Source organism: Acidiphilium acidophilum, assembly GCF_033842475.1.
Classification (GTDB): Bacteria; Pseudomonadota; Alphaproteobacteria; order Acetobacterales; family Acetobacteraceae; genus Acidiphilium; species Acidiphilium acidophilum.
The window spans coordinates 683,615-725,000 of record NZ_JAWXYB010000018.1 but is presented as its reverse complement, the minus strand read 5'-3'; the positions used below and the strand labels follow the sequence as shown (position 1 = coordinate 725,000).

35 protein-coding genes (2 of these 35 cut by a window edge) are annotated in these 41,386 nt (G+C 65.7%); 18 read left to right on the top strand and 17 right to left on the bottom strand.

Annotated features, from left to right (window positions below; translation table 11 throughout):
* Window positions 1–123: the 3' portion of a hypothetical protein gene (locus tag SIL87_RS06070; RefSeq protein ID WP_319613302.1), read on the top strand. 201 nt of this gene lie to the left of the window's left edge; only the last 123 of its 324 coding nucleotides appear in the window; its start codon lies off the left edge, out of view; its stop codon occupies window positions 121–123.
* Window positions 124–450: 327 nt separating this feature from the next.
* On the opposite strand, the gene SIL87_RS06065 is transcribed toward SIL87_RS06070, so the two are convergent.
* On the bottom strand, window positions 451–1,209 hold the full coding sequence (locus SIL87_RS06065; RefSeq protein ID WP_319613301.1) for a hypothetical protein: 759 nt from the start codon (window positions 1,207–1,209) through the stop codon (window positions 451–453).
* 444 nt (window positions 1,210–1,653) lie between these two features.
* Between SIL87_RS06065 and SIL87_RS06060 the strand changes: the two genes are divergently transcribed.
* The 3 genes from SIL87_RS06060 (at window position 1,654) to SIL87_RS06050 (ending at window position 3,879) form a co-directional block, all read left to right on the top strand.
* Window positions 1,654–2,037, top strand: coding sequence for a helix-turn-helix domain-containing protein (locus tag SIL87_RS06060; protein ID WP_319613300.1), 384 nt, complete (start codon window positions 1,654–1,656; stop codon window positions 2,035–2,037).
* A gap of 48 nt (window positions 2,038–2,085) precedes the next feature.
* Window positions 2,086–3,246: an acyltransferase family protein gene (locus tag SIL87_RS06055; protein WP_319613299.1), complete on the top strand. Its 1,161-nt coding sequence runs from the start codon at window positions 2,086–2,088 to the stop codon at window positions 3,244–3,246.
* 93 nt (window positions 3,247–3,339) lie between these two features.
* The gene (locus SIL87_RS06050; protein ID WP_405055216.1) at window positions 3,340–3,879 is read left to right on the top strand and encodes an REP-associated tyrosine transposase; all 540 of its coding nucleotides are present in this window, start codon (window positions 3,340–3,342) and stop codon (window positions 3,877–3,879) included.
* Window positions 3,880–4,008: 129 nt separating this feature from the next.
* Here SIL87_RS06050 and clpB read toward each other — a convergent pair whose 3' ends face one another.
* Window positions 4,009–6,591 carry an ATP-dependent chaperone ClpB gene (clpB, locus tag SIL87_RS06045; protein WP_319613297.1) on the bottom strand — a complete coding sequence of 861 codons (2,583 nt, stop codon included), beginning with the start codon at window positions 6,589–6,591 and terminating at the stop codon, window positions 4,009–4,011.
* 115 nt (window positions 6,592–6,706) lie between these two features.
* Here clpB and SIL87_RS06040 point away from each other — a divergent pair, with 115 nt between their 5' ends.
* The 8 genes from SIL87_RS06040 (at window position 6,707) to SIL87_RS06005 (ending at window position 12,753) form a co-directional block, all read left to right on the top strand.
* Window positions 6,707–7,465, top strand: a complete 759-nt coding sequence (locus SIL87_RS06040; RefSeq protein ID WP_319613296.1) for an MOSC domain-containing protein — start codon at window positions 6,707–6,709, stop codon at window positions 7,463–7,465.
* The gene (locus SIL87_RS06035) at window positions 7,462–8,961 is read left to right on the top strand and encodes a phospholipase D-like domain-containing protein (protein WP_319613295.1); all 1,500 of its coding nucleotides are present in this window, start codon (window positions 7,462–7,464) and stop codon (window positions 8,959–8,961) included. Before SIL87_RS06040 ends, SIL87_RS06035 begins: the two co-directional genes overlap by 4 nt.
* A gap of 9 nt (window positions 8,962–8,970) precedes the next feature.
* On the top strand, window positions 8,971–9,555 hold the full coding sequence (gene pgsA, locus SIL87_RS06030) for a CDP-diacylglycerol--glycerol-3-phosphate 3-phosphatidyltransferase (protein ID WP_319613294.1): 585 nt from the start codon (window positions 8,971–8,973) through the stop codon (window positions 9,553–9,555).
* 26 nt (window positions 9,556–9,581) lie between these two features.
* Entirely contained in the window at window positions 9,582–10,124 is a 543-nt protein-coding gene (gene mobB, locus SIL87_RS06025; protein ID WP_319615920.1) for a molybdopterin-guanine dinucleotide biosynthesis protein B, read from the top strand.
* Window positions 10,114–10,917, top strand: a complete 804-nt coding sequence (locus SIL87_RS06020) for a hypothetical protein (protein WP_319613293.1) — start codon at window positions 10,114–10,116, stop codon at window positions 10,915–10,917. Before mobB ends, SIL87_RS06020 begins: the two co-directional genes overlap by 11 nt.
* 19 nt (window positions 10,918–10,936) lie before the next feature.
* The gene (gene moaD / locus SIL87_RS06015; RefSeq protein WP_319613292.1) at window positions 10,937–11,188 is read left to right on the top strand and encodes a molybdopterin converting factor subunit 1; all 252 of its coding nucleotides are present in this window, start codon (window positions 10,937–10,939) and stop codon (window positions 11,186–11,188) included.
* 2 nt (window positions 11,189–11,190) lie between these two features.
* Window positions 11,191–11,655 carry a molybdenum cofactor biosynthesis protein MoaE gene (locus tag SIL87_RS06010; protein WP_319613291.1) on the top strand — a complete coding sequence of 155 codons (465 nt, stop codon included), beginning with the start codon at window positions 11,191–11,193 and terminating at the stop codon, window positions 11,653–11,655.
* Between the two features lie 333 nt (window positions 11,656–11,988).
* Window positions 11,989–12,753, top strand: coding sequence for a response regulator transcription factor (locus tag SIL87_RS06005; RefSeq protein ID WP_319613290.1), 765 nt, complete (start codon window positions 11,989–11,991; stop codon window positions 12,751–12,753).
* Between the two features lie 21 nt (window positions 12,754–12,774).
* Here SIL87_RS06005 and SIL87_RS06000 read toward each other — a convergent pair whose 3' ends face one another.
* On the bottom strand, window positions 12,775–14,433 hold the full coding sequence (locus SIL87_RS06000; RefSeq protein ID WP_319613289.1) for an electron transfer flavoprotein-ubiquinone oxidoreductase: 1,659 nt from the start codon (window positions 14,431–14,433) through the stop codon (window positions 12,775–12,777).
* Window positions 14,434–14,520: 87 nt separating this feature from the next.
* Here SIL87_RS06000 and SIL87_RS05995 point away from each other — a divergent pair, with 87 nt between their 5' ends.
* The 3 genes from SIL87_RS05995 to SIL87_RS05985 all read left to right on the top strand — a co-directional run bounded on the left by SIL87_RS05995 (window position 14,521) and on the right by SIL87_RS05985 (window position 19,088).
* Complete coding sequence (locus tag SIL87_RS05995; protein ID WP_456304824.1) at window positions 14,521–15,387, top strand: uracil-DNA glycosylase; 867 nt, start codon at window positions 14,521–14,523, stop codon at window positions 15,385–15,387.
* 373 nt (window positions 15,388–15,760) lie between these two features.
* Complete coding sequence (locus tag SIL87_RS05990; RefSeq protein WP_319613288.1) at window positions 15,761–17,377, top strand: lytic transglycosylase domain-containing protein; 1,617 nt, start codon at window positions 15,761–15,763, stop codon at window positions 17,375–17,377.
* Window positions 17,378–17,429: 52 nt separating this feature from the next.
* Complete coding sequence (locus SIL87_RS05985; RefSeq protein ID WP_319613287.1) at window positions 17,430–19,088, top strand: tetratricopeptide repeat protein; 1,659 nt, start codon at window positions 17,430–17,432, stop codon at window positions 19,086–19,088.
* An 83-nt stretch (window positions 19,089–19,171) separates the two neighbouring features.
* Here SIL87_RS05985 and SIL87_RS05980 read toward each other — a convergent pair whose 3' ends face one another.
* The 4 genes from SIL87_RS05980 to SIL87_RS05965 form a co-directional block, all read right to left on the bottom strand.
* A complete protein-coding gene (locus SIL87_RS05980; protein ID WP_319613286.1) occupies window positions 19,172–20,908 on the bottom strand; it encodes an ABC transporter ATP-binding protein in 1,737 nt (578 codons plus the stop codon).
* A 55-nt stretch (window positions 20,909–20,963) separates the two neighbouring features.
* Window positions 20,964–22,433 carry an MFS transporter gene (locus SIL87_RS05975; protein WP_405055215.1) on the bottom strand — a complete coding sequence of 490 codons (1,470 nt, stop codon included), beginning with the start codon at window positions 22,431–22,433 and terminating at the stop codon, window positions 20,964–20,966.
* A 27-nt stretch (window positions 22,434–22,460) separates the two neighbouring features.
* Window positions 22,461–23,591, bottom strand: coding sequence for a DUF2125 domain-containing protein (locus SIL87_RS05970; protein ID WP_319613285.1), 1,131 nt, complete (start codon window positions 23,589–23,591; stop codon window positions 22,461–22,463).
* A gap of 92 nt (window positions 23,592–23,683) precedes the next feature.
* Window positions 23,684–24,928 (bottom strand): mannosyltransferase family protein, encoded by a 1,245-nt coding sequence (locus SIL87_RS05965; RefSeq protein ID WP_319613284.1) that lies wholly within the window; start codon window positions 24,926–24,928, stop codon window positions 23,684–23,686.
* A gap of 121 nt (window positions 24,929–25,049) precedes the next feature.
* Here SIL87_RS05965 and SIL87_RS05960 point away from each other — a divergent pair, with 121 nt between their 5' ends.
* Both SIL87_RS05960 and SIL87_RS05955 read left to right on the top strand, forming a co-directional pair.
* Window positions 25,050–25,508 (top strand): MaoC family dehydratase, encoded by a 459-nt coding sequence (locus tag SIL87_RS05960; RefSeq protein ID WP_319613283.1) that lies wholly within the window; start codon window positions 25,050–25,052, stop codon window positions 25,506–25,508.
* On the top strand, window positions 25,505–26,449 hold the full coding sequence (locus SIL87_RS05955; RefSeq protein WP_319613282.1) for a bifunctional riboflavin kinase/FAD synthetase: 945 nt from the start codon (window positions 25,505–25,507) through the stop codon (window positions 26,447–26,449). The genes SIL87_RS05960 and SIL87_RS05955 overlap by 4 nt, the downstream gene beginning before the upstream one ends.
* Before the next feature lie 19 nt (window positions 26,450–26,468).
* On the opposite strand, the gene SIL87_RS05950 is transcribed toward SIL87_RS05955, so the two are convergent.
* The 10 genes from SIL87_RS05950 to SIL87_RS05905 form a co-directional block, all read right to left on the bottom strand.
* Window positions 26,469–27,521, bottom strand: a complete 1,053-nt coding sequence (locus tag SIL87_RS05950) for an SGNH/GDSL hydrolase family protein (protein ID WP_319613281.1) — start codon at window positions 27,519–27,521, stop codon at window positions 26,469–26,471.
* A 112-nt stretch (window positions 27,522–27,633) separates the two neighbouring features.
* Window positions 27,634–30,681 carry a glycosyltransferase gene (locus SIL87_RS05945; protein ID WP_319613280.1) on the bottom strand — a complete coding sequence of 1,016 codons (3,048 nt, stop codon included), beginning with the start codon at window positions 30,679–30,681 and terminating at the stop codon, window positions 27,634–27,636.
* 139 nt (window positions 30,682–30,820) lie between these two features.
* Window positions 30,821–31,660 carry an EipB family protein gene (locus tag SIL87_RS05940; protein ID WP_319613279.1) on the bottom strand — a complete coding sequence of 280 codons (840 nt, stop codon included), beginning with the start codon at window positions 31,658–31,660 and terminating at the stop codon, window positions 30,821–30,823.
* Entirely contained in the window at window positions 31,657–33,837 is a 2,181-nt protein-coding gene (uvrB, locus tag SIL87_RS05935; protein WP_319613278.1) for an excinuclease ABC subunit UvrB, read from the bottom strand. Before uvrB ends, SIL87_RS05940 begins: the two co-directional genes overlap by 4 nt.
* A gap of 35 nt (window positions 33,838–33,872) precedes the next feature.
* Window positions 33,873–34,355, bottom strand: coding sequence for a phasin family protein (locus SIL87_RS05930; protein WP_319613277.1), 483 nt, complete (start codon window positions 34,353–34,355; stop codon window positions 33,873–33,875).
* Between the two features lie 37 nt (window positions 34,356–34,392).
* Window positions 34,393–35,046, bottom strand: coding sequence for a TetR family transcriptional regulator (locus SIL87_RS05925; protein WP_319613276.1), 654 nt, complete (start codon window positions 35,044–35,046; stop codon window positions 34,393–34,395).
* A 63-nt stretch (window positions 35,047–35,109) separates the two neighbouring features.
* Complete coding sequence (locus tag SIL87_RS05920; protein ID WP_319613275.1) at window positions 35,110–35,670, bottom strand: demethoxyubiquinone hydroxylase family protein; 561 nt, start codon at window positions 35,668–35,670, stop codon at window positions 35,110–35,112.
* Complete coding sequence (locus SIL87_RS05915) at window positions 35,667–36,170, bottom strand: disulfide bond formation protein B (RefSeq protein WP_319613274.1); 504 nt, start codon at window positions 36,168–36,170, stop codon at window positions 35,667–35,669. The genes SIL87_RS05920 and SIL87_RS05915 overlap by 4 nt, the downstream gene beginning before the upstream one ends.
* On the bottom strand, window positions 36,167–36,634 hold the full coding sequence (gene bcp / locus SIL87_RS05910) for a thioredoxin-dependent thiol peroxidase (RefSeq protein ID WP_319613273.1): 468 nt from the start codon (window positions 36,632–36,634) through the stop codon (window positions 36,167–36,169). Before bcp ends, SIL87_RS05915 begins: the two co-directional genes overlap by 4 nt.
* Window positions 36,631–39,582, bottom strand: a complete 2,952-nt coding sequence (locus SIL87_RS05905; protein WP_319613272.1) for a bifunctional [glutamine synthetase] adenylyltransferase/[glutamine synthetase]-adenylyl-L-tyrosine phosphorylase — start codon at window positions 39,580–39,582, stop codon at window positions 36,631–36,633. Before SIL87_RS05905 ends, bcp begins: the two co-directional genes overlap by 4 nt.
* A 17-nt stretch (window positions 39,583–39,599) precedes the next feature.
* On the opposite strand from SIL87_RS05905, the gene SIL87_RS05900 reads away from it, so the two are divergent.
* On the top strand, window positions 39,600–41,386 hold the 5' portion of the coding sequence (locus tag SIL87_RS05900) for a YhdP family protein (RefSeq protein WP_319613271.1). The gene runs 1,402 nt beyond the window's last position; the window shows 1,787 of its 3,189 coding nt (coding positions 1–1,787); the start codon lies at window positions 39,600–39,602; its stop codon lies off the right edge, out of view.

Sequence of the window (41,386 nt, the reverse complement as noted above, 5' to 3'; positions counted from 1 at the left end):
TCAACCACCACCATGCCCAAGCCTAAACCCAAACACAGCAATCACTACCAACCATACCACCAAGCCCTCTCAGACCCAGCAATCCAGCCAGCAGCCAAACGCCACCAACGTATCCCTTCCTAGCCTATTCACAAACCTCAAAGAACAAAACTGACGTTGCGGTCTGACCCGCTCCGTCGGTCGCCGCCTCATCAGCGGTGAACGGGCTTCTACGCGCCGACCCCGGACCTGTCAACGGGCCGGGAAACGGGGCGGCGGATTGGGTAAAAACGTTGTGTGGCAAGGGTTTGTGCGGGGGATGGGGCGCTGCCGGGGCGGATAGGGCCGCGGTTTCGCAGTCGCAATCCGGCCATGAGCGAGGTGCATGAACGGAGGGTGGGAACGGAGGGCGGGATGTGCCATGTGTGGGACGTTTAGTTGCGATATCGCAACAATATGGGCGCGGAAAGGCTATTTCGGGTGGACGTATAAAAAGTCCGGGGCGATGAAATCGGGGTTGTAGGCGAGTTTTTCGCGGCTGAAGACGTGGTCGAGCAGGGATTGGACATCATCGAGCGTCGGGGCGCGGAGGGGTGGCGGGTTTGGTACGCGGGGTGGCGGCGGCGCGCGAGGTGGACGTGGTGGTGGGCGATCGGGGCGGTGCGGGCGCGGCGGGCGGGCGGTTTCGCGCAGCAGGGGGTGACGCCGGGTGAGGTCGGGGGTGGGGCTGGATGGATCGTTCGGGGGGACCATGCGGTAGATCAGGCGCAGGTCGATGCCGAGCATGTGGCAGAGCGGTCGGAGGAGGCGGCCGATTCGGGGGTCGCTGGCGATCAATGCCTCGGTTTCCGGCTCGCAGAGGAAGTGGCGGAGGGATTGGGCGTGGCCGGGGGCTTCGGGGAGGTGACGGGCGATCCAGCCGAAGCGGCGGGGGAGTTTGGGTTGTGGCGTGGCTGGCGCGGCGGGTTCGGCGGGGGATGACGCGCGGGGATGGGGATGGCGGGCGCGCCGGTAGAGGCGCGGCTGGCCGGCTTCGGCCTCAATGCGGGCGAGGAGGTCGTGGAGGCGCGTCATGATGGTGCCGAGGCGCCGGTAGAGCAGGAGGCCGACCGGGCTGGCGAGGCGGGCCGGGGTGTTGCGCACCGGCACGATCGCGGCGGCGATGGATTTCCGCAAAGTCCCGATGAAGCCCGCGAAGCGGGTGAAGAGGGGTTGCGGTGCCGCGCTCATGTGCCTGTTAGAGCATGGGGGGGGGTGGGGGTGGGAAAGCGTTAGTTTTGGTGAGGGTGGGTCTGGGGGTGGGAGCGATATTATCGCTTGTAGCGGCCGCAATATAGCTATATAATACACCATGAAAACGATCATCCTGACGGCGGGAGCCGCGAAGGATCTGGACGGCCTGTCGCGTGACGCCCGCGCGCAGGTGGAAGCCGGGTCCAGTCGCCATAGCGCCTGTGGCTGGAGGGCGTGACGCCCGCGCGCAGGTGGAAGCCGGACTTCATCGTTATGCCATGACCGGCCAAGGGGACGTCAAGGCGTTACAGGGTCGTGAGGGTTATCGGCTCAGGATCGGTCCGTATCGCGTGATATTCGATGAAGATGCAGCCACGATTCTGGCGATCTATATCGGTCGACGCGCCACCACGACTTACAGGAGGACTTGAGGTGACGACCATGCCGCAAATTATTCGCACGGAAGCCGGAGAGGAACTGGTCGTGCTGCCACGTGCCGAATATGAGGCGCTGGTTGCGCGTGTCGAGGAGGCTGCCGAAGATGAGGACGACATTGCAATCTATGATTCCCGGAAGGCGGCGTTGGCTGGCGATGCCGCCGTGTTGCCGAAGGACCTGAGTGCGATGATTTTGGGTGGTGACAGCCGGTTGAAGGCCATTCGGCAGTGGCGGGGCATGACGCAGCAGCATCTGAGCTTCAGGAGCGACATCAGTCAGGGGTATCTGTCCGACCTCGAAAGTGGCCACCGCGCCGGAACGCCGGACACGATCGCGAAGCTTGCTGCGGTGCTGGAGGTTCCGGTGGGGTGGCTTTCGCAGGCGTGACGGGACGGACGTGGAGGCTCGGTTGGCTACGTAATAACGGGAGTTCAAATGGGACGGGCTGATCCACTGGTTTCTGGAAAAAAACTTCCCAGAAATGCCTACATCGATTTACTTCGTGGATTTGCCATTATTATGGTGATGTTACTTCATTTCAGTCTGACCTATAGACCGTGGCATTATGGACCATTAAAGACCGTTTTTGGGAAGGATGTTGTGTACAACGTTCTCATTTGGGGAAATTTTGGCGTAACTATATTTTTTGTGGTTTCCGGCTATCTGATCACGAGCAACGCGTTACGGAGGTATAAGCGGCTTTCCGCCATATCGATGAAGAATTTCTATGTCCTGCGGTTTGCAAGATTACAACCATTACTTATTCTATCACTGTCTGTTATTACCGTCCTCGGATTGTCTGGAATTTCACCATTTGTGAATAATTCGAAGCCGATTTCTGACCTATATCTTGGTGTTTTATCAACGATGACTTTCTGGCAGAATATATTGATGCAATATCGCGGATATTTCAATTATTGCATAAATGTATATTGGTCATTATCTGTAGAAGATATGTTTTATCTCCTTTTTCCGATCGTATGTACAGTGTTCAGGCGTGACTTGTTTATCGCAATATTCATTTTGGCTCTCATCACTTTCGCTCCTTTTTATCGCGCCACCCATGAGCATAGCATATTCTATTTATATGCCAATCTGGCCTGTTTTGATGCTATCGGGGTCGGATGCCTCTGTGCAATGCTGGCAACACGCGTAGAGATACCTGCGACGGTCAGGCCGTTAGTCGTAGCGCTCAGTGTCTTAATTATAGTCCACACATGGTTGAACGGGTTTGTTGACGAAAACAGGATATTCAGCTTTTCTCTCATATCAGCAGCAACCGGATGTTTGATTTTGGCCATTGCAAACTACGATAACGCGGGGTGGACGCACAGTCTTCCCGTCAGATGCGTCCGTTGGTTCGGACGGCATAGTTATGAGCTGTATCTGTTCCATATTATTGTACTGGCAGGCATGCGCAATATTGTTCCGGCTCAAGTTCTTGGTTATGATGCGCAAATACCGTGGCTTATTTTATTCTTCATCGTGTCGTCGCTGATCGCCGGTTTGGCCGCTCGCTTTATTGGCGACCCGGCAAACAGGAACCTGCGCGAGAGATTTTTGAACCGCCGGATCGCGTCGGTCAGTGTGGTGTGATTTGTCCTGAGGGAAGGTGGTTGCTGTCAATTCCGCTCCTGCTCGCCTCTGCCGAGCGTGAATGGGGCCAGCCGGGGTCAGGGAGTGAAATAGATGCCGGAGTATCGACGACGTCGCGTTGAGGGTGGGGCGTATTTTTTTACCGTTGTGCTTGCCGATCGGCGTAGTGATTTGCTGGTCCGTGAAGTCGCCGCTTTGCGGGCTTCGGTTGCGCGGGTTCGGGCACTATATCCGTTCACCATCGATGCTTGGGTTGTGCTGCCCGATCATTTGCATGCGGTGTGGACGTTGCCGGAGGGCGATGCCGATTTTTCGACGCGGTGGATGCTGATCAAGCGGGGGTTCTCGTCACGGGTTGGGATGGGTGAACACCGTTCGGAGTCGCGGGTTGCCAAGCGAGAGCGCGGGGTGTGGCAGCGTCGGTTCTGGGAACGGGCGCTGCGCGATGAGACGGATTTTCGGCGGCATGTCGATTATGTGCATTTCAATCCGGTCAGGCATGGGGTTGCGGGCAACGCCTGGGAGTGGCCGTTTTCGTCGTTTCGGTGGGCGGTGAGGCGGGGGGATTATCCGGCGGGGTGGGGCGGTCACGCGGCGGTCGAGGGTGATTACGGAGAGCGACAAGGTTCATGAGGGTGAGAGATGGTGGGGTGCCCAAGAGCACCCCACCCTACGATCTGGCCCCTCAGGCGCCCGGCACCTGATTCCGAAAGTTTTTTGCGCGCTTTTTTACAAAAAAGCGCTGCTTGCCTTGGCCTTATCTTACGCGGCTTCGGCCATGTCGCCTCTTACTGTCAGGCCGTCGTCGCCCACGCCGACGGTGACGGTTTCGCCGTCGTGGATGGTGCCGGCGAGGATGGCGGTGGCGAGGCGGTTTTGCAGGCTGCGCTGGATGACGCGTTTGAGGGGGCGGGCGCCGTAGACGGGGTCGTAGCCTTCGTTGGCGAGCCAGTCGCGGGCGGCCTGGTCGAGGTGGAGGGTGATTTTGCGGTCGGCCAGCAGGGTTTCGAGGTGGCGGAGCTGGATATCGACGATGGTTGCCATGTCCGAGCGCTGGAGGCGGCGGAACAGGATGATTTCGTCGAGCCGGTTGAGGAATTCGGGGCGGAAATGGCCCCGGACCACGCGCATGACGGCGGCTTCGGCCATCATGACGTCTTCGCCGTCCGGCTGGGCGGCGAGGACTTCGCTGCCGAGGTTGGAGGTGAGGACGATTATGGTGTTCTTGAAGTCGACGGTGCGGCCCTGGCCATCGGTCAGGCGGCCATCGTCGAGGACCTGGAGGAGGATGTTGAAGACGTCCTCGTGGGCTTTTTCGACCTCGTCGAACAGGATGACCTGATAGGGGCGGCGGCGGACGGCTTCGGTCAGGACGCCGCCTTCCTCGTAGCCGACATAGCCGGGGGGGGCGCCGATCAGGCGGGCGACGGCGTGTTTTTCCATGAATTCGCTCATGTCGATGCGGACCATGGCGCGTTCGTCGTCGAACAGGAATTCGGCGAGGGCTTTGCAGGTTTCGGTTTTGCCGACGCCGGTGGGGCCGAGGAAGAGGAACGAGCCGATCGGGCGGTTGGGGTCCTGCAGCCCGGCGCGGGCGCGGCGGACGGCATCCGACACGGCGCGCAGGGCGGCTTCCTGACCGACGACGCGGACGCGCAGGAGGTCTTCCATTTTGGTGAGTTTGGCGCGTTCGCCTTCGAGCATGCGATCGACCGGGATGCCGGTCCAGCGGGCGACGACCTGGGCGATCTGCTGTTCGGTGACGGCTTCGTTGACCATTGCGCCGTCGGCCGAGCCGGTGGCGAGCTGGCGTTCGAGGTCGGGGATGACGCCGTACATCAGTTCGGAGGCGCGGGCGAGGTTGCCGGAGCGCTGGGCCATTTCCATTTCGCTGCGGGCCTGATCGAGTTTTTCCTTGAGGCGCTGGGTCTGGTTGAGGCGGTCTTTTTCGCCTTTCCAGGTGGCGGACATGGCGTCGGACTTTTCATCGAGGGCGGCGATTTCGCCTTCGAGGCGGGCGAGGCGGTCTTTCGAAGCGGCGTCGTCCTCGCGCTTGAGGGCTTCGCGCTCGATTTTGAGCTGCATCAGGCGGCGGTCGAGTTCGTCGAGCGCTTCGGGTTTGCTGTCCACCTGCATGCGCAGGCGCGAGGCGGCTTCATCGACGAGGTCGATCGCCTTGTCGGGCAGGAAGCGGTCCGAGATGTAGCGGTTGGAGAGGGTGGCGGCGGCGACGAGGGCGGAATCGAGGATGCGGACGCCGTGGTGGAGTTCGTATTTTTCCTTGATGCCGCGCAGGATCGATATGGTGTCCTCGACGCTCGGTTCATTCACGAAGACGGGCTGGAAGCGGCGGGCGAGGGCGGCGTCCTTTTCGATGTATTTGCGGTATTCGTCGAGCGTGGTGGCGCCGATGCAGTGGAGCGCGCCACGGGCGAGTTCGGGTTTGATGAGGTTGGAGGCGTCCATCGCGCCGTCGGCGCGGCCGGCCCCGACGAGGGTGTGCATTTCGTCGATGAACAGGATGATCTCGCCGTTGGCGGTTTCGATTTCCTTGAGGACCGCCTTGAGGCGCTCCTCGAATTCGCCGCGGAATTTGGCTCCTGCGACAAGGGCGCCGAGGTCGAGCGACATCAGGCGTTTGTTTTTGAGGGCTTCGGGCACGTCGCCGTTGACGATGCGCAGCGCGAGGCCTTCGACGATGGCGGTTTTGCCGACGCCGGGTTCGCCGATCAGGACCGGGTTGTTTTTGGTGCGGCGGGCGAGGACCTGGATGGCGCGGCGGATTTCCTCGTCGCGGCCGATCACCGGGTCGAGTTTCTGGTCGCGGGCGGCCTGCGTGACATCGCGCGCGTATTTTTTCAGCGCGTCGAAATTGGCTTCGGCGGTGGCGGAATTGACGGTGCGGCCCTTGCGGATGTCGGCCACCGCTTTTTCGAGTGACTGGGCGGAGGCGCCGGCGGCTTTGAGGGCACGGCCGGCGGCGCTGTCGCTCGCGGCGAGGGCGACGAGGACGCGGTCCTGCGCGGTGTATTCGTCGCCGGCTTTCTGGGCCATGGTTTGTGCGGCATCGAGCACGCGGGAGAGATCGGGCGTGATCTGGGGCTGGCCGGCGCCGGAACCCTGGACCTTGGGCATTTTGGCGACGGCGGCATCGACCGCGAATTTGACCGCGGCGGGGTCGCCCCCGGCGGCGCGGATCAGGCCGGTGGCGGCACCTTCATCGTCGTCGAGGAAGGCTTTGAGCAGATGTTCGGGCGTGATGTACTGGTGATATTCGCGGACCGCGATGGTTTGCGCGGCATGAACGAAGCCACGGGCCCGCTCGGTGAACTTTTCGAAATCCATGTTTCGATCCCTTTCATTAAGGCGACCTTGGTCGCGTCATCCCTCAAGAGGCAATGGCGCAACCTTGCCGATCACAAATGGTTGTAGCATTGATCCGGCTCAAGAGGGGGACGGGATGCGGATTGAGACAATCTATCGTTATCCGGTCAAGGGGCTGACGCCCGAGGCGATGGGTGAGGCGGCGCTGCGGGCCGGGCGGGCGATCGAGTGGGATCGGGCGTTTGCGCTGGCGCAGGGGGATTGCGGGTTCGACGAGGCAGCGCCCGCGTGGCGGCCCAAGACCGAGTTTTTGTGCCTCGCGCGGAATATCGAGGCGGCGGCGCTGGAGGCGCGGTTCGATCCGGACCGCTCGCTGCTGACGCTGGTGGCGCGGGATGGTGCGGCGCTGGATGCCAACCCGCTGACGGCTTCGGGGCGGGAGGCGATCGGCGGGTTCATTGCGGCGGCGCTGCCGACGGCGATGCGGGGGGTGCCGCGATTCGTGCATGTCGGGGATGAACACAGTTTCTGCGATCATGACGGGCAGGTGATCAGCCTGATCGGGCTGGGGAGCCTCGCGGCGTTGAGCGCGGTGGTGGGGAGCCCGCGCGAGAAGATGCGGTTTCGGGCCAATATATATGTCGAGGGGATCGAGGCCTGGGCGGAATTCGGCTGGATCGGGCGGACGCTGGCGATCGGGGCGGCGCGGCTGGTTGTGGTCGAGCGGATCAACCGGTGCGCGGCAACGTGCGTCAATCCGGGGACCGGGCTGCGCGATGCCAATCCGGTGAAGGAGTTGATGACGCATTTCGGCCATGTCGATTGCGGGGTGTTCGCCGAGGTGGTGACGCCCGGGCGGATCGGGGTGGGGGATGCGGTGACGGTGATGTCATGAGCGCGGTGCTGCGGGAGGGTGTGACGTGCTGGCGGCTGGTTCATGCCGACCGGATGGCGGTGATCATCGACGGGGCGGCGTATTTCCGGGCGCTGAAACAGGCGATTCTGGCGGCGCGGCATTCGGTGCTGATGGTGGGGTGGGATTTTCACACCGGGATTCTGCTGGAGCGCGATGGCGTGGTGATGGAGGGGGTGCCGAATACGCTCGGTGATTTCCTGAGTTTCGTGGTGCGGGAAAACCCCGGGCTGGATGTGCATATTCTGCGGTGGGATCTGTCGGTGCTGAAGATGCCGCTGCGGGGGACCTCCCCTGCCCTGCTGTTCCACTGGCTTCTGGCGCGGCGGATTCATTTCAAGCTCGACAGCAATCATCCGACCGGGGCGTGCCATCATCAGAAGATTGTGGTGATCGACGACCGGTTGGCGTTCTGTGGCGGGATCGATTGCACGGTGGGGCGGTGGGATACCGGGGATCATATCGACGATGATCCGCGCCGCGACGAGCCGGATGGGCAGCGGCACAAGCCGTGGCACGATGTGACGACGGCGGTGGATGGCGATGCGGCGCGGGCGCTGGGCGATCTGGCGCGGATGCGCTGGCAGGCGGCGACGGGGGAGACGATCGCGCCGCCGCCGGAGCGGGCGGATGTGCCGTGGCCGGACAGCCTCGATCCGCGATTCACCGATGTGAAGGTGGGGATTGCGCGGACCTGGCCGAAAACGGAGCAGATGCCGGAGACCCGCGAGATCGAGGCGCTGTATCTCGCGGCGATCGGTTCGGCGCGACACACTATATATCTGGAGAGTCAGTATTTCGCCTCGCCCCGGATTGCCGAGGCGATTGCCGCGCGGCTGGCGGAGGCGGAGGGGCCGGAGGTGTTGATCGTCAATCCCAGGCGGGCCGATGGCTGGCTGGAGGAGGAGGCGATGGGCTCGGCGCGGGCGCTGCTGCTGCGGGATCTGCACCGGCTGGATCATGGCGGGCGGCTGCGGTTCGCAACCCCGGTGAGCGCGGGCGAGGCGGATATTTATGTTCATGCCAAGGTGTTGATCATCGACGATACGCTGCTGCGGGTGGGGTCGTCGAACGTCAATAACCGTTCGATGGGGATCGATACCGAGTCGGATCTGGCGGTCGAGGTGGGGCCGGACGACGCGCGGGCGGATATCCGGGCCGCGATCCTCGATGTGCGGGATGCGCTGATCGCCGAGCATATCGGGGTGACGGTCGCTGCGGTGCGGCAGGGGATTGAGGAGCATGGCTCGCTGGTGCGGGCGTTCGATGCGCTGAACCCGGGGACCGGGCGGCGGCTGGCGCCGTTCACGCCGCCTTCGGTCAATGATGTCGAGGCGAAACTGGCGGAGAGCGCGGCGCTCGATCCCGACCGGGTGGAGGCGATGGCGCCGAATTTTCTGCGTGCGCTGCGGCTGATCAACAAACCGCGTCCCCGGCATCTGCTCCGGCGGCTTACGCATCGCGCGAAAACCGCTTAGTCTGGTGCGATGCTGACCGATCTGCCGAACGTTCTGACCCTGTCGCGTATCGCAGCGATCCCGCTGCTGGTGCTGCTGGTGGCGCTGCGCGACCCGACGGCGGATTTGCTGGCGGCGATTCTGTTCACCATTGCGGGGATCACCGACTGGCTGGACGGGCGGCTGGCGCGGACGCGGCGGCAGCTTTCGGACCTGGGGCGGATGCTCGACCCGATTGCCGACAAGCTGCTGGTGGGCGCGACGCTGATGCTGCTGGTCGGGTTTCACCTGTTGCCGGCATTCGGGATTTATCCGGCGATCGTGATCATGCTGCGGGAGATTCTGGTCTCGGGGCTGCGGGAATATCTTGCGGGTATCCGGATCGGGCTGCCGGTGACGCGGCTCGCGAAGTGGAAGACGGCGGCGCAGATGGGGGCGTTGGGGTTTCTGCTGCTCGGCGACCGGGGGGCGGTTATTCTCGGGATCGGCGGGTTTCCGGCGACCGCGATCGGCGGGGTGCTGCTGTGGCTGGCCGCGATTCTGACGCTGATCACCGGGTGGGATTATCTCACGGCGGGGCTGCGCCATATCAACCGGCCGGGGACGGCGGGCTGAACGCGGATCGGGTGGATGGCGGGCTGATGGCGGCGCCGGTGATCGCGCTGGTCGGCTGGTCCGGCAGTGGCAAGACCACGCTGCTGACCGCGCTGCTGCCGGTGCTCGCGCAACGGGGGCTGAGCGTTTCGACGCTGAAACACGCGCATCACACGGTCGATCCCGATCAGCCGGGCAAGGACAGTCATCGTCATCGAATGGCCGGGGCGCGCGAGACCATGCTGGCGACGCGCGAGCGGTTCGTGCTGTTCCGCGAGCATCGGAGCGAGGACGAGCCCGATCTGGCGCTGCTGCTGGGGCGGATGGCGCCGGTCGATTTGTATATTGCCGAGGGGTTCAAATCGGCCCCGGTGCGCAAGCTCGAAGTGCACCGGCCCGCTCTCGGCAAGAGGCCGCTCTGGCCGGACTGGCCGGGGATTATCGCGGTGGCGGCGGATGGGGATGTCGGCCCCTGCCCGCTTCCGCTGCTCGACCTCGGCGATGCCAGCGCGATTGCGCAATTCATCGTCACCGGACTTGGCTTGAGGTTGGATGTGAAATCGGAGCATAGTCGCTTTTATGATGAGTGAAGGAACCAACCCGATGCGGAGTGCCGCCCGATCTGCGATGTCGACCCGAGCCGCGCGCTCGATCAGCCTGGTCGTGCCGGGGGCGATGCTGCTGCTGCTGTCCGGGTGCGCCGGGGTCGGCAATTATCTTGACAGCACGCTGAGCCCGTTCGGCAATCCGAATGCGCCCAAGGGCTATGCGCTGAACATGCAGCGGGCGCGGGGCGAGGAGGTTGCGGTCACGCCGATCCGGCCGCAGCCGGGCGATGTGTGGCCGGGGCCGGTGCAGCCGGTGCCGACGCTGAGCGATATCCAGCAACATATGAACACGCCGCTCGGGCAGGAATATCAGAACCAGTACGGCGCGACCGGTAACCCGAACGCGACCTATTCGGTGCCTTCGGTCGGCACGAACGGGTCGATGAGCGAGGGGATGACGCCGCCGGATCAGCGCAGCGGACCGGCGACCGGGAATAATGCCGGGCTGACCAAATACGGCACTTACGGGCATGCGACCAAGGGAAGTTCGACGCCGCCGGGGAGTGCGCAGAGCGCCTTGCCGAGCGAACCGGTCATTCCCGCGACGCCGCCGACCCCGGCGCCTACCATCCGGGCGGGAAGCGGCTTCGCGGTGGGGCAGACGCTGATGGGGCCGAACGGGCCGGCCGGCGTGGTGACCGGGTCGAGCAACGGGCGGTATCAGACCGTGGCCCCGATCGACGGGGCGGGCGGCGGCATACTGATTCCGAACGGCAATGGCACGGCGACGCTGATCCAGCCGAACGGGCAGGTCGTTTCGGTGCAGGGCCACTGAGCAAGGTGAGCGCGGGGCGATGAAGGTTTTGTATTTCGCCTGGCTGCGCGAGCGGATCGGGGTCGCCGAGGAGACGATCGATCTGCCCGCGGATATCGGCACGATCGGTGCGCTCACGGATTTTCTGGCGGCGCGCAGCCCGCGCCATGCGCTGGCCTTCGCGGATCGGCGATCGATCAAGACCGCGCTCGATCAGGTGTTCGTCAGCCCGGATACCCGGCTCGGCGGGGCGGGGGAAGTCGCTTATTTCCCGCCGTTTACCGGCGGCTGACCATGCCCCGGATCGTGGTGACGGCGGAGGATTTCGATACTGGGGCGGAGTTGGACCGACTAAGCGCGGGGGCCGGTGCGGTGTCCAGCTTCGTCGGGATCGTGCGCGGCACCACCGGGGGGCGGGCGCTGGCGGCGCTGACGCTGGAACATTACCCCGGCATGACCGAACGGGCGCTCGGCGCGATCGCCGCGACGGCGATGCAGCGCTGGCGGCTGCTCGACTGCACGATCATTCACCGGATCGGGCGGTTGGAGCCGGGGGCGCGGATCGTGCTGGCGGCGGCCTCCAGCGATCATCGTGGCGATTCGCTGCGGGCGACCGAATTCCTGATCGACTGGCTCAAGACCGACGCGCCGTTCTGGAAGCGCGAGGATTTCGCCGATGGCGAGGCCGCCTGGGTGGCGGCGCGGCAGGAGGATGACGCGGCGCGCGATCGGTGGATTGAAGGCCCGTCGCAGGGTTGATCATCGCGCCGTTTCCGATCCTGCCGGATCGGAAGTGTTGTTCAGAAAAAATTCATCAGGTTGGGCGCGGCAAGATCAGTTTTGCCGCGTTTTTGTGTGTCGGGGCACGGTCCCGTTCCGCGTCGGGCGGCTGATACGGGCGTTTCCGGGGGCGGATCGGTCGATTTTACCCGTCGTTTTGTTCCAAAACTCATCTCAATATAATTTATATGTATGAGTCTCAATTATAGATATGAATAATATTATTTCAACATTACTTATCAAATTATAATTATTTTGTTGACGGATACTCTCTTTGGTTGTACTGAATGACTCAGTTAACCGGGGGTTGTGATGAAAATACTTATTTTTGGAAATATTATCGATAATAAAGACGTTCTGACGACCTACTTCAAATCGAAGCTCGTGGTCGTCGATGAAACGCTGGAGCGCGAGGAAGCGCTCGATCTGGCGCGGATCTACGATTACGATGCGGTGGTGCTCCGCCTCTCGGACGCCAGACCGCCGGAAACCGACCTGATCCGGCGGTTGCGGATCGGCGGGTTGCGGTGCCCGGTCATTGCGGTGGCGCACAGCTTTGGCGAGTCAAGCCGCCTGCGGGTGCTCGAAGCCGGGGTGGACGACCTGATCGTGAGCGCCACCTCCCAGGAGGAGATTTTTCTGCGGGTGCAGAATCAGGTGCGCCGGAGCCGTGGGTTTCAGAGCCCGGCGCTGACGCTCGGCAATGTCGAGATCAACATGAACGCGAAAAAGATCTTCGTTGCGGGCCGCGAGGTCACCCTGACGAAGAAGGAATATCAGATTGTCGAGATCCTCGCGCTGCGCAAAGGCTGCGTGTTGAGCAAGGAGGCGATTCTCGATCATCTCTATGGCGGGCTCGACGAGCCGAACCCCAAGATCATCGACGTCTTCATCTGCAAGATCCGCAAGAAGCTGCTCGCTCTGGGGGCTGACGACCTGATCGAGACCAATTGGGGGCGCGGCTACATGGTGGTCGAGCGGCGCAGTACCGAGGTGACGCAGCCCCGCCCCGCCGAGGCCGCGATCGGGCCGGACCCGCGGCTTACCACCGGGTTGTTCCTGCGCGTGGGCGCCTGATGGGCGCGCCCGCGCCGGGCATTACATGCCGCCCGGATAGGCCGGCCCACCGGCCCCTTCGGGCACCACCCAGTCGATATTCTGGGTCGGGTCCTTGATATCGCAGGTTTTGCAATGGACGCAGTTCTGGGCGTTGATCTGGAGTTTGGGGTTGCCGGTTTCGGCCCCGACGATCTCGTACACTCCTGCCGGGCAGTAGCGGGTTTCCGGGCTACGGTACTCGGTCCAGTTCACCGTGATCGCGGTTGCGGGATCGCGCAGCACCAGATGGGCCGGCTGGTTTTCCTCGTGATTGGCGTTCGAGATGAACACCGAACTGAGCCGGTCGAACGTCAGGGCGCCATCGGGTTTGGGGTAGACGATCGGGGTGCAGTCGCGCGCGGGCTTCAGCGTGGTGTTGTCGGCATGGTTGCGCAGGGTCCAGGGCGATCTGCCACGGGTGACGTAGGTTTCGAAGGCCGCGTTCATCAGCCCGCCCCACATGCCGAACTTGGCGAAACCGGGGCGGATGTTGCGCACGGCCTCAAGCTCGGACCACAGCCAGCTCGCCCGGACGCGTGCGGGAAAGTCATCGAGCGTCGCCGGTTTGCTGCCCGCCAGAGCCGCCGCGATCGATTCGGCGGCGAGCATGCCCGATTTCATCGCGGTATGGGTGCCCTTGATTTTCGGCACGTTGAGAAATCCCGCCTCGCAACCGACCAGGACGCCGCCCGGGAAGACCAGTTTCGGGATCGACTGGAACCCGCCTTCGTTGAGCGCGCGGGCACCGTAGGAAATCCGCTTGGCCCCGGCGAAATGGGGCGCGATCGCCGGATGGGTCTTGAAGCGCTGCATTTCCTCGAACGGCGAGAGAAAGGGGTTCTCGTAATCGAGACCGATCACGAAACCATAGGCCATCAGGTTGCCGCCGAGGTGATACAGGAAGGAACCGCCATAGGTTTTACTGTCCATCGGCCAGCCGACACTGTGCATCACCATGCCGGGATTGTGGTTTTCCGGCGGGACTTCCCACAATTCCTTGATGCCGATGCCGTAGGTCTGCGGATCGACCCCGTCGTTCAGCCCGAACCGGCGGATCAGCTGTTTGCCGAGCGAGCCCCGGCAGCCTTCGGCGAAGACGGTATAGGTCGCGCGCAGTTCCATGCCGCGTTGGTACTGGGCGGTCGGCTGGCCGTCGCGCCCGATGCCCATGTCCCCGGTGGCGATGCCGGCGACACGGTCGCCCTCGAACAGGACCTCCGCCGCCGCGAAACCGGGATAGATCTCGACGCCGAGTTCCTCGGCCCGGGTGCCGAGATAGCGCACGACATTGCCGAGGCTGACGACATGGTTGCCGTGATTGTTCATTTGCGGCGGGGTCGGCAGGCGGTAGCTGCCGGTTGCGGTGAGGAAGAGGAAGCGGTCGTCCCCGGCGGGGGCGGAATATTCGATCGCACCGATATCGGCATCGGGCAGAAGTTCGGTCATGGCGCGCGGTTCGAGCACGCAGCCGGACAGGATATGCGCCCCGACCTCGCCGCCCTTTTCGACCACGCAGACCGTGCGTTCGGGGTCGATCTGTTTGAGCCGGATCGCGGTGGCGAGCCCGGCCGGGCCGGCACCGACGATCACGACGTCGAATTCCATCGTTTCACGTGCCTCGCGGTCCGGTGCCTCACGGTCGGGCAGATGGTCTGACATGGTGATCCTCCTGAACGATGGTTACGTATACGGCAATGGTCGGGGGCGGGCAAAGAGGCCTTGCCTGATCGTGCCGGGGCCGTTCAAATGAAAGCGATGACCGATCTGAACGATATTTCCTCCCCTACATTGGTGGCGTGGCTCGCGCTGCAAAGCGATTGGGGTGCCGAGGACGCGTTGCTCGATACGCCGCAGGATCGCACGGCGGTCGCGGCGCGCGCCGTCGGTGCGCCGATGCCGGCACCGCTTCGCCCCGCCGCGCGGGTTCTGCCGATGGCCCCGGCGCTGGCCGGGTCACCAGCGCTGGCACCGTCACTGGCAGCACCGGCACTGGCAGCACCGGTACTGGCATCGGCGGCGGGCGATCTCGCCGGGTTGCGCGACGCGCTCGAAGCATTCGAGGAATGCGCCCTGAAGCGGACTGCGACGCAACTGGTTTTTGCCGACGGCAGCGAGACCGCGCGGATCATGCTGATCGGCGAGGCGCCGGGCGCCGAGGAGGATCGGGCCGGACGGCCCTTCGTCGGCCCCGCCGGACAGTTGCTCGACCGGATGCTCGCAAGCATCGGGCTCGATCGCACCAGCGTGCGCATCGTCAACGTGGTGCCCTGGCGGCCTCCGGGCAACCGCACCCCGTCGGAGACCGAAATCGCGCAATGCCTGCCGTTCCTGCACCGGCATATCGCCCTGGTGCGTCCGCAGGTTCTGCTTCTGCTCGGGGCCGTGGCGGTGCGGGCGATCCTGGGCGGCAAGGACGGGATCTCCCGGGTTCGCGGCACCTGGAAATCGGCCGACATTCCCGGGCTGGACCAAAAAATACGGACCTTGCCGACATTTCATCCGGCCTATCTGCTGCGCCAGCCGCAGGCCAAGCGCCATGCCTGGTCAGACCTGTTGAGATTGCGGCAGGAGTGTGTCGAATCCGGCGTTATTGACAGTACTGCATTGCAATAAATTCATTCGATCACGAAAAGTTGATACCAGCATCGTAACGTAACCCCCTCTAAACCCTTTATTCGTTCAAAAGTTGAGATAATGCCCGATTTTGAGGGGTTGCCGCCCGCCTCGTAACCCGTGTAGCCCCTTGCTCATGCGAGGAGCCGTTAAAAAGCTCTCCCGCCTAAGTGTCGCCCGGGCGTGTATCGTCTCCGCGGCACTGCTCGCCACCGTCGCGCATGCCAGCGCGGCACCGGCCGGGCAAAGGGGGTCTTCAAGCACTGGTTCGGTCCATTCGGGACCGGCGATTTCCGGGCAGGGTGGATCATCGGGATCCGAAAGCGTTGCCTACGCGATACCACGCTCGACACCGTTGAACGGTGCCGAGACCATGCTCGCGCAGCCGCTGACCCCGAGCGATGCCGCGATCTATCAGCGGGTCTTCGCCGACCAGCACGACGGAAAACTGCAGCAGGCGCAGCGCCTGATGGCGCATGTGACCAACCCGATCCTCAAGGGCCAGGTCCTCGCGCAGCTCTATCTCGGCCCGTACCATCATTCCACGCCCGCCGAACTCGAAGCATGGCTCGCGGCCTATAACGGCCAGCCGCATACGCTGCGGATCCGCTCGCTGCTCGCGCAACGCCTGCCCGCCGGCGTGCAGCCCCCGGCGGCCAAGGTCGATTACCTGCCCGAGCCCGAAGCGACCGCGGGCGGTGCCGCCCCGCCCGCACCAAGGGGCGTTGCGGTGCCGCGCTATTTGTCGAACCGGGTCGAAAACCTCACCCGCGCCGGGGATGCCGCGCGCGCGATCGACATCATCAGCGCGGATAACCGGATTTCCGCCCGCGCCGGGGCCGCGTTGCGCGGGGATGTCGCGCGCCATCTTTTCGTGACGGCGCAGTATCGACAGGCGTTCAGCATCGCGAGCGAGGCGGCCCACGAAGGGGGCGACGCGGTCTGGCGGCCCGATTTCATCGCCGGGCTGTCGGCATGGCAGTTGCACGACATCGCACATTCGCTGACCTATTTTTCCGCCGCCGCGACGGCGGGTTCGGCGGCGCCGGGCCAGCGGGCGGCGGGGGCGTTCTGGGCCGCGCGGGCGGCGTTGCGGCTGCGCAAGCCTGATGCGTATCTCCACTGGCTCAATCAGGCGGCGGCGGCACCGCAGAGTTTCTATGGCATGCTGGCGGCCCGGCTGCTCGGCCAGGGCCTCGGCGCCAGCGGGCTCGCGGCCAGTCTTTCGGAAGCGGATATCGAATCGGTCGCCTCCCACAAGGAGGGCGACCTTGCCTTCGCGCTGCTGCAGGTGGGCTGTTCGGGCGATGCCGCCCGGGCGTTGCGCGCGATGTGGCCGGCGATCCAGAGCCATCCCGATCTTGGCCGGGCGACCATGCGGGTCGCGGCGCGGGCCGGACTCGTCGATGTCGCGGTGGCGCTGGAGCAGACCCTGCCGGGCAATGCAATTGCCGGTGCGCGACTGCCTTTGCCCGCTCTGCATCCGGCGGGGGGGTTCAATGTCGATCCGTCGCTGGTCTATGCGCTGGCGCGGACCGAATCGGGGTTCGATGCCAATGCAGTCTCGCCGGTGGGGGCGCGGGGATTGATGCAGCTGATGCCCGAGACCGCCTCCGCCATGGCGCGGCGGGGCGGCATTTCGGGTAATCTGTCGAGCCCGTCGATCAATCTGGCGCTCGGGCAGAGCTATCTGCTCTATCTCGGCGGTCAGCCGGGGGTGCAGCGCAATCTGCTCGATATTCTGGCGAGCTACAATGCCGGGCCGGTTGCCGCGGCGGCGTGGGCGCATTCGATCCATGACGGGGGCGATCCGCTGATCTTTCTCGAATCGATCCCGATCGCGCAGACGCGGCGCTTCGTGCGGCAGGTGCTGGCGGATAGCTGGATCTATGCCGAGGAGATCGGCACCACCCCGGAGAGCCTCGATGCGATGGCGGAGGGGCATTTCCCCCGGCTTTCTCCCTACGGCACCGCGCTCGCCGACCGCTGATTTTCGGCGGTTTCATAACCGGATCTTAAGGATTGTCCGATAGATTCGGCACATGGATGATGTGCACGCCGCCGAATGTCTTGCCCCGCCTGACCCGTTCGAGACCGGACTCGCTGCGTTTCGCCGGGGCGATGCGGCCGGGGCGATCAGGCATTTCACCGCCGTGCTCGATGACCGGCCCGATTTTGCCCCGGCGCTGACCAATCGCGCCCTGGCGTTCTGGACCGGCGGGTATCTGCACGAGGCCGCGCGCGATGCGGCGGCGGCGGCGGCGGCGAGTCCGGATCTGGCCGAGGTGTGGTTGATTACGGGGGCTATCGCGATCGATCGGGGCGACAGCGCGGGGGCGATCGCAGCCTATCGGCGCGCCGTGGCCCTGCGACCCGATCTGGCGAGCGGACATGCCGGGCTGGCGGCCGCTTATCTGGCGGCGGGGCAGCCCGAGGCGACCCAGCAGGCAGCGGCGCTCGCGTTGTCGCTCGACCCGGCCTGTACTCATGCGCTGTTTACCCTGGGCTCGGCCCGGTCCACGCTGGGCGATCCGGCGGGGGCGATCCGGCTGTTCGATCAGGTGATCGCGGCCGATCCGGCTCATGCCGGGGCCTGGCTCAACCGGGGCAATGCACGGATCAATCGCGACGATATCGCGGGGGGGACGGCCGATCTGGAAACCGCGGTCGCGGTGAACCCGGCGCAGAAGGAAGGCTGGGCGAGCCTCTCGGTCGCGCGGACCATCGAGGGCGATATCGCGGGGGCGATCGCGGCGTGCGACCGGGCGATTGCGCTCGATCCCGATTTTGCCGTGGCGCATTGGAATCGCGGGGTCGCGGCATTGCTGGGGGGCGATTTCGCCACTGGCTTCACCGCCTATGAATGGCGCAAGCTGCACCCGGTCTATGGACCGCATTTCGACCGGCTCGGTGTTCCGGTCTGGCGCGGCGAGTCGCTTGCCGGACGCCATCTGCTGGTTCGTGCCGAGCAGGGACTCGGCGATACCATCATGTTCGCGAGGTTCCTGCCGCACCTCGCGGCGCACGCGGCACGGGTCACGCTGGCCTGCCACCCGACCCTGTTTCCGCTGTTCCGCGATCTTGGCGCCGCGCTGTGCGACATCAACGGCCCGATGCCGCGCGATGCCGATATCGGGATCGACCAGATGAGCCTGCCGCATGTGCTCGCTCTCACCACAGAGACCATCCCCGCCGCCGCCGGGTATATCGCCGTCCCCTCCCCTCGCCCGCCGCCGGACGGGGTGCGGCGGATCGGGCTGGTCTGGGCGGGCAATCCCGGCCACAAGAACGATCAACGACGCTCATTGCCGCCGCACGCCTACGAGCCGCTGCTGCGCGATGAGGAACTGGCGCGGCAGGGGGTGCGGTTCGTTTCGCTCCAGCTCGGCGCGCGTCGTGGTGAGTACGATATCGAGGATCTGGCGTCCGCGATCACCGATTACGGCACCACCGCTTCGATCCTCGCCGGGCTTGAGGCGCTGGTGACGGTCGATACCTCGATTGCGCATCTCGCGGGCGCGATGGGCACGTCCTGTCATGTGCTGATCTCCGCCTCGTGCGACTGGCGCTGGCTGCTCGGGCGCGACACCACGCCGTGGTATGACAGCTTGTCCCTGCACCGGCAGACCCGGCTGGGGGACTGGTCGGCCCCGCTGGCGCAGGTCCGCGCTGTCCTTGCCGGCGCGGATCGGACATGGTGATGCGGGGCCAGTGCGGCACGGCGGCGCGGTTACGCGAGCGCGCTATCGTTGCGCCGCTACGCGAGCACTCTATCGTTGCGCCTCTACGCGAGCGCTTGGGCGCGGACCAGCCGGGCGAAGGCCCCGTCATCGGCGATCAGATCCTCATGGGTGCCGTATTCGATCACCCGGCCATCGGCCATCACCACGATCATGTCGGCGTCGCGGACCGTGGCGAGCCGGTGGGCGACGACGATGGTGGTGCGGCCCCGCCGCAACCGGGCGAGGGCTTGCTGGACCGCCGCTTCGCTTTCGGCATCGAGGGCGCTGGTCGCCTCGTCGAGCAGAAGAATGCGCGGATCGCGCAGCAGGGCGCGGGCGAGCGCCACGCGCTGGCGCTGGCCACCCGAAAGGCGCTGGCCGTTCACGCCCACGCGGGTCGCGAAGCCTTCGGGCAGGGAATGGATGAATTGCGCCGCCGCGGCATCCGCCGCCGCCTCGATTTCGGCAAGGCTGGCCCCTGCCCGTCCCATGCCGATATTCGCCGCCACGGTGTCGTCGAACAGCAGCGAATCCTGACCGACATAAGCGATCGCGCGGCGCAGGCTGGCGAGGGAAACCCTGCCGGCGTCGGCCCCATCGATGAGGATCGAGCCGCGATCCGGATCGTACAGACGGGGGATCAGGGCCAGCGCGGTCGATTTACCGGCACCCGAGGCCCCGACGAGGGCGAGGGTCCGCCCCGGTTCGGCGACGAAGGAAAGATCGCGCAGGCCGGGCCTGCCATCGGGGTAGGCGAACCCGACATTGCGGAACTCGACATGTCCCGGTCCGGGCGGCAGGTCGGTCGCACCGGGGGTCTCGCGGATACCGTCCGGTTCGTCGATCACCTGATAGACCCGTTCGAGCCCGGCGAGACCTTCCTGGACTGCGGCGTTCATGGTGCCGAGGGCGCGCAGCGGGCGCGAGGCGATCAGCAAAGCTGCGACGAAGCCGGTGAAATTGCCGATGCCGGAGGCGCCGGCGGCGTGACGCCATCCGGCGAAGCCGATCACCAGCGCGATCGCGAGCCCGCCGAGCACTTCGAGCATCGGGTCGAGCGCGGCACGGCCCCGGATCATCCGCATCAGGGCGCGATACAAATGATCGAAGGCGCGTTCCGCCCGGCCCCGCTCCTGCGCTTCGAGCCCGTAGGCGCGCACGGTCCGCGCCTGGGCGAAGCTTTCGTTGAGCATCGCCGCCGCCTCGCCCACCCGTTCCTGCATCCCGCCCGAGGCGCGGCGGATGCGCCGGCCGATCCGCTGGATCGGCAGACCGGCCAGCGGGTAGAGCACCGCCGCGATCAGGCTGAGGGTCCAGTCGATCCAGATCATGGTGGCGACCAGCCCGATCAACGTGAACGCATCGGCGACGCCGTTGACCGCGCGGCTCATCGCTTCGCGGATCACCGTCGCATCCGTGGTGAAGCGCGCGGAAAGCGCCGCCGGGGATTCACGTTCGACCCGGGTGAGTTCCGCGTCGGTCAGGTGGGCGAACATGGAATATTGCAGGCGCCGGATCGTGCCGAGCACCACCTGCTGGGTCAGCAGGGTCTGGGCATATTGCGCCAGCGCCTTGATCACGGTGACGGTGAACACGATGATCGGCACCTGATACAGGATGCGCGGATCGCGCTTGGCGAACATCGTGAAGGCGCGGTCGATCAGGGCGGGGTAGAGCGCGGTGGTGCCGGACATCACCAGGGTCGCCACGATGATCAGCGCGACCCGGCCGCGATAATGGCGGATATGGTCGCGCCACAATCGTCGCGCCAGCGCCAGACCTCCGGTGGTTTCACTCATCGTCTGCCCATGCATCCTCATCGTGCGGTGTGATCGTGCGCTTCACTCTGGCGCCTCACTGGCGCGGGGCGGACCGGGCGTCAATCGGGGCGGCGGGTTCGGCGTGATGACCGCTGACATCGTCGCCGGCTTCGGCGGCGAGCCGGGCGCAGATCGGCACCGAGACCAGCCCGATCAGGCTGATGATGATGAAGGCCCAGGAATAATCCGCGATCGTCGGCTCGACATGGCCGGAGATCGCGGTGCTGAGTTCGAGCGAGCCTGCCGCGATCGAAATGCCGAGGGTGATCGTGATCTGCTGGAATGTCGCGTAGAAGCTGGTCGCCGCACTCATCCGCGCGCGCGGCACATCGGCGTAGGCAATGGTGTTGAAGGCGGTGAACTGCAGCGAGCGGAACACCCCGCCGATCAGCAGCACGGCATCCAGCGCCAGCACCGGCCAGGAGGGGCGGAACGCCGCGCAGGCGGCGGTGAAGGCGACCGAGAGCAGACCGAACGCGACCATCGAGATCCGGAACCCGAAGCGGCGCAGGATCGGCTGGGCGAGCGGCTTCATCGCCAGCGCCCCGATCGCGGCGGCGAAGGTGACCGTGCCGGATTTGGCCGCCGAATCGCCGAAGCCGAGTTGCAGCATCAGCGGCAACAGGAACGGCATCGCCCCGGCCAGAACCCGGAAGAAGCTGCCGGCGATGGTGGAATTGGCGAAAGTGTCGATCCGCATCAGCGACAGGTCGAGCACCGGGTGTTCGGTATGGTTGGCGTGGCGCCAGTAGGCGAACCCGGCGCCGAGGCCGATCGTGAAGCAGGCGGCGACCCAGGTCCACGGGATGATGCCGCGCCCGATGGTCTCGATCCCCGCCATCACCAATGCCATTGCGAGACCGCTGAGGATCAGTCCGGTCAGATCGAGCCGCCCGGCGTGCTCGGAATCGCGGACTTCACGGATATAGAGGCTGACCGCCACGATGCCGATCACCCCGATCGGGACATTGATATCGAAAGTCCACCGCCACGAGATATAGGTGACGATGAAGCCGCCGAGCGGTGGGCCGATGATCGGGCCGATCAGGGCTGGCATGGTGAGCCACGAGGTCGCGGCCAGCATGTCGCGCCGGCGGACCGATTTGAGCAGCAGCAACCGCCCGACCGGCACCATCATCGACCCGCCGACCCCCTGGAGGATGCGCGCGCCGATCAACTGGGCCAGCGTGTGCGACAGGCCGCAGAGCACCGAGCCGATGGTGAAGATCAGGATCGCGACGCGGAACACGGTGCGGCTGCCGAACCGGTCGGCGAACCAGCCGGAAGCGGGGATGAACACGGCGAGCGACAGCAGGTAGGAGGTCAGCGCCAGACTCATGTGGATCGGGTCGGCATGGAAGGATTTCGCCATCGCCGGCAGCGCGGTCGCGACGATCGTGCTGTCGAGATTCTGCATGAACAGGGCGCTGGCCACGATCATCGCGGTGATCCGCATCTGCCGCGTGGTCAGGGCGGCGCGATCGTCGGGGTCGTCGTCGATCATGGTATCCCATCGTTGATGGCGCCCGGATTACCCCGCCGGCGGCCAGACCACCGGGGGCACATGGGCGACTTTTTTGCCGTTGGCGGTGAGAATGCCGTTGGCGAGCGCGAAATCAACCGTCAGACGCTGATGGCCGGTCGGCGTCTTGGACATGTAGGGCGCGCTCTGGGCGGTCAGCAGGCTGACGACACCCACGGTCTGCGGGTAGGCGCTCGCGATATCGCCGAGGAATTCCCCGACCCCGTCGCCGGTCAGGGTCATTTTTCCCTGCGGCTGCGGGGTGGCATCGAAGCGGAAATTGCCGTGGTCATGGGCCTTGAGCGGGCCGAGATCGAGCGCGATGGCGAAGCTGCCATGGCCGCCGGCCTTCGCCCAGTCATGGATCATCGGGCCCAGCTTCTGCCATGCCTGTTGCGGCGAGGTCGGGGCGGGCGTGGTTGCGGGGGTTATTGCGGTTGGGGCGGCGGCGGGAAGTTTCGGGCCCGAGAGGTCGATGTCGAAACGCAGGGCCGCGAGTTTGCCATCGAACGGCACATGGCCGAGCGTGACGAAAATTGGCGACAGAGCGAGGCCCTTGAGGGATTGGTGCAGCATCAGTGCCGTGGCGTGCGTCCCGGCATCGGGGTCGTCATGTCCGGTCGCAACGTAGGACGCGATGCTGATCAGGGTGAAATTGGTCTCGGCGCTGTCGAGCCGCATGCCGGTGAACCGGATTGTGCCGGAGCGCAGGGGATTGGCCTTGTGGCCGAGCAAGGCGTTCGGGTCGATCTGGTAGTCGTCATGGAGGGTGGCGAAACGCAAGGTGAAGGCCGGCCCTTGCGACATCGCGATATGCCAGGCGAGCGGCAGGCCGATATCGAGGGTGAACGGCGCGGCCAGAGCGACCTTCACCGAGAGCTGCGGCAGGGTAATCGTCGGGCGCGGCACACCCTGGTCCGGCGGGGTGAACGCGATGTCCTGCACGGTGTAGGTTGCCGCGAGCGGCGAGGTGCCACGGGCGGTGGCCCCGTGGGTGACGGTCCAACCGGCGGCGCGCAAGGCCTGTTCCTGCTGACGGAACGCGACCGCCATCCGTCCCTGCACGTACCACCAGGCGCCGAGATAGGCGATTGCCAGGATCACGATCAAGGCAATCAGAAACCGCACGACACCGCGCATGAAACATCCTTTCGGGACAGACTGGACAAGTATCATAGGGAGGCGCGGGCGGATTGGCCACCGACCCTGTCCGGGACGAGATGGTGATGAGATCAGACCACCCAGTAGCCGCCAGCTGCAAAGGCAACTTCGGCGATGCTGACGATGCTTAGACCGAGACCGAGTGCGTAAGATAAAGGATGAGGCAATTTTGTCGACAACCAGCCAAGCCCCATGAACAGGGCGACCGCTGGCATCAATAGCCGCGGTGCCGCGAGCATGTTCTGATCGGTGCTGACGATGAACCACAGATAGCCCGCGAACACCGTCCATCCGGCCAGGACAAAGATCGGCGCACGACGGGAGAGAGACACGGTGGCGGCAATCAATCCGATCAGCACAACCAGCATCGTGGCCGTGTTGATCCATCTCTGAACGCCGAACTGAATACTGTTTGCGGCCTTTCGGAGATCCAAATGAAATATCCCCAGTCCGTGGTCGATCTCTCGTAGGCCGGCGGCGGCCTGCTGAGTATACCAATCCGGCTCAAACAGCCGTGACAAACGTGGACCGAACGGTGGCGCCCCCCCCCAGGCGGCGGCTGCCTTGCTGAACGCGAACGGATCGTGAAAACGAAACGCCTGGTAGATCATGAATCCCAAGATCCCCCAGATACAGACAATGCCCCACCCGACCAGGCCCGGGATCGCCGCTGCCTTACGCGGCTCTGCCAGCCATCGAACAAGACGATGAAGTCCCAAGGCGAACGCAACGAAAACCATGGTGGGTGCCGTAGCGGTGCCCAGACCACACCACGCGGCAGAGCGCCAATATCGGCCAGCGTTATGGTCGCCAAGGCAAAAGATGATGCATATCGTGATTAAGCCGGTCGGATATCCCATAACGTAGAAACTGGATACCGGCCATAACGCAAAAAAAATCGTGGTCCATCGAGCTTCGGACAACGTCATGACACTTCGGGAGACGTGGTCCATTGCATAAATCGAAGCGATCCCCAAGCCCAGTGAAAGAAGCACCATCAGAATCGGAGCTCGGCTCCCTGTAATCCAGCGAATCATCTCATCCAGTATCGGTTGTACCGGAAAAAATTCGATTTGCTGATAATGCCCCGGAAGCTCACCGACGTTTGGATTCCAGCTATAGCCAAACCGCATGATATAATAATAATGCCGCCCATCCCAGGAAAGCAGTTGATGCGCGATCGTTCCCGGAAGTGCCGCGCTGCCCGGTGGCAGCACGAAACGACCGATCAGGATGCCAATGAAAATCAGCAGCATCACAAGCGCGGTCAATGCAGTCGGCAATGGCCGAAGCCACTCCGAGACGGAGCTTTTCATTATGGCGAATCCCGCATTCCGTCCCGACACCTCGTCACCCTGCAACGCCCCCAACCTTGACCCGACGCCCCAAACCGGCGTTTGTGCGCGGCAACGTTCACGTCGGCCACCGGGACACGCTATGCCACATTGTGTTACATTCGACCAGTTGGAAATCGGCCAGACCGCTTCGCTCGGCAAGACCATCACGGAGGCCGATATTCTGCTGTTCTCGGCTGTTTCGATGGACACCAACCCGGTCCATCTCAACGAGGAACTCGCCGAACAGACCCTGTTCAAAGGCCGCGTGGCGCACGGAATGCTGTGCGGCAGCCTGATTTCGGCGGTGCTTGGCACGGTGCTGCCCGGTCTCGGGACGATCTATCTCACCCAGTCGATGCGGTTTCGTGCCCCGGTGCGGATCGGCGAGACCGTGACCGCGGTGGTCGAGGTCGCCGCTCTCGACCATGAGCGCAAGCGCGCGACGATGCGGACCCGCTGCCTCGTGCGCGGCAAGGTGGTGATCGAGGGCGAGGCCGTGGTAATCCCGCCGAGCGAGGCGGTGGTCGCGGTCGCCGAAACGCCGCGCGCCGCCGAATGATCACGATCGTTCGCGACTGGCGCGAGGTTCCGGCCCCGCTGCGCGGCGCTTCGGTCGCGCTCGGCAATTTCGACGGGGTGCATCGCGGCCATGTCGAGGTGCTGGCGGCGGCGCATCAGGCGCGACCCGATGCGCCGCGCGCGGTGCTGAGTTTCGCGCCGCATCCCCGCGAATTCTTCCGCCCTGACGATCCGCCGTTCCGCCTGACGCTGGAGGCCGAACGCGCGGCGGCGCTGGCCGAGCAGGGTGTCTCGATCCTGTACGAACTGCCATTCGACCGGCATTTTTCGACGCTCACGGCGGAGGCGTTCATCGGCGACGTGCTGCATCGCGGGATCGGGGCGGTGCATCTGGCGTGCGGCGCGGATTTCGCCTTCGGCCACCGACGCGGCGGCAACGTGACCCTGCTGCGCGAGCAGGCCGAAGCGCTCGGAATCGGCCTCAGCGTGGTGCCGCATCTCGACGATGCCGAGGGGCCGATCTCCTCCACGCGCATCCGCCGGCTGCTTCAGGATGGCTATCCCGAACGCGCGGCCTCGCTGCTGGGTCGGCCCCATGTGATCCGTGGCGTGGTGGCGCATGGCGATGCGCGGGGCCGCACGATCGGGTTTCCGACCGCGAATATCGCGCTGGGCCGCCACGTCGAGCCGGCGCGCGGGGTCTATGCCGTCACGGCGGCGCTCGAAGACGGCCGAATTGTCAAAGGAGTGGCCAATATCGGGCGCCGCCCGACCGTGGCGGATGGCGCGATCGCGCGGGTCGAGGCGCATCTGTTCGATTTCGCGGGCGATCTGTACGGGCAGGAGATTGCGGTGTCGCTGCACCATTTTCTGCGCGACGAACGCAAATTCGAGAGTTTCGATGCGCTGCGCCGCCAGATCGGCCTCGATGCCGATGAAGCGCGGCAGGTTCTGGCCGGGATCGCGCCGGATCAGCCCTGACCGACCGGTTCCGGCTGGGTCAGAGCGGCAGGGAGCGGCCCGCGCGGCGGCGGCGGATCAGGAGCAGTCCGGTCACGCCGATCGCCAGCAGCCCGATACTGCCCGGTTCGGGCACCTGTTCGAGCACCACATCGGCGACCAGCTGGTGGCCGGCGGCGGTCGGGTGCAGCCCGTCCCAGAACAGATACTGGTTCGGATCGCTGCAGACCGTTTCTGGACTCTTGCTGGAGGCGACGGTCAAGCAGGGCGAGGTCACATTGCTCAGCCCATAGGCGGTGGGATCGGCAACGATGCTGTCGATCGGGGCGAAGGTATCGACATAGGTAAGGCTGAACTGATCGGCCTGCGCCAGCGTGGCGAGTTCGGTGGACAAACCGGTGTCGAACGTGGCGACGACAGACTGGATACCTGCCAGCGTCGCGGCGGGGTCGGGGGTTTTGGCCGCGGCCGCGATGGACTCCGGCGTTTTCGAGAGGTCGGTGACATCGAGGGCGAGCAGGTTCTTCATGCCGTCATTGGCGAGCCCGGTCACGAAGGTTGCGATGTTACCAATTATTTGGTCGATATCGGTTGGAATATCCGAAGCCGGAAGAGTATTGGCAGCGACCTCAGCCAACAGCGCATCGAGGTCGTTCGAGCCGATCCACAGCGTGTAGAGCGCGTTGGCCTGCGGCGTTGTCACCGCGGCATTGAACTGCTTGAGCTGCGAGGGCAGGTCGAGCCCCTGCTGGAACATGGATGCTGGGGTATTATTATATTGGTTTGCGTCGGTGGCGCCGGTCTGCGCCCCGCCATAGGCGAAATCGTTGCCGCCCAGGTAGCTCGGCGTCACCGGTCCCAGCCCGAGCGAGGCGGCGACGTCCTGAATCCAGAGATTGCCGTTGGAGAACCGCCCCTCGGAATAGGGCGGCGACACCGGTTGACCGTATTGCGCGTAAAGGTTGCCGACATCCGAAAGACTGTCGCCGAACACGTACAGCCCGTCATAGGCAGAGGCGGCGGCCGGGCCGATGAAGCATCCGGCGAGAACAAGCGCGGCAAGCCCGCGCATCACGATCGACTTGGTTTTCATCACCACCCCCATAATCGCCCGTTCAATCGGGCCGCCGGTTTCCATTGTCTCAAAATTCGTAAAGTTTTGTTAACGAAATCTACACCCAATGCCGGGCGCAGCGCAACGGATTTCAGCCGACCGCGCGCAACCGGGCCCGGCGTTTCGCCGTCGCGCGGGGTTTCTGTTCCAGAATCATCCGCACCGTGGCGTCGAATGTGGCGCGGCTGTTTTCGGCTTCCAGCCGCGCCAGCGCCGCGCTGCGCATCGCCTGCCAGGCCGCCTCGTCGTGGTAGAGCCGGGCGATCGCGGCGGCGAACCCCTTCGCGTCGCCGACCGGCACCGAAGCGATCTCGACACCCGGGGCCCAGCCGAGTTGGTCGGCGAGCAGGGCGGTCGCGACACAGGGCAGGCCGTGGGAGGCGGTTTCGTAAACCTTATACGGCGTTCCGGCGGCATAGCGGGTGGGCGCAATGAACAGCCGGTGGCGATCATAGGCGGGCCGGATGTCATCCACGCTGCCCCGGACCATGATGAAGGGGTTGTCCGCGAGTTCCGCGAGATCGATATCCGGCGCGGTGTAGCCGATGAACGTCAGCACCGGCGGCGTGCCCATCAGCGCGATCAGCTCCGGCAGAATCTCGTCGCGATACCAGCGCAGACTGTCGAAATTCGGGCTGTCGGTCTGATGGATGCTGGCGATGAACAGAAGCCCCTCGCGGTCCGCGAAGTCGCGCGGCGTCGGGTCGGGGTCGCGGATGGTGCCGAGCACCGAAACCGGCGAAATGCCGATGCCGCGCAGCAGATCGACCTCGGCCTGATTGACGGCGGTGACGTGGCGGCAGTCCCCGGCGTTGCGAAACTCCTGCGCCAGCGCCGCCGGAAGGTCGAAGCCCGCTTTCGCGGGGTCGAGCGCGGCGGCGGCGGCATCCCGTGCCGCCTCGATCGCCTCGGTATCGAGCACGAAGGGGGTGCGCGCCGGATCGATCCCGGCTTCCTCGAAAATCGCGCGGGTCCGGTCGAGATTATGGGTGCGCGAGACCCAGATCAGGTCGAAAAACCCCTCGCGCTCGCGCAGCAGGTTGGGCAGGGTCAGGATGGTCTGGTCGTGCAGCACCTCGACCGTATCCGGCAGATCGCCGAACAGGCTCATGATGTCGTGGCGCGCGCCGTTGATCGGCAGCACCGAAACCCGCCATCCGGCGGCGGCGATGGCGCGCACCGCATCGTTCGCGCGGACGAAGCCCGAGCCGAGCCGGCGCACCGGCACGGTATCCTCCAGAAACAGCACCCGCCGCCCGGCACCGTCGCGCGCACGGGCCTTGATGATGTTTTCGGCGGCGCAATCGAGCCGGGTGCGCAGGAATGCCGCGTGCTTGCGCTTGAAAATCCGCCGCCCCCGCCGCATCAGCGCCATCGACGCCTCGGTGTTCGAGGCGCTGCCGAATTCCAGATGATGCACCACCACATCGGGGTCGTAGACGATGCGGAATCCGGCCTCGATCATCCGCACGCAGAGATCGACCTCCTCGTAATAGGCGGGCTTGAACCCCTCGTCGAACCCGCCGAGGCGTTTGACCAGATCGGCGCGGCAAAGCAGGAACACGCCGGAACAGTAATCGACATCGCGGACGAAATTCGCCTCCGGCGCGAGGGCCGAGGCGTCGCGCAGATAGCCGATCGTGCTGCCGTCCGACCAGATGATCGACCCGGCCTCCTGCAACCGGCCATGGGTGCGGATGATCTTGCCGCCGACCGCGCCGATCGTGGGCGCCGAGGCGAGGCGCGCGAGCGCGGCGGCGATCGCGCCGTAGCCGAGTTCGATGTCGTTGTTCAGATAGAGCAGGGACGGGGACGAAACCGCATCGAGCGCGAGGTTGCAGGCGCGCAGAAAGCCGAGGTTTTCCTTGCTGTGGATCAGCACGGCGCCGCGCACGTAGGTTTCCAGGCGGCGGGTGTCGTCGGTCGAGGCGTTATCGACGATGATGAGTTCGATCGCGCCTGCGTAATTGTTCCGCAGCGAGGCGAGGGCGAGCAGGGTCAGCTCGAATTTGTTGAACAGCACCATCACCACGCTCAGCGCGGGCGGGCCGGACAGGGTGAAATCGAGCCGCTGGCGGGCGAACAGCGCGATCTGGTTGCGCGCCTTGAGTTCGAACAACTGCTTGGCGGCGGCCTCGGAGATTTCGGGCACCCGCTCCGGCGGGCAATAGGGCAGTTTTTCCTTCAGCCCGATGGTCCGCAAATGAGCGAAGGCGTCGCGCACCCGGCCCGCGTTGAGGTCGTCGCGGACGCGGGGGTTCATGTCGCGATAATAGAGCAGGTCGATATCGGCGCGCGGGCGGCGCAGTTCGAACGCGCCATATTGCACGAAATGGCGATAGCCGCTGGTGAAATGCCCGGCATCGATCGCGGCGGCGATATCGGGGTAGGCATCGCGGTAATAGGCTTCGGAATATTCCGGAACCGGGTCGAAACCCTCGGCCTCACCGATCAACTGGTAGTGGTGCAGCGCGTTGCGGACCCGCCCGCAGGCCATCACCGGCTTCACGCTTTCATGGGTCGCGATATAGTAATCGGGCGCGAAATAGGGCGCGAAATAGGGCGAGCAGGGCAATTCCGGGCCGGGGCGGTAAAGGGAATAGAGGTAATCGACGAACGGCCCCCGCTGCTCGAACTGCGCATCCGGCGCGCCGGATTCCAGCACGCGGGCCCGGTAATACTGCGGATCGAACATGAAATGGCCGATCCGCGCCTCGCGCTGGCCCGATTTCAGCCAATGATCGTAGCGCCCGGCGCAGTGATGGGCGTCGAGGTTTTCGAGGGTCATGTCCTCGTAGAGCCTCGCGTAGAGCCCGTCATCGAACAGCCAGTGGGGCGAGGCACCGCGATGACCGAACTGGCAGTAATGATCGAAGCCGGAGCGGTACTGCCCGGCACGGACCAGGGCCGCGATATCGAGGTGCTGGTCGAGGTAGTAGCGCTCGTCGAACAGGGGGCTGGGGCTGTGCCCGAGCCGGCAGCCGGCGCGGAGGTAATATTCGAGCGCCAGCGACGGATCGCCGCCGCAGGACAGGTTGGCCTCAGGGTAGGTCGCGATATACCAGACCGGATCGAACGCCGCCCAGGCCGGGTGGTTTTCGCCCTGGCTTCGCAGAAGCTCCGCCGCGGGTAGCGCCAATCAAATGCTCCATCGCTGAAATCGTCTCAAATTAAATTAACTGTAATATCGCATGGAATGCAAGCATTGCGTTGCACAAAGTTTCGGGGCCGACAAGCCCGCCTCGCGGGTACGGCCCGAACGCACCGAAACCCGCGTGCTAGCCTTTTCCGACCGGATCGCGCGCCGCGCTGGCGCACGCGCTCGGCGGCACCATCAGGCTGGTCAGCTTGCCGTGCAGCACGAACGTGCCGAAATCGAGCCGCACGTCGCGCGAGACGCCATCGGGATAGTAGCGCATCTGGGTGCGGAAATCGGGTTCGGTGTCGTGGTTGGTGCGGCGGAAGAAGCCGATATCGACGAGGGTGGATGGTTGCATGTTCAGCGCCGGAAATTTGCTGTGGCTGCCGTCCTTGTGGCCGAGGATCGCAACGAACGTATGTTCCGCGCCGTGGACCGAGGTGCCATCGAACAGCGGCGGGTCGATATAGGATTTGCCCGCCGCCGCCGCGTGCAGGATCATGCGGGTATGGGCCATGGGAAACAATGTGCCGGGCGGCAGTTTGACGATCTTGCCCTTGGGCACAAGATATTTCACCTCGCCGCCCTTGGGCCCGGTGGTCGCGGTGCCCTGGTCCTCGATGACGGTTTTGCCGCCCTCGGTCTGGCGCAGGACGAAGCTCATCCGGTGGCCGCCCTTGCTTTCCCAGGTGTCGTAATTGCTGACCGTGCGGCTCAGGCTGCCATCCTGATTGCGGATCAGCAGGGTCATGCGCTGGCTGACCGTGTAGGCGCGGCAGGTTTCCAGCACGTTGAAATTGAGCCGCCCGGTTGCCCCGGTCACCGAATGGCCGCGCACCTTGGTCAGGCTGAGCGCGTAGGTGGCATCCTGCCCGGTCAGGTGCACCGGGCTGGCGGCATGGGCGAGCGGCGTGGCGGCGAACGGCGTGGCGGCAAGTCCGGCGAGCAGAATCGCTGCGGTGGAGGCGTTGATCCTCATCGGCCACGCCCCCGCCGGTTGCCCCGGCGTTTTTCGGGGTCGTAGCCGCCGCCGCCCGGTCCGAGCGGTTCGGGGGTGCGGTCGCGCGGGCGGCGGGCGGCGCTCGGCGTCGGCGGCGGGGTGAGGCCGAGTTCCAGCGCCTCGATCCGCTTGATCTCGTCGCGCAGCCGCGCCGCCTCCTCGAATTCCAGGTTCGCCGCCGCATTGCGCATCCGCTTCTCCAGTTCCGCCATGGTCGATTTGAGGTCTTTGCCGACGAATTCGGTGGTCAGGCTGTCCTTGATCGGCGCGACCGTCACATAATCCTGCTCATAGACCGAATGCAGGATCTCGCCGATCTGCTTTTTCACGCTCTGCGGCGTGATCCCGTGCGCCTCGTTCCACGCGGTCTGCTTGATCCGCCGCCGTTCGGTCTCGCCGATCGCATAGGTCAGGCTGCGGGTCATGGTATCGGCATACAGGATCACCCGCCCGTCGATATTGCGCGCCGCCCGCCCGATCGTCTGGACCAGCGAGGTCGCCGAGCGCAGGAAGCCCTCCTTGTCGGCATCGAGGATCGCGACGAGCATGCACTCGGGAATATCCAACCCCTCGCGCAGCAGGTTGATCCCCACCAGCACATCGTAAACCCCGAGCCGCAGGTCGCGGATGATCTCGATGCGTTCCAGCGTGTCGATATCCGAATGCAGATAGCGCACCTTGACGCCCTGCTCGGTGAGATATTCGGTGAGATCCTCGGCCATGCGCTTGGTCAGCGTGGTCACCAGCACGCGCCCGCCGGCCTGCGCGGTCGCGCGGCATTCCGCCAGCAGATCATCGACCTGGCGCTCGACCGGGCGAATTTCGACCATGGGATCGACCAGCCCGGTCGGGCGGATCACCTGTTCGGCGAACACCCCGCCGGTCCGCCCCATCTCCCACGGGCCGGGGGTGGCCGAAACGAAGGTGGTCTGGGGCCGGAACCGCTCCCATTCCTCGAATTTCAACGGGCGGTTATCGATGCAGGAAGGCAGGCGGAAGCCGAATTCGGACAGCACCGATTTGCGGGCGAAATCGCCTTTGTACATGCCGCCGATCTGCGGCACCGTGACATGGCTTTCATCGACGATGAGCAGCGCGTTCTCGGGCAGATACTCGAACAGGGTCGGCGGCGGATCGCCGGGTTCGCGGCCCGAGAGGTAGCGCGAGTAGTTCTCGATTCCCTTGCACGCGCCGGTGGTTTCCATCATTTCGATGTCGAAGGTGGTGCGCTGCTGCAACCGCTCGACCTCAAGCAGCTTGCCTTCCGCGCTCAACTGCGCCAGCCGCTCCTTCAATTCCACCTTGATTTTGGCGATCGCCTGCCCCAGCGTCGGGCGCGGGGTGACGTAATGGCTGTTGGCATAGATCGCGATCGACCCCAGATCGGCCATGCGCTCGCCGGTCAGCGGGTCGAATTCCGCGATGCTCTCGATCTCGTCGCCGAACAGGCTCACCCGCCACGCGCGGTCCTCGTACTGGCTCGGAAAGATATCGACGGTCTCGCCCCGCAGCCGGAACGTGCCGCGCTGGAATGAAGCGTCGTTGCGGCGGTACTGCAATTCCACCAGCGCCTTGGCCAGCCGGTCCCGGTCGATCCGCCCGCCGACCTCAAGGCGCACCACCATCTGGCTGTAGGTCTCGACCGAGCCGATACCATAGATGCACGAGACCGAGGCGACGATGATGACATCGCCGCGCTCCAGCAGCGCCTGGGTCGCGGCGTGGCGCATCCGGTCGATCGCCTCGTTGATCTGCGCGTCCTTCTCGATATAGGTATCGGTGCGCGGCACGTAGGCTTCGGGCTGATAGTAATCGTAATACGAGACGAAGTATTCGACCGCGTTATCCGGAAAGAACGACTTCATCTCGGCATAAAGCTGTGCTGCCAGCGTCTTGTTCGGCGCGAGCACCAGCGCCGGGCGCTGCACCGCCTCGATCACCTTGGCCATGGTGAAGGTCTTGCCCGAACCGGTGACCCCGAGCAGCACCTGATCGCGCTCGCCCCGCTCGATCCCGCGCACCAACTCGGCGATCGCGGCGGGCTGGTCGCCCGCCGGCTGGTAATCGGAGGCAATGGTCAATGGTTTGAGCATCGGCCGCGCGCTCTGCCGCGCGGGAATGAACTGAAGCCGGGCCGGCGCGATGGTTTCGGACATCAGAGCAATCGGAACATCGGGTCAGGCGCCGCCGATCAGGATTTATGGTCGATGATGGTCTTCATTTCATCCATCGCCTGCGAGAACCGGCGGTTGAGCTTTTCGACCGCCTCCTGATTCGAGCGCTGGATCAGGTCGCCGAGGTCGCGCATGTTGGCGACCGCGGTTTCATAGGCGTGCTTGAGCAGTTCGGCCTGATGCGCGGCGCGGGCCTGCGGCGTCTCGTGGCGGTCCACCGTGCGCAACTGCTCGGTCATGTCCGCCATGGTTCGCTGCATGATTTCCATATGCCGCCGCGCCACCGCCTGCGCCCCTTCGAGTGCCACCCGGTTGGCCTCGGACAAGGCTTCGAGATTGCGGCGATAGGCGGTCACCACCGTCTCCATCCCCGCCATGTCCGGCAGCTTCATCGCCCCGAACATCTTCTGAAAGTCGAACCCTTTCTGAAAATCGAAATCGGGCATGAACGGATAGGCACCGGATGCGGATGTCGGCTTCGATTTCGGTTGCTCGGCCATCGTTCAAGCTCCTCTCAGGGTCGATCGATCGTGCAGATCACGCCGGCCGGTCGGTATTGTCATCCTCGGCGGCGAACGGAACATCCGGCGCGGCGGTCGCCACCGGTGCGCTGTCGGTCTCCTCGCGCATCGCCCCGCCGAACTGCCGCGCGGCCTGATCGGCACGAACCAACGCCATATCGAGCGCCGCCATCGTCGCCGACAGGTCTTCGGAATCATCCTTCATCCACGCCCGCAGGGTCCAGGCCCAGACCGCGAGCAACCCCCGCTTGCGCACCGCCCCGCGCAGCCCGCGCGCCGAAACGCCCGCCCCTTCGAGCATCCAGCCCATCGAGGCGAGGTTGGCGCGGGTCAGCCACATCGCGAGCAGCGGGTCGGCGGGGGCATAGCGCATCAGCGCGATCACCCCATCCCGGTGCTTCTGCAGAAAATCGATCCGGCGCATCACGATATCGAACAGCCGGTCGCGGACCAGCCCTTCCGAGAGCGCGCCATGCAGCGCGTGCATGTCCGCGAGCCGGCCGAACCGGGTGAGGATCATGCCGGTGCAAACGAACTGCTCGCGCGCCTTGTCGAGATCGAGCCCGCCATGGCGTGCGGCGGCAGCCACCGAGACCCGCCGCCAGCCCTGCTGGCCACCGAGTTCGAACGCTGCCGTCACTAAATGATTGGCGAAAGAGTCTTTTCCCATGACCTACCAGTTAGGACGAAATGCGCAATTTGCCAATAAATTCCGCGCGCCGCCGCCCGTGCGTCACACCCGCTCGCTGATCGCGATCGCCGCCTTGCACCCGGTGCGGATCACGGTGGAGAGCAGCCGGTAGAACGGTGCCTGTTCCGCCTCGTTCGCCAGCCCGATATCGCGGTGCTCAAGCTCCTCGGCGCGGAACTGCTCGATCGTCTCGCGCAGCACGCCCTCATCCTCGCCCAGTTCGGCGGTCTGCGCCGCGTAATGGGCATCGATCGTCTCCTCGACCGCCACGGTGCAGGCCATCGCGGCCCGCGCGCCCATCGCCGCGGTCGCCGCCCCCAGCGCGAATCCCGCGATCCGCCAGAACGGCAGCAGCGCGGTCGGCCGCACCCGCCGCTCCACGATCAATCGCGAGAACGTGTCGAGATGATGCTGCTCCTGCTGCTGCATGTGGCGCAGCGTGTCGCCGTGGCGCGAGCGCCCGAGCACGGCGAGCTGCCCGGCATAAATCTGTTTCGCGCCATATTCCCCGGCATGATCGACGCGGATCATCCGCGCGAGTGCCGCACGCGGCGTCGGGTCGCCGGGCAGTCGGTCAAGGCTGGCCAAATTGCTTTCGCTCATCTGATTTCTCCTCTGCTCGCCCTCAGATAGGATGCAATCGCGCTGGCAACAGTGAGGGCATAGATCAGATCCATCGTGGCGAAACTGATCGGCAGTCCGGGGATCAGATAAACCGGGCTGTCGCACGAGGCCGAGGGCCGCAGCGGCATCGCCCCGAACCCCGGCGGCGCGACGTTGCACTCCGGCAGCGGGCTCTTCCACCAATGCTGTTCCGCGCCGACATGCACGAACGCGATCGCGACATCGCCGAGCATCACCAGCGCCGCGAGCCCGAGCAGCACCCGCGCCGCGCGCGGCGGCAGCACCGCCCCGGCCAGCCCGAGCACGATGATGATCCGGTACGGCCAGCGCTCGATATAACAGAGCGGGCACGGCACCATGTGCAGCGCATATTCCGCAACATACGCAATCGCGAGCGCGAAGGCCCCGGCCCCGGCCACCGCCAGCGCCGCCTGACGCGGGCTCAACCCGGGCCGCGCCCGAAGCCCCGCCGCGCTCATGCCAGTGCCGCCGCCGCGTCCATCACCGCCTTGGCATGGCCCGGCACCTTCACCTTGTGCCAGATCTTGGCCACCCGGCCATCGGCTTCGATCAGAAACGTCGCCCGGTCGATCCCCATATAGCTCCGCCCGTACATCGACTTCTCGACCCAGGCGCCGAACGCCTCGACCACGCCGCCCGCCTCGTCCGAGGCCAGCGGAAACGCAAGATCGTACTTCGCCGCGAATTTTTCGAGCGCGCTCATCTTGTCCTTCGAAACCCCGATCACCTCGATCCCGATCCGCCCCAGCGCCGGCAAAGCCTCCTGAAAGGCGCAGGCCTCCTTGGTGCAGCCCGGCGTATCGGCCTTGGGATAGAAATAGACCACGAACGGCCGCCCCTTGTAATCATCGCGCGCCACGGTGCGCCCCCCGGTCGCCTGCAGGGTGAAATCAGGACAGATATCGCCTTCGGTCACGCTCATCCGGTGTCTCCTTCCGTCGTCTTCGTCAGTGTCAGCTCGCCGATATGCCGCACGAACGCGGCTCTGACCAATATGGTCGCGGCATCGATCCGGTCGAGCAAGGCGGTGAAATCCGCGACCCCCACGGCAGCGAGCAACGGCGCCAATGCAGCGGGCGGCGATCCGGCCTCCGGCGCGGTCAACCCGGTGATCCGGATCATCCCCTGCACGGTGCGGAACAGATGATCGGCCCCGATCAACGCGCGGCTGGTCCGCAGCGGCAAAATCCGCGCCGCCCCCAGAGCCGCCAGCACCGCCCGCGTCGATCCCCGATGCAGCCTGTCCTGCCGCCGCACGTGGATCAGAACCAGCGCCTCGACAATGAACGCCAGCTCCATCATCCCGCCATCGCGATGCTTGAGATCGAACCGGTCGCGCACCGGAGCCTCGCGCGCCAGCCGCACCCGCATCGCCACCGTATCGGCGCGAATTTGCGCTGGCGGCACCGGCCGGTGCAGCGCCGCATCGATCGCCGCCTCCACCACCGGCGCGAACCCCGCACTCGCCGTCAGCACCCGCGCGCGCACCAGCGCCAGCCGCTCCCAGGTCCAGGCATCCTCGGCATGATACCGCACGAAGCCGGAAAGCGGCACCGCGACCGGCCCCTTGTTGCCCGAAGGCCGCAGCCGCATATCAACCTGATAGATCGGCCCTTCCAGCCCCTGCGCGGTGATCGCGCCCACCAGCGCATGCGCCAGCCGGATGAAATACGTGCTCGGCGGCAGCTTTGCCGCGGTCCGCCCCGCCGGATGATCATAGATCAGCATAAGGTCGAGATCCGATCCCGGCAGCATCTCCCCGGCTCCGACCCGCCCGAGTGCCACGATCGCGAATTTCCCGCCGCGCAACCGCCCGAACCGCCGCACGAAATCCGCCATCACCCGGGGCAGCAGCGCCGCCAGCGCCGCGCGCGCGAGGTCGCTGCGCAACGTGCCCGCGGCATCGGCATCGAGCTGGGTCTCAAGCATCGCGACCGACAGATGAAACTCCTCGCGGCGGACGAAGCGCCGCACCGCATTCACCGCGTGCTCGACATCGGCGGCATCGCGCAGCAACCGCCGCAGCACCGGCGCGGGCCGGGTGAACCGCGCGACTGGCGCCAGCAGCGCATCGAGCGCGCCGGAATGGGCCGCAAGATGTTCGGCAAGCGGTGCCGCCGCCCCCAGCACCGCGGCCAGCCGGTCGAGCAGCCCGGGATTGCGCTGGAACAGCGAGAGCAGCGGAATCCCGGCTCGCTGGCGCTCCAGCATCTGATCGAACCGGCGGAACGCGAGGTCGGGATCGGCCTGCCGCGCCAGCGCGCCGAGCAACCCCGGCAGGATCGCATCGAGCAGTTCGCGCGCCCGCGCCGCCCGCAGCGCCGGCAACCCGCCCTCGCGCCACGCCCGCAACCGCTCGCCGAGATGCTGGACATCGCGAAACCCGAGTGCCGCGACCTCCTCCTGAAACACCACCGGCAACCCGCCCCGATCGCCCGGATCGATCCCGCGCCCCGCCCCGGCATCGGTATCGAAAAACGCCGCGAAATGCCCGTGAACCTGCTCGAACAACGCATCGAGCCGCCGCGCGAATCCCTCCGCATCGGCTTCGCCCATGAACACGGCGAAGGCCGCGAACCCCTCCGGCGTTTCCGGCAGATCATGGGTCTGGCGATCATCGATCATCTGCAACCGGTGCTCGATCCCGCGCAGTGCCCGGTAGGCACCGGCCAGTTGGCGCACCACCCGCACCGGCAGATGCCGCGCCGCCGCCAGCGCCCGCAGCGCCGGCAGCGTCGCCGGAATCCGCAGCGCCGGCTCATGCCCGCCCCACACCAGTTCGAGCGTCTGCACCATGAACTCGATCTCGCGGATGCCGCCGCGCCCGAGCTTGACATCCCGCCCCAGCACATCCCCCGCCCGGTCGCGATGCCGCTGGTCGATCCGCCGCTTCATGTCGTGAATTTCGCCGATCGCCGCGAAATCGAGGTTGCGCCGCCAGATGAACGGGCGGATCTGTTCGAGAAACCCCGCCCCGAACGCCAGATCCCCCGCCACCGGCCGTGCCTTGGAGAACGCGGCGCGCTCCCAGGTCCGCCCGTGGCTCTCGTAATAGGTGAGCGCCGCCGCCACGCTGAGCACCGGCGGGGTCGCCGCCGGATCGGGCCGCAACCGCAGATCGACGCGGAACACCATGCCGTCATGGTCGCGCTCGGCGAGCAGCGGCACGAAATCGCGCGCCAGCCGCGCCATCACGCTCTGCATGTCGTCGCGCGCGTCCCCGGGCGTGGTGGCGGATTGCGCTTCATGGCGGTAAACCCGACATGACGGATCGAACAGGAGCACGAGGTCGATATCGCTGGAGTAGTTCAATTCGCGGGCGCCGAGCTTGCCCATGCCGAGCACCGCGAAATGGCTGCCCAACCCGGGCCGCGCCGGATGCGGCAGGACGATCGTGCCCCGATCATGCAGCGCCCGCAGCAAATGCCCGAGCGCGCAGCCGATGCTCGCATCCGCAAGGTCGGACAATGCCTGCGTGATCGCCTCGATCCGCCAGACCCCCGCAATATCCGCGAGCGCGATGGTGAGCGCCGCCCGCCGCTTGGCCGCGCGCAACCCGCTCGCAACCAGCGCGCGCGACGCGGTGGGCGGGATCGCACGCAGCCGCGCCATGATCGCGGCGAGCATCGTCCCCGCGCCGTGTTTTTCGATGCCGGGCAGAATATCCGGCTCGCGCAAGGCAAGCCCTGCCAGATAAGGCGCATTGCCGCCGATCGCCTCCAGCACCGCGCGCCCCTGCCGGGTCCGGGCATACCGCGCCTCGCGCGCCCCGAGCGCCGCATAGGCCTCGATCAGCGCCGCCGCCGCCCCGGCATCGGCGGCGGGCGGCAATCCCGGCGCGGGACCGGCGAAGGCGGCGATGCGTTTCATGCCCGGCACAGTCTTCGATGAGGCACTGGTTTCGTCAAGGGCACGCGCGCCGCGCCGGCATCGCGGCTGGCCAGGCGGGGCATCACATCCTGCGCACCATCGGCACGCTGGCGCTGGTGCTCCTGCTCCTCGCCGGCGCGGCGGCGTGGCGGCTCTCGCGCGGCCCGGTCGATCTGCCGCCGCTCGCCAGCCGGATCGCGCTGGCCGCCAGCCGCGCCATGCCCGGGATCGACGTGACCATCGGGGCGGCGGACCTCGCCTGGGAAGGCTTCAACAAAGGCGGTGCGCCGATCGATCTGCGCCTGTCGAACATCGCGATCCTCGGCCAGAGCGGCACGGTGGCGGCGCGGATCTCGCGCCTGCGCGTCACCCTCGCCCCGCTCGCCTTACTGAAAGGCCGGATCGCGCCGATCCGCATCGCCGCCCGCCATACCGAAATCATCCTTCGCCCCACCGTGATCCCGGCCATCCCGGGCACCAACTCAACGAGCACCGGCGCCCCAAACAATGGCTCCACGAGCAACCCGATCGCCGACATCGCCTCGTTCCCCCGCGCGCTGGGCGCGCTGATCGCCCGGTTGAGCCGCGCACCCGGGCAGGGCGGGCTCGACCTCGCCGATCTGCGCGCCATCCGGATCGGCGCGGCGCATCTCATCCTCGATGACCGCGCGCGCGGTTTCGGCATGGCCGCGAGCGACGGCAGACTCGATCTCACCCGCACCAGGGCCGGGGTGATCGCCGGCGAGGCGACCGCCGATTTCGCGCCCCGCCCCGCGCAGCGCGCCAGCGGACCGGTCAGGCTGCGGATCACCATCGCCGGCCATGAAGGCCTCGGCCACGTCACCGCGACCCTCGGCCCGGTCATCCCCGCGCGCTTCGCCCCCGGCGAGGCCGCGGCCCAGCCGCTCGATCTGCCGCTCACCCTGACCGCATCCTGGCCGATCGGCAGCACCGCCCCGGCGCGGGCACACTTCATCCTGCAGGCCGGCGCTGGACATATCATCGTCACCGGCACCAAGGTCCCGATCCGCCGCATCGACCTCGCCATGACCGCGACCCCCACCCGCGCCACGCTCGATGCCGCCCGCATCGCCCTCGGCACCACCAGCCGGACCACCACGGCTCGCCTGACCGGCACGCTCGACCTCACCGGATCGCTCGCGGGCGGGCTCGATGCCACGGTCGATCACGTCACCGCCCCCGATCTGGCGGCGGACTGGCCGGCGGGAATCGTCCACAACACGCGCAAATACATCCTCAACCACATCCCCGCCGGCCTCGCGCAAAACGGGCGGTTCCACGCGGCCTTCACCCTCGCGGGAGCGGACGGCACCCCGCGCCTCGATGATTTCACCGGCAATTTCACCGCCTCCGGCGTCACGCTCGACTGGTTCAAACACGCCGTGCCGATGACCCGCCTCGCCGGCACGCTCGACTTTCTCGACCGCGACATTCTGGTGATCCACGCGACCTCAGGCCAGCTTGGCCGCCTTGCCCTTCGCGGCACCATGACGATCAGCGCCCTGACCCATCACGACCAGAATGCCGGCGTCGCCGCGACGCTCACCGGCAACGCGGCCGATGCGGTGCCCCTGCTCGATGCCCCGCCGCTGCGCCTCGCCACCCACGGCATCGCGCTCACCGGCATGCGCGGCCACCTCACCGCCGCGATCGATGCCGGGTTGCCCCTGAAAAAACACCTCGTCCTCAATGATGTCCACCTCGCCGCCATCGCCGATATTACCGATCTCCATCTGCCCCTGCCGGTCGCGGGCCTCGCCCTCGACCGGGGCAATCTCGCCCT

Bases quoted from the DNA above. Each gene is read 5' to 3' on its own strand.
- SIL87_RS05970 (WP_319613285.1), bottom strand. From the start codon at position 23,591: ATGCGCGGTGTCGTGCGGTTTCTGATTGCCTTGATCGTGATCCTGGCA.
- SIL87_RS06040 (WP_319613296.1), top strand. From the start codon at position 6,707: ATGCGGATTGAGACAATCTATCGTTATCCGGTCAAGGGGCTGACGCCC.
- SIL87_RS05940 (WP_319613279.1), bottom strand. From the start codon at position 31,660: ATGAGGATCAACGCCTCCACCGCAGCGATTCTGCTCGCCGGACTTGCC.
- clpB (WP_319613297.1), bottom strand. From the start codon at position 6,591: ATGGATTTCGAAAAGTTCACCGAGCGGGCCCGTGGCTTCGTTCATGCC.
- SIL87_RS06060 (WP_319613300.1), top strand. From the start codon at position 1,654: ATGCCGCAAATTATTCGCACGGAAGCCGGAGAGGAACTGGTCGTGCTG.
- SIL87_RS05905 (WP_319613272.1), bottom strand. From the start codon at position 39,582: ATGAAACGCATCGCCGCCTTCGCCGGTCCCGCGCCGGGATTGCCGCCC.
- SIL87_RS06035 (WP_319613295.1), top strand. From the start codon at position 7,462: ATGAGCGCGGTGCTGCGGGAGGGTGTGACGTGCTGGCGGCTGGTTCAT.
- SIL87_RS05980 (WP_319613286.1), bottom strand. From the start codon at position 20,908: ATGAGTGAAACCACCGGAGGTCTGGCGCTGGCGCGACGATTGTGGCGC.
- mobB (WP_319615920.1), top strand. From the start codon at position 9,582: ATGGCGGCGCCGGTGATCGCGCTGGTCGGCTGGTCCGGCAGTGGCAAG.
- SIL87_RS05990 (WP_319613288.1), top strand. From the start codon at position 15,761: ATGCTCGCGCAGCCGCTGACCCCGAGCGATGCCGCGATCTATCAGCGG.
- SIL87_RS05955 (WP_319613282.1), top strand. From the start codon at position 25,505: ATGATCACGATCGTTCGCGACTGGCGCGAGGTTCCGGCCCCGCTGCGC.
- SIL87_RS05925 (WP_319613276.1), bottom strand. From the start codon at position 35,046: ATGGGAAAAGACTCTTTCGCCAATCATTTAGTGACGGCAGCGTTCGAA.
- SIL87_RS06055 (WP_319613299.1), top strand. From the start codon at position 2,086: ATGGGACGGGCTGATCCACTGGTTTCTGGAAAAAAACTTCCCAGAAAT.
- SIL87_RS06065 (WP_319613301.1), bottom strand. From the start codon at position 1,209: ATGAGCGCGGCACCGCAACCCCTCTTCACCCGCTTCGCGGGCTTCATC.
- moaD (WP_319613292.1), top strand. From the start codon at position 10,937: ATGAAGGTTTTGTATTTCGCCTGGCTGCGCGAGCGGATCGGGGTCGCC.
- bcp (WP_319613273.1), bottom strand. From the start codon at position 36,634: ATGAGCGTGACCGAAGGCGATATCTGTCCTGATTTCACCCTGCAGGCG.
- pgsA (WP_319613294.1), top strand. From the start codon at position 8,971: ATGCTGACCGATCTGCCGAACGTTCTGACCCTGTCGCGTATCGCAGCG.
- SIL87_RS05975 (WP_405055215.1), bottom strand. From the start codon at position 22,433: ATGATCGACGACGACCCCGACGATCGCGCCGCCCTGACCACGCGGCAG.
- SIL87_RS05965 (WP_319613284.1), bottom strand. From the start codon at position 24,928: ATGAAAAGCTCCGTCTCGGAGTGGCTTCGGCCATTGCCGACTGCATTG.
- SIL87_RS05960 (WP_319613283.1), top strand. From the start codon at position 25,050: ATGCCACATTGTGTTACATTCGACCAGTTGGAAATCGGCCAGACCGCT.
- SIL87_RS06005 (WP_319613290.1), top strand. From the start codon at position 11,989: ATGAAAATACTTATTTTTGGAAATATTATCGATAATAAAGACGTTCTG.
- SIL87_RS05920 (WP_319613275.1), bottom strand. From the start codon at position 35,670: ATGAGCGAAAGCAATTTGGCCAGCCTTGACCGACTGCCCGGCGACCCG.
- SIL87_RS05915 (WP_319613274.1), bottom strand. From the start codon at position 36,170: ATGAGCGCGGCGGGGCTTCGGGCGCGGCCCGGGTTGAGCCCGCGTCAG.
- SIL87_RS05985 (WP_319613287.1), top strand. From the start codon at position 17,430: ATGGATGATGTGCACGCCGCCGAATGTCTTGCCCCGCCTGACCCGTTC.
- SIL87_RS05950 (WP_319613281.1), bottom strand. From the start codon at position 27,521: ATGAAAACCAAGTCGATCGTGATGCGCGGGCTTGCCGCGCTTGTTCTC.
- SIL87_RS05995 (WP_456304824.1), top strand. From the start codon at position 14,521: ATGAAAGCGATGACCGATCTGAACGATATTTCCTCCCCTACATTGGTG.
- SIL87_RS05930 (WP_319613277.1), bottom strand. From the start codon at position 34,355: ATGGCCGAGCAACCGAAATCGAAGCCGACATCCGCATCCGGTGCCTAT.
- SIL87_RS06000 (WP_319613289.1), bottom strand. From the start codon at position 14,433: ATGTCAGACCATCTGCCCGACCGTGAGGCACCGGACCGCGAGGCACGT.
- SIL87_RS06010 (WP_319613291.1), top strand. From the start codon at position 11,191: ATGCCCCGGATCGTGGTGACGGCGGAGGATTTCGATACTGGGGCGGAG.
- uvrB (WP_319613278.1), bottom strand. From the start codon at position 33,837: ATGTCCGAAACCATCGCGCCGGCCCGGCTTCAGTTCATTCCCGCGCGG.
- SIL87_RS06020 (WP_319613293.1), top strand. From the start codon at position 10,114: ATGATGAGTGAAGGAACCAACCCGATGCGGAGTGCCGCCCGATCTGCG.
- SIL87_RS06050 (WP_405055216.1), top strand. From the start codon at position 3,340: ATGCCGGAGTATCGACGACGTCGCGTTGAGGGTGGGGCGTATTTTTTT.